This window comes from Gemmatimonadota bacterium, from assembly GCA_039715185.1.
Classification (GTDB): domain Bacteria; phylum Gemmatimonadota; class Gemmatimonadetes; order Longimicrobiales; family RSA9; genus DATHRK01.
Genome location: JBDLIA010000021.1, coordinates 1 through 43,813, shown reverse-complemented (window position 1 = coordinate 43,813; position 43,813 = coordinate 1). Strand labels below are relative to the sequence as shown.

Annotated in this window: 36 protein-coding genes and 1 riboswitch; of the genes, 28 read left to right on the top strand and 8 right to left on the bottom strand. The window is 68.4% G+C overall.

The features are described from left to right. The 15 genes from ABFS34_05985 to ABFS34_05915 all read left to right on the top strand — a co-directional run. On the top strand, positions 1–461 hold a 461-nt coding region (locus tag ABFS34_05985), incomplete at its 5' end, for a lysylphosphatidylglycerol synthase domain-containing protein (GenBank protein MEN8374983.1). Between the two features lies 1 nt (position 462). Then, the gene (locus tag ABFS34_05980) at positions 463–1,515 is read left to right on the top strand and encodes a glycosyltransferase family 2 protein (GenBank protein MEN8374982.1); all 1,053 of its coding nucleotides are present in this window, start codon (positions 463–465) and stop codon (positions 1,513–1,515) included. Between the two features lie 11 nt (positions 1,516–1,526). Continuing rightward, on the top strand, positions 1,527–2,987 hold the full coding sequence (locus tag ABFS34_05975; protein ID MEN8374981.1) for a glycosyltransferase family 39 protein: 1,461 nt from the start codon (positions 1,527–1,529) through the stop codon (positions 2,985–2,987). Between the two features lie 172 nt (positions 2,988–3,159). Beyond that, positions 3,160–3,251: riboswitch (cyclic di-GMP riboswitch) on the top strand. Positions 3,252–3,435: 184 nt separating this feature from the next. Further along, positions 3,436–4,818: an Ig-like domain-containing protein gene (locus tag ABFS34_05970; GenBank protein ID MEN8374980.1), complete on the top strand. Its 1,383-nt coding sequence runs from the start codon at positions 3,436–3,438 to the stop codon at positions 4,816–4,818. 14 nt (positions 4,819–4,832) lie between these two features. Continuing rightward, the gene (locus tag ABFS34_05965; protein MEN8374979.1) at positions 4,833–5,159 is read left to right on the top strand and encodes a hypothetical protein; all 327 of its coding nucleotides are present in this window, start codon (positions 4,833–4,835) and stop codon (positions 5,157–5,159) included. A gap of 856 nt (positions 5,160–6,015) precedes the next feature. Next, positions 6,016–7,230, top strand: coding sequence for a hypothetical protein (locus ABFS34_05960; GenBank protein ID MEN8374978.1), 1,215 nt, complete (start codon positions 6,016–6,018; stop codon positions 7,228–7,230). After that, a complete protein-coding gene (locus ABFS34_05955; GenBank protein MEN8374977.1) occupies positions 7,227–8,477 on the top strand; it encodes a glycosyltransferase family 4 protein in 1,251 nt (416 codons plus the stop codon). Before ABFS34_05960 ends, ABFS34_05955 begins: the two co-directional genes overlap by 4 nt. 284 nt (positions 8,478–8,761) lie before the next feature. Next, entirely contained in the window at positions 8,762–9,877 is a 1,116-nt protein-coding gene (locus ABFS34_05950; GenBank protein MEN8374976.1) for an O-antigen ligase family protein, read from the top strand. A 31-nt stretch (positions 9,878–9,908) separates the two neighbouring features. Then, positions 9,909–10,808 (top strand): polysaccharide deacetylase family protein, encoded by a 900-nt coding sequence (locus ABFS34_05945; GenBank protein MEN8374975.1) that lies wholly within the window; start codon positions 9,909–9,911, stop codon positions 10,806–10,808. Then, the gene (locus tag ABFS34_05940; protein ID MEN8374974.1) at positions 10,805–12,001 is read left to right on the top strand and encodes an ATP-grasp domain-containing protein; all 1,197 of its coding nucleotides are present in this window, start codon (positions 10,805–10,807) and stop codon (positions 11,999–12,001) included. The genes ABFS34_05945 and ABFS34_05940 overlap by 4 nt, the downstream gene beginning before the upstream one ends. Positions 12,002–12,069: 68 nt before the next feature. Continuing rightward, the gene (locus ABFS34_05935) at positions 12,070–13,128 is read left to right on the top strand and encodes a glycosyltransferase (GenBank protein ID MEN8374973.1); all 1,059 of its coding nucleotides are present in this window, start codon (positions 12,070–12,072) and stop codon (positions 13,126–13,128) included. A gap of 770 nt (positions 13,129–13,898) precedes the next feature. Then, positions 13,899–14,579, top strand: a complete 681-nt coding sequence (locus tag ABFS34_05930; protein ID MEN8374972.1) for a hypothetical protein — start codon at positions 13,899–13,901, stop codon at positions 14,577–14,579. 193 nt (positions 14,580–14,772) lie between these two features. Continuing rightward, positions 14,773–15,240, top strand: a complete 468-nt coding sequence (locus tag ABFS34_05925) for a hypothetical protein (protein MEN8374971.1) — start codon at positions 14,773–14,775, stop codon at positions 15,238–15,240. 72 nt (positions 15,241–15,312) lie between these two features. Then, positions 15,313–16,221, top strand: coding sequence for an ABC transporter permease (locus ABFS34_05920; protein MEN8374970.1), 909 nt, complete (start codon positions 15,313–15,315; stop codon positions 16,219–16,221). 8 nt (positions 16,222–16,229) lie between these two features. Next, positions 16,230–17,399 carry a glycosyltransferase family 4 protein gene (locus ABFS34_05915; protein MEN8374969.1) on the top strand — a complete coding sequence of 390 codons (1,170 nt, stop codon included), beginning with the start codon at positions 16,230–16,232 and terminating at the stop codon, positions 17,397–17,399. Positions 17,400–17,410: 11 nt separating this feature from the next. Here ABFS34_05915 and ABFS34_05910 read toward each other — a convergent pair whose 3' ends face one another. Then, positions 17,411–19,096, bottom strand: coding sequence for a glycosyltransferase family 39 protein (locus tag ABFS34_05910; GenBank protein ID MEN8374968.1), 1,686 nt, complete (start codon positions 19,094–19,096; stop codon positions 17,411–17,413). A 258-nt stretch (positions 19,097–19,354) separates the two neighbouring features. Here ABFS34_05910 and ABFS34_05905 point away from each other — a divergent pair, with 258 nt between their 5' ends. Genes ABFS34_05905 through ABFS34_05890 form a run of 4 tightly spaced genes read left to right on the top strand, consistent with a single transcriptional unit; the run spans position 19,355 to position 23,883 of the window. Continuing rightward, the gene (locus ABFS34_05905) at positions 19,355–20,485 is read left to right on the top strand and encodes a glycosyltransferase (GenBank protein ID MEN8374967.1); all 1,131 of its coding nucleotides are present in this window, start codon (positions 19,355–19,357) and stop codon (positions 20,483–20,485) included. Then, complete coding sequence (locus ABFS34_05900; protein MEN8374966.1) at positions 20,482–21,660, top strand: glycosyltransferase; 1,179 nt, start codon at positions 20,482–20,484, stop codon at positions 21,658–21,660. The genes ABFS34_05905 and ABFS34_05900 overlap by 4 nt, the downstream gene beginning before the upstream one ends. After that, on the top strand, positions 21,657–22,679 hold the full coding sequence (locus ABFS34_05895) for an orotate phosphoribosyltransferase (GenBank protein MEN8374965.1): 1,023 nt from the start codon (positions 21,657–21,659) through the stop codon (positions 22,677–22,679). Before ABFS34_05900 ends, ABFS34_05895 begins: the two co-directional genes overlap by 4 nt. 1 nt (position 22,680) lies before the next feature. Next, positions 22,681–23,883, top strand: coding sequence for a polysaccharide ABC transporter ATP-binding protein (locus tag ABFS34_05890; protein MEN8374964.1), 1,203 nt, complete (start codon positions 22,681–22,683; stop codon positions 23,881–23,883). A gap of 13 nt (positions 23,884–23,896) precedes the next feature. On the opposite strand, the gene ABFS34_05885 is transcribed toward ABFS34_05890, so the two are convergent. The 4 genes from ABFS34_05885 to ABFS34_05870 form a co-directional block, all read right to left on the bottom strand. After that, positions 23,897–24,820: a glycosyltransferase gene (locus tag ABFS34_05885; protein MEN8374963.1), complete on the bottom strand. Its 924-nt coding sequence runs from the start codon at positions 24,818–24,820 to the stop codon at positions 23,897–23,899. A gap of 13 nt (positions 24,821–24,833) precedes the next feature. After that, the gene (locus ABFS34_05880; GenBank protein MEN8374962.1) at positions 24,834–25,628 is read right to left on the bottom strand and encodes a sugar transferase; all 795 of its coding nucleotides are present in this window, start codon (positions 25,626–25,628) and stop codon (positions 24,834–24,836) included. 302 nt (positions 25,629–25,930) lie between these two features. Next, on the bottom strand, positions 25,931–27,058 hold the full coding sequence (locus ABFS34_05875; GenBank protein ID MEN8374961.1) for a HAMP domain-containing sensor histidine kinase: 1,128 nt from the start codon (positions 27,056–27,058) through the stop codon (positions 25,931–25,933). Further along, complete coding sequence (locus ABFS34_05870; GenBank protein MEN8374960.1) at positions 27,055–28,581, bottom strand: sigma-54 dependent transcriptional regulator; 1,527 nt, start codon at positions 28,579–28,581, stop codon at positions 27,055–27,057. The genes ABFS34_05875 and ABFS34_05870 overlap by 4 nt, the downstream gene beginning before the upstream one ends. Positions 28,582–28,979: 398 nt before the next feature. Here ABFS34_05870 and ABFS34_05865 point away from each other — a divergent pair, with 398 nt between their 5' ends. After that, positions 28,980–31,250, top strand: coding sequence for a polysaccharide biosynthesis tyrosine autokinase (locus ABFS34_05865; protein ID MEN8374959.1), 2,271 nt, complete (start codon positions 28,980–28,982; stop codon positions 31,248–31,250). Between the two features lie 37 nt (positions 31,251–31,287). On the opposite strand, the gene ABFS34_05860 is transcribed toward ABFS34_05865, so the two are convergent. After that, positions 31,288–32,133: a response regulator gene (locus ABFS34_05860; GenBank protein ID MEN8374958.1), complete on the bottom strand. Its 846-nt coding sequence runs from the start codon at positions 32,131–32,133 to the stop codon at positions 31,288–31,290. Positions 32,134–32,820: 687 nt separating this feature from the next. Between ABFS34_05860 and ABFS34_05855 the strand changes: the two genes are divergently transcribed. The 6 genes from ABFS34_05855 (at position 32,821) to ABFS34_05830 (ending at position 40,108) form a co-directional block, all read left to right on the top strand. Then, positions 32,821–33,588, top strand: a complete 768-nt coding sequence (locus ABFS34_05855) for an SLBB domain-containing protein (protein MEN8374957.1) — start codon at positions 32,821–32,823, stop codon at positions 33,586–33,588. 225 nt (positions 33,589–33,813) lie between these two features. Next, a complete protein-coding gene (locus ABFS34_05850) occupies positions 33,814–34,761 on the top strand; it encodes a ribose-phosphate pyrophosphokinase (protein ID MEN8374956.1) in 948 nt (315 codons plus the stop codon). A gap of 27 nt (positions 34,762–34,788) precedes the next feature. Continuing rightward, a complete protein-coding gene (locus ABFS34_05845) occupies positions 34,789–35,493 on the top strand; it encodes a 50S ribosomal protein L25/general stress protein Ctc (protein MEN8374955.1) in 705 nt (234 codons plus the stop codon). A 27-nt stretch (positions 35,494–35,520) separates the two neighbouring features. Further along, positions 35,521–36,084, top strand: a complete 564-nt coding sequence (gene pth, locus ABFS34_05840) for an aminoacyl-tRNA hydrolase (GenBank protein MEN8374954.1) — start codon at positions 35,521–35,523, stop codon at positions 36,082–36,084. A gap of 81 nt (positions 36,085–36,165) precedes the next feature. Further along, on the top strand, positions 36,166–38,328 hold the full coding sequence (locus tag ABFS34_05835) for a sodium-translocating pyrophosphatase (GenBank protein ID MEN8374953.1): 2,163 nt from the start codon (positions 36,166–36,168) through the stop codon (positions 38,326–38,328). 301 nt (positions 38,329–38,629) lie between these two features. After that, a complete protein-coding gene (locus ABFS34_05830) occupies positions 38,630–40,108 on the top strand; it encodes a serine hydrolase domain-containing protein (protein ID MEN8374952.1) in 1,479 nt (492 codons plus the stop codon). Between the two features lie 4 nt (positions 40,109–40,112). Here ABFS34_05830 and ABFS34_05825 read toward each other — a convergent pair whose 3' ends face one another. Together ABFS34_05825 and ABFS34_05820 are read right to left on the bottom strand one after the other, a co-directional pair. Then, positions 40,113–40,883, bottom strand: a complete 771-nt coding sequence (locus tag ABFS34_05825) for an SRPBCC domain-containing protein (protein ID MEN8374951.1) — start codon at positions 40,881–40,883, stop codon at positions 40,113–40,115. Further along, positions 40,880–41,191, bottom strand: a complete 312-nt coding sequence (locus tag ABFS34_05820; protein MEN8374950.1) for a metalloregulator ArsR/SmtB family transcription factor — start codon at positions 41,189–41,191, stop codon at positions 40,880–40,882. Before ABFS34_05820 ends, ABFS34_05825 begins: the two co-directional genes overlap by 4 nt. Before the next feature lie 135 nt (positions 41,192–41,326). Between ABFS34_05820 and ABFS34_05815 the strand changes: the two genes are divergently transcribed. Then, positions 41,327–42,520: a M20/M25/M40 family metallo-hydrolase gene (locus ABFS34_05815; protein MEN8374949.1), complete on the top strand. Its 1,194-nt coding sequence runs from the start codon at positions 41,327–41,329 to the stop codon at positions 42,518–42,520. 87 nt (positions 42,521–42,607) lie between these two features. Beyond that, positions 42,608–43,717 (top strand): redox-regulated ATPase YchF, encoded by a 1,110-nt coding sequence (gene ychF, locus ABFS34_05810; GenBank protein ID MEN8374948.1) that lies wholly within the window; start codon positions 42,608–42,610, stop codon positions 43,715–43,717. Positions 43,718–43,813: the final 96 nt, after the last annotated feature.

The following is a 43,813-nucleotide window of genomic DNA, read 5'->3' as shown; positions in this document are numbered from 1 at the left end:
TGGTCTCCCTGTTGGTCGCGGTCGCGTTGCTGCGCCGGCTGGTTCGCTCCGACGCGGTGTTGAGGCGTTTCGGACCGGCGCTGGAGCTCGTGCGGCGGCTGCGGCGTTCCCCGGGCGAGCTGGCGAGGATCGCCGCGCTTGGCCTCGTCGTTCAGGGGCTGTACATCGTGGCGTGGGCGTTGCTGGCCACGGCGCTCGGCCTGCGTCTGCCGCCCGCGCTGTTTCTTGCGGCCGTGCCCGTCGTGAGCCTGCTCGCAATGCTGCCTGTGTCGCTGTCCGGTATAGGCGTGCGGGAGGGGGCCTGGCTCCTGCTCTTGGCGCCGTTCGGCGTAGCCGCCGCTGACGCGGTGGCCTACAGCCTGGTCTTCTTCATCGGTTTCGCGCTCGTGGGCGCGATCGGCGGCGTGGTGTACTCAATGATGGGTACGTCGCTGCGCGGGGTGCGGGCGGAGGTGACCTGACATGAATGGGGAGGCAGTGCAGACGCACACGGATGCCATGCGGGATGACGCCGCGGCGCCGAGCGCCGACGTGATCGGTGGTGGCGAGCCGCCCTCGGCGGGGCCCGATCTCTCAATCGTCGTGCCGGTATTCGACGAGGTGGGGACGCTTCGCGAGCTGGTGACGTCGGTCTCGGAAGTCGTCGCCGGGTTGGGCCTGACGCACCAAATGATCCTCGTGGACGACGGCTCGAGGGACGGCAGCGCCGAGCTTCTCGACGAGTTGGCCCGAGAAGATAAGCGCCTCGAGGTCTTCCACTTTCGCTCGAACAGGGGGAAGGCGGAGGCGCTCAACGTAGCGTTCGCCGCGGCCAGCGGCGGCGTGGTCGTCACCATGGACGCCGACCTCCAGGACGTGCCGTCGGAGATGCCCAAGCTGCTCGCGCCGCTGGACGAGTTCGACATGGTGTCGGGCTGGAAGCAGAACCGACACGACCCACTCAACAAGACGTTACCAAGCCGGTTCTTCAACTGGGTAACGGCGCGCGTGTCCGGACTCGACCTGCACGATTTCAACTGCGGGTACAAGGCCTATCGCGCGGAGGTCGTTCGAGAACTCGATCTGTACGGCGAGATGCACCGTTTCATCCCGGTGCTGGCCGCCTGGCGCGGGTTTCGGGTCGGCGAGGTGGCCGTGGAGCACGCGCCGCGCACACATGGCAGGAGCAAGTACGGCATCAGCCGCCTCTTCAAGGGGGCGTACGACCTGCTCACGGTATTCATGCTTACGCGCTTCGAGCACCGCCCCATGCACCTGTTCGGCAGCGTCGGCCTCACGATAGGAATGGTCGGGTTCGCCATTCTGGTCTACATGAGTTACCTGCGCCTCGTCCTGGATGAGAACATCGGGACCCGGCCGCTCCTGTTCCTGGGGATCGTTCTGCTCTTGACGGGCGTCCAGCTCGTGTCTGCCGGCTTGGTGGGCGAGCTCATCATTCGCCGAACCCGGCCGCCCCGGGCCCACGCGCCGCCGATGCGGCGGTCCGGGGCCGCTCGCCGCGCGCAGGATCGCTGACGGACTCCGAGGTGTCTCTCCAGGACGCGGGCCACCGCTCCTTCGTCGCCCGTGAGCGCTGGCTGCTCGCGGCCGTGCTGCTGCTGGCGGCCGCCGTCCGCGTCTGGGGTCTGGGAACCCTGGCGTTCGAGCAGGATGAGCTGTACACCCTGCGCGACGCGGCGGATTTCGGCGCGAGCGCGGGGGATGGGCCGGGAATCCTCGGGCGTCCTCTCTACTATCTGCTACAGCACGCGCTGCTACTCGTCCTGCCGGCCGAGCCATGGCTATTGAGGGCGCCGGCGGCTTTGTTCGGGCTCCTGGGTGTTGCGGCCACCTGGTGGGCCGGACGGCGTCTCATCGGTCCCGTCGGAGGGTTGGCGGCGGCCGCGCTCGTGGCGATCTCGCCCTGGCACATCTACCACTCCCAGTTCGCCCGGTACTGGACGCTCCTGTACCTGCTTGCCGTGCTGCTTTACGCGGCGTTGCCTCCGGCGCTGGATGGGTCATCCCGGTGGGCTCGGGTTGTCGCGGTGACGGTCGGACTGCTCGCGGCGCTTACGCACCCCACGTTCCTGTTCGCGCTGGTAGGCGTCGCGATTGCGACGACGATCGTGACCGCGGAGGGGCACGTGCGCGCGCCCGTTCCTCGGGCCGGCCACCTCGTCCACGTGTGGGCGCCGATGTTGGCGCCGCTCGCGCTGTGGTACGGACTGGTACGCCTGCTGGATGGCGGGCGGGCCTTGCGTAACCCGGGGGCGTTCGGGGGCGAGTGGAGCTCACGCCTCGTGCCCGCGATCATCCAATGGGCGGGGCCGGTGGTGGTGGTCGCCGCGCTCGTCGGCGTGGTCGTGCTCTGGCGGCGAGCCGGCACCCGCCGCCTCGCTGCGACGTGCGCGGGCGGCCTGGCCTCGGTGCTCCTGCTGCTGCTGCTGGCCGGGACCCGCACCGCGGTCTTCGCCGACTACGGCACCGCGGCGCTGCCGCTCCTCTTCCTCGCCGCCGGCGCGGCGGTGCAGCGGGCGCACGAAGGGTTGGGGGGGCGCTTTGCAGCTGGCTTCGTCGCGATCCTTCTGGCGGGCGTCCTGCCGCAGACCGTGTCGCACCTGGCCGACGGAACTCGCTTCGACTTCCGCCCGGCGCACGCGGCCATCCGAGAGGTCGGCGCGGCTCCCGTCGTCGCGTGGCCCGTCATCGTCCACCGCTACTACGCTCCCGACCTGAGCGTGATCGAGTCGGACGGCGACCCGGCCAAGCTCGACCAGGTGCTGGCGGAATCCGGCGGCTTCTGGGCCATTTCGGCCATTCGGCGTAGGGGCCTGGTACCGGGCGGGCCGCGCGCACAGCGCTGGATCGACGAGCACTGCCGCCGCCGCGGCCACTGGGAGGCCGCGCGGCTCGACTATCGGCGCTACGCAGTGGCGCTGGACTGGTGCGGTCCGACAGACCCTCGCCCCTCCAGGGCGCCTTCGGCCCAAGACCGCGATCCCTGACACTTTTTCCGATCAGGGCGAAAAATGGTCGGTCCACCGGACGCCCCGTCGCGCAATCCCACGTCCCCTTCACAGCCTTCCAAGTCTCTTTCGTAAAACGATTTGTCGACCCTCGCGCGCGCGTGACGCGAATCGGCACCGGCGTTGCCCTCCATCCCGGGCGTACACAGATCGCTGCCAAGAGCAAACCCGTCGAAAGGCGGTGGCGCAGAGCTACGGGGCTGTGACGGCGTGGGACGCCGTCGTGCCGGCCGGGCCGCCAGCGAGGTCGCCTCGCCGGCGGCCTTCTCGTTGCGGGCGGATCTTAGTGGGGGGAGCTGCTCGCGGGACGCAAAACTGCGGAGCTCGTATGACGCGCAGCGACACCACCCTGATCGCTCATCCCCGAACCACCACCACAACCCGCCACGGCCGACGTCCAGGGCTTGTCCTCCGGGCGCTGCCGGCCTTGCTGGTCGCCAGCCTGGGAGCGACCGGGTGCGCGGATCTGTTCGGGCCCGACGAGGGCGAGATCATCGCCCTCAACCCCACGATCTTCTTCGCCAACGGATCGCCCGGGGAGACGGTCGGGGAACTGCTCGAGATCCAACTGATCGACAAGAAGGGGTTCCCGCGGGCGGGAGTCGAGGTCGTTTGGAGAGTCAAGGAAGGCGGAGGCAGCGTTACCCCCGGCACCTCGGTCACCGACCAGGACGGCGTGACTTCCGCAACCTGGACCCTCGGCCATGACGGCGAGTATCAAAAACTCACGGCGAAGGCCCGCAAATCGAGACCATTCCATTTCGAGGCATTCGTCGAGGGCGCCGGTGGAGGCACCGACTCCGGAAGCACCGGCACCACCGACGGCAGTGCGGGCATTTCGCCTGGGAAGGTCACGTTCGCGGGGTTCGGGGCCACTCGGACGCTGGTGGTTACGCTGCCCGACGGCAGCAACCCGGCTCCCGAGCAGGTCACCTGGTCGAGCAGCAACCCGGACGCGATTACGGTGGACAAAGCGGGAGTCATCACGGCGATAGCAGTCGGCGCGGCGGTCGTCACGGCCGCGGTAGGCGACTGGTCGTCCACGAGCAACGCGTCCGTTGTCGCCATCGGCGCGGACGGAGTCCTGCTGCGCGAGGACTACTCTCAGTACAGCTCGACCGGACACTTCATGAACGATCCGTTCAGCCTCTACACCGAGACCGAGGATCGTCATCCGGGCCTGATCCAGATCGACGCGGGTCACAGCTACGACGCCAACGGCGGCTCGATGCGCTACGACTTCCCGGACAGGTCGTTGTCGGACCGTCGCTGCAACGACTACTCGATCGGCCGCAATCTGGCGTTTCCCGAGCTACGCGAGATCTGGGTGGAGGCGCACGTCCGCTTCGATAGGGGGTGGGACACGGTGGCTCCGACCGACTGGAGCTGCGGATCCAACCCGGACTACAAGCTCATGGGTGGTCGCGTGAAGCACTGGAGCGGCTCCACGAACGGGGCCTCCAGGTTTGGACTGAAGAACGGAAACGGTCAGGGTCGGCGCTGGGAGTGGGTTGATCCTGATGGCGTTCGCCGGTGGGCGGGAGGCGACGGCTCCGCAGCCTGGGATGGCGAGTGGCATACGGTCCGGTTGTGGATGAGAACGTCGAGCGCACCCAACGTGCCGGACGGGGGATCCGCTCTCTGGGTCGACGGAGAGTTGATGAGCGTGGAGACCAACTTCGTGGTCAATCGCCGCGGAGTGTACGGAATCTACCTCGGCCGGAACCTGAACCAGGGGCCGGCAAGGGCGCAGTCGATATGGTGGGACGACATAACGGTCTGGGCACGTGACCCGGGCTGGCCGCGGTGACGCTGGCAGCGTTGATGGGTGTTCTGACGGCGGCGGGCGAGAGTCCGCCGCCGTTCGCTTTGTACCGGATATCGCTGGGACTACCCGCCGCCACGCAAACGGGATTCCAGCGGTTCGAGGCACCGAAGCAGGCGCTGGTACGTCGAGCGGAACACCGGCTCGCCCTCGCCGAACGGGTCTGGAATCGCTCGCCGCTCGATCGGCTGCGGGTCCAGGTCGCCAAGTCGGACGATCGAGGGTCCCGCGGCTCCATGGAGTTCTCTGGCTCGGCGTTCCTGGATGCCATCCATGACGAGAACGAGTTCCGCCCAGCGCAGATCTTCCTCCGTCACCAACTTTGAGATGTGTCCGCTCAGGTTGACCCGGTGGACCCGTGCCGCCTCCTGCGCCTCGGGAGGTGACCGGCGGCCAGGTCCGATAAAACCCCCGGAACGGGCTTCCGCGCCGGCCGCGGCTAGCCTCCGCTCGACGAACGGGCTGCGGATAATGTTGCCGTGGCAAAGCACGAGGATGCGATCTGCCGGGCCCTCGGCCAGGCGGGTGAGCGCCGCCGAACGGCGGCGTCCGTGCAGGAGCCTGTCCGGCAGGTGACGGATCGCTCGGGCCAGTAGTCTCACGGATAGGCCTCGGCCAAAGGTCCAACCTTGCTGAGAGATTTACCTGCGAAGGTAGCACGAGAGGGTCGGCCCGCGTCGGGGTCAAGGCCGAAGGTTGGCGGATCGCCCAGATCTCGTGGCGGGTGACGACTGCTCGGCTACGCCAGGAACCTTGGCCCGGCAAGTGCAGCGATGTCCACCTACTTTGACGGAGGGCCTTGGCTGGTGGACGAACCGGCATGGCAGAACAAGTGGCAGGCCCGCGGGCTTGCCAGCTCCGCCTTTGGTCACGGCGAGGTCGTCGCGCTCAGGCGACGCTCTCGCCATGATTGTTGCGTGCCCTCTACAGATTGCGTCAGTTCTCTGGCTTCGGCGGTCCCCTTGACAGGGCATGGACGTTGCGCAGTTCTCTCAAGCAATGATTCGGCAATCGGTCGCCCACAGAATCCGTACTGCTGCCAATCGGCACGTCATCTACCCGTTGGCGCTAGCTGTTACGCAGCAAACCGGGACCAGCCGACACCTGAGGCTCATGCGAGCTCGCGAGTGGTCGAATCCGGACTCAGTGGTCGAACGTCAACGGCTTGCCTTGTTGCGCTTGATGGCTCTCGCGAGACAGGGGTCCGCTCACTATCGCGCGTCGCTTCCCTCCCGCGCACATCCGGATGCTCCTCTGGCAGAGCTGCTGCAGTCGCTCCCGATCCTCGAGCGGGAAAAGGTTCAGCAGGCCGCCGACGCGGTCCGTATCGTGGGGTACAGGGGCCGGACCAGCACGAAGACGACCGGCGGCTCAACCGGCCAGGCAGTGTGCGTCGTGAAAAACGCCGACGCGGTGGCGCGGGAGAGGGCGGCTTCGTGGCTCGGACACGGTTGGTTCGGAGTCCGATCGGGCGATCGCAACGTCAGATTCTGGGGGGGAGCGACGACGCTATCCAGAGGCTTCGCCTCGGTGGCAGCCGACATCGCAATGAACCGCTCTACCTTCCCCGCATTCGCCTTCGACGACGATCGGTTGGCCCAGTACTGGTCGAGGTGTCGCTCGATAAGGCCTCGATACGTGTATGGATACGTTTCCATGTTGGAAGAGTTCGCGCGCTTTCTGCTCCGAAACGACCTTAGCGGGTCTGAACTCGGGATTCGGGTCGTGATCACGACGGCCGAGGTGCTTGCAGAGTCCCAGCGACGGCTTATCAGCGATGCGTTCGGTGCACCGGTCCAGAATGAATACGGGTGCGGGGAGGTGGGCCCGATCGCCTACGGGTGTCCAGCGGGATCCCTGCACATCATGGCGGAAAACGTCATCGTCGAGACGGTAGATGCGGATGGGTGGCGCGTCCCGGACGGTGAACCTGGAGAGATCCTCGTTACCGACCTGGGGAACGACGCCATGCCGCTGATCCGATACCGGCTGGGCGACTCCGGCACCCTCGGTCAGCCGTGTTCGTGCGGGCGGGCGTGGCCGGTCCTCCTCAGGATCTGGGGGAGAGCCTACGATTTCGTCGCCGATGGCGAGGGGCGGAAGTACCACGGCGAGTTCTTCATGTATCTATTCGAGGATCTCAGGCACCGCGGAGTACGGGTGGATCAGTTTCAGGTGCGCCAATCTGCGGAGGGGGCGCTGTGCATCCACCTCAGGCAGAGTGGCGCGGACGGCGCCGTCGACACCCTCGAGAGGGTCCGCCGGGAGGCCGCAAAAAGGCTGCCCGGAATGCCCATTACCGTTCGCTGGGTAGGTGAGATTCCACGTGAGAGCTCGGGTAAGCTACGCCTCATCGTCAACGAGTCCGGTGGGTCGCCGCGGGGGGTCGGTCGGTGAGCGCTGACCGACCGCGGCTGCTGTTTCTCGGCCAAACGCTGCCCTATCCGCCCGACAGTGGTGTCGCTATTCGGACCTACAACGTTCTCCGGCTACTCGCCGAGCGCTACGATGTCGACGCTCTATTCTTCTGGCGGACCCGCAGTACTTCCGATGGCCCACTCGTATTGGCGCGTACGGCCGCCCTCGGTCCACTGGCTCGCGTGCAGGCCTTTCCGATTCCCCAGGAGCACTCCCGCTTGCGCTTCGGGTTCGACAACCTGGTCAGCCTCGCGTCCGGTCAGCCCTACACGCGATACGCGTACAGTTCGGGGCGGTTTCTTGCGGCCCTCACGCGCTTGCTCCGGGAGAAGGAGTACAGTCTCGTCCACGTCGACAGCCTGGACCTGGTGAGATACTTGCCGCTTTTGCCTCTCGACCGGACGGTCTGTGCTCACCACAACGTCGAATCCGCGCTGCTCGTGCGCCGCAGCGAATGGGGGCCGAACACGCTTGCCCGAAAGGTGATGCGCAGGCAGGGTCGTCTCGTGGAAAGAGCCGAGGCTCGTTGGTGTCCACGAGTACGCCTCAACGTGGCCGTATCCGAGCGGGACGCGGAGCACTTCAGAACCGTCGCTCCCGGCTCGAACGTCTGCGTCGTGCCTAACGGCGTGGACGTCAACGCGTTCCAGCCGCGGGAGGGCCGGGAGAACGGCCTGGTGTTCGTCGGCGGCACGTCCTGGTTTCCGAACCGGGACGCCCTTTCTTTCTTTTCACGCGACGTGTTGCCCGAAGTGCGCCGCTTGCGTCCGAATCTAGGCGTATCGTGGGTTGGCCGAGCGACCCCCGGGGAGATAGAGCTCCATGCCGAGTTGGGCGTGCAGATGACGGGATACGTAGAGGATGTTCGGCCACATGTTGCTGATGCGGCGTGTGTCATCGTGCCGGTACGTGTCGGGGGGGGGACGCGGCTGAAGATTCTTGACGCATGGGCCATGGGGAAGGCCGTAGTCAGCACGAGCGTTGGGTGCGAAGGGCTCGAGGCGATACACGGGAGGAACATCCTCGTCGCGGATGAGCCTGCCGCATTCGCCGAAGCGGCCGTCCGGGTTTCCGAGGACGAGGAGCTGCGGATGCGGCTGGGGGTCGGCGCGCGAGAAACAGCAGTAGAGCGCTATGCGTGGAGCGCCATCGGCGAGGACATGCACGAGGATTACGCTAAGGTGGCTGTCTCACTGAACGGGGAGTTGGTGGGGGCGGGGTCATGAATGGCCGTGTCGTGGCCGGCGAGCAGAGGCGGCAAAGGGGGGCCAGCAGGCGCAGCCGCGTTCCCGGAGAACAGGTTGCCACGGGGTGGGATCCGCTGCTAATCGCCGTGGCGGTCGCAACCCTGGCGTTCGTATGGCGACTCCAGGACCTGTTCCCTTTGGCCGGGTCGCTGCAAGTACCCACCGTATCTATTCTCGCCGCCACGGGATTGGCCCTCTTCGGGCCCCGAGCGGGGCGTCGGTGGGAGCCTTTGGCGCGACATCCGATCGCCAGACTGGCAGGCGTGATACTCGCGCTGATGTTGCTCTCGGTGCCGACGAGCCTGTATCAGGGACTCAGCTTTCGATTCATTTTTCAGGATCACGTCAAGACCCTCCTGCTGTCGGCATTGCTCGTTTACGCGGTCCGTTCCTGGAAGGACATCGAGCGATTGGCACTCGTGCACCTCGCCGGCGCAGCGCTCTATGCGTACGTCATAACAACGCGTTTCACCGTAGACACCGGCGGGCGTCTCGGCAGGCTTCTCTATTACGACGCGAATGACGTAGGATTGCTACTCGTCTGTTGTCTTCCCCTCGGCGTATTTTTTCTTCGGCCGGGCTCGTCTGCCTATCGCAAAACCATCGCCGCGATCGTGCTGGGCGCCTCGCTGTTGACGATCGTCAAGAGCGGTTCGCGTGGCGCGTTCCTGGGTCTGATCGCCGTAGGTGTATTCTTGGCTCTCGCCTATCGCGCGATTCCGAGTGCGCGCAGGCTGGTGGCGGTCGGGGTGCTGGCCGGTTTCTTCCTGGTGGTAGCCGGCGATCAGTATTGGTCGCTCATGGAGAGCATGCTGTCGCCCACCGAGGACTACAACTGGGAGTCTGATTCGGGTCGCAAGCAGGTCTGGACCAGGGGCCTTACGTACATGGCCGAAAACCCGCTCACCGGGGTGGGGGTCGCGGCCTTTCCCGTCGCCGAGGGGACGGTATCTGCGCGGGCTTCTTTGCAGGAGTACGGCATCGGGTTCAAGTGGTCGGCGGCCCACAATTCATTCGTGCAGATTGGTGCGGAGCTAGGCGTCGGAGGCCTGTTGGCGTTCGTGGCCATGCTCTGGATCGCGCTACGGGGGTCCTTCCGCCTGGGACTCCTGGCAGGTCCTCGGGGACCGCCCGGAAGCGATCAGTCGGCGGCTGGTGCTCTTGGCCAGGCCCTCACGGCCAGCCTCGTTGGATACTGCGTGGTCGGTTTCTTCTTGTCCCACGCATATTCGGCCTTTCTGTATTCACTGCTCGCCATGGTCGTCGGGCTGACGACAGTCGCCGCGCCGCCGCCGCCGGCCAAACGTGGGAACTTGATTAGCGGCAGGCGGCGGGGGCTTCGGCGCCCACCCGCGGGAGCAAGGATCCTCGAGCGCTAGCGTGCCGTGACCGCGCGGGGCTGAGCGGCCTATGGCCAGATCATTCGTCAAACGAGCGTTCGAGACCGGCCTGCTCCACCTGGGGCCGGCGGCATACGGTCGCGCCCGCCACAGGGATCGGACGCTTGTTCTAGCGTACCACAACATTCTGCCGCGAGGCGAAGCGCCCGTGGGAGACAGGTCGCTGCACCTCCCTCAAGACCTGTTCGGCGCCCAGCTCGACGCCCTGGTCGCTGAGTGCGAGGTGGTACCACTGACGGAGGCTTTGCTGCAAAGGGAGCCGAGCGAAGGCCGGCCGCGCGTCGCGATCACGTTCGACGATGCTTACGCCGGCGCGCTCGAGGTAGGGGTGGAGGAGCTGGTCAGGCGGAATCTCCCGGCGACGATGTTCGTGGCACCGGGCATTCTGGGCGGACGCACTCTATGGTGGGACGCGACAGGTGGCGACGGCAAGCTGAGGGACCGGGTTCTGTCGGAAGGCCACGGGCACCCGGATGTGGCGCGGCAAATGTGGATCGCGGGGGGAGGAACCTGGGTCGAGACGCCCGATTATGCGCGGTCCGGCTCTGCCGCTTCGGTTGCCCGATTCGCTGCGCTGAAGGGAATGTCGCTTGGCGCTCACGGGTGGCTCCATCTCAATCTAGCGACCGCAGCGTCTGCCGCGCGTGACAGAGAGTTGAGGGCACCCCTCGACTGGTTCGAGGAACAGGCACTCCAGGTCCAGCCCGTGCTCGCGTACCCCTTTGGCCTCTACTCCCGGGATGTCCCCGATGCGGTGCGGGCGGTCGGGTACGAGAGCGCGCTTCGTGTGGACGGCGGCTGGCTGCCCTCGTTGCAACGCGGGACCGCCTTCGAGGAGCCGCGTTTGAACGTTGCGGCGGGGTTGAGTACGCGGGGGTTCCGCCTCCGGCTCGCGGGGCTTTTTCGGTGATTGAACCGTCCGTAATCGTCACGGACGGCGAGCAGCGCGCGTCGTTGGCGGTGGTCCGGTCACTCGGGGCCGCCGGGTGGACCGTCCGAGTGGTCGCAGAGGCCCGGCGGTCGCTGGCGGGCGCTTCTCGTTTTGCGGCGTCCCGGCATGCCGCCCGGTCCCCTCTTCGCGACCCCGTCGGGTTTCTCGAAGAGCTGACCGAGGTCGTGAGGAAGTACCGTCCGTCGGTCGTACTTCCCGTTTCCGAGGCTGCTCTCCTCGCGGTGAGCCGAGACCCGTCCAGACTGGCTCCCGCCTCGGTTCCGTTTCCGCCTCTCGAGACCGTGCTACGCGCTTCGGACAAGGGTGAGATCGTCCGCCTCGCCCAGCGGCTCGGCATCGCCGTGCCGCACACGGTTTGTCTGGACGCACCGAGGACCCTGAGCGACGACGAGTTGACAGCCCTCGGACTACCCATCGTCATCAAGCCCGCGCGGTCGGTTCGCCCGCTGGAGGAGCCCGGGGTCAAGTTCTCCGTGAAGTATGCGCGAGATGCCGCCGAGCTGGCCGAATCCGTAGCGGCGATGCCCGCTGCGGCATTTCCCCTCCTGCTTCAAAGGCGAGTGGTGGGGCCCGGTGTGGGAGTGTTCCTGTTGGTGGACCGGGGCGATGTACTGGCTACTTTCGCCCACCGCCGAATCCGTGAACGCCCGCCGAGCGGTGGCGTAAGCGTATACCGGCAGAGTGCCCCTCTTTCCGAGGAGCTGCGCGAGTCTGCCCTCGCGTTGCTGGCCGAACTTGACTGGAGCGGTGTCGCAATGGTGGAGTTCAAGCTGGATGAGGCGATGGGAGTTCCGCACGTCATGGAGGTGAACCCCCGACTGTGGGGTTCGCTTCAACTCGCCGTCGACGCCGGTGTAGATTTCCCGCTACTGCTGGCTGAGTGGGCGATTGGCAACCGGCCCGAGGTCGAACCCCACTACGCTGTGGATGTGGGCTCGCGCTGGCTATGGGGCGAGGTGGACCACTTGATCGCAAGGGTTCGGGCCGGTAACACGTTCGGAATTCGGGGAAGTTTTGCGGTCGGAGCCGCGACCTTGCGCGAACAGCTCCGTGGCAGAGGAAGCCGCACTCGCCTGGAGGTGCTACGGGTTGGAGATCCGAAGCCGTTCCTCGCCGAGAGCGCCCGCTGGGTGCGGGATCTGTTCGCATGAATGACCCGCGCCCAGGACAGGGGCCTCTCCGGGTTCTGCACATCATCCAGAACCTGAACTACGGGGGAATGGAGCGCGTCCTGGCGGATCTGGTCAACAGGCTGGATCAACGTCGGTTCGAGAGTCATGTCATGGCGCTTCAGTACGTAGGCCGATTCGGCCGCGACCTGGAGTCCGCGGCAACCGTACATCTCGGACCGCGGCAGGAGCGGGCGTCTCTGCTATGGCCGCGCCGCTTGGCGGAGGCGATCCGAAGGCTGGCCCCGGATGTCGTGCACACCCACAGCGGGGTCTGGTACAAGGCGGCTAAGGCGGCGCGAGCGGCCGGTGTTGCGAGACTGGTGCATACCGAACACGGTCGCCACGTACCCGATCCGTGGATTTCTCGCCGTCTGGACCGCGTCGCATCGCGTCGCACTGACGTAGTGGTGGCCGTATCCGAAAAGACGGCGACGCTGCTTGTCCGCGCAGTCGGAGTGGACCGCGACCGTGTCCGAGTCGTGCGCAACGGGATAGAGGCAAAGCGCGTCGCCAGTGCTGGTACGCGAGCGCTGCGCCGGTCATTCTCGATAGCCTCCGACGCCCGGATCGTCGCCAGCGTTGGACGCTTGGAGCCAGTGAAGGGGTACGACTTACTGATTGATGCCTTTGCCCGCCTCGCGCTAGTCGACTCGGGCGAGAGCCCGCCCGTGTTGATCGTAGCAGGCGACGGTTCCCAGCGTTCTGCACTCGAGGCGCGAGCGTTCGATTCGGGGATCGCTGACCAGATCCGTTTCGTGGGCTGGCTGGACGACGTGGCGTCGCTGTTGGAGGAGGCCTCGGTGTTCGCCCTGGGATCCCACAGCGAGGGGACATCGATCAGTCTGCTCGAGGCGATGGCCGCCGGTTGCTGCCCCGTGGTGACGGATGTCGGCGGAAACGCGGACGTTCTCGGGGCTGGTCTGGCCCACCGGCTTGTGCCACCGAGTGATGCCGACGCGCTCTCGACAGCACTGTCTCGTGCGCTGGAGGGCGCCGAGGAGAGGCGCGCCGATGGGGAGACTGCGCGAGAGCGCGTGCGCCGGGAGTTCGATCTGGGCACGATGGTGGAGCAGTATTCGGCCATCTACGAGGATCGAGAGGCGTGAGGCAGCGTATCCTGAAAGCGGCCGCCGGGAAATCTGGTGGGCCGCGACTGCTCCTGATTAGCTATCATTTTCCCCCGAGCGACCTGATCGGCGCGTTGAGGTGGCGCCGGATGGTGCCGCTCCTTTCCAGGGCCGGCTGGGGGGTCGATGTCGTGACCGCCCGACCGGCGAACGGATCCGCGGATCTGTCGTCGCCGTCTCTATCGGAACTGCCCTCGGATACGAGCGTCATTGAAGTGCCCGACCCGACGCCAATTGCGGCACGCGTGGAGCGTTGTATCTGGAAGGCCTACCGTGGCGTACGGCCGCGCGATCTTACCTCCGAGCCTCGCGCAGCATCTGCTGGGGGCGGTGTGGTTTTGGCCGGTGGTGAACCTGGCCATGAGGGGACAGCGCCATCCCCAACTCGCCGCCCGTTGGCCATCCCCGTGGCCGATATCCGTTGGGATCCGATGTCGGCGCGCGGTTGGCTGCGAGCATTTTGGGCGCGCCTCGAGCGAACGAGAGGCAGAGCGTGGGCGCGCGCAGCCGCGCACGTCGCGGTTGGCCTGAGCCGCTCGAGCCGTTACTCGGCACTGATCGTGTCGTCCCCCCCTCACTGGACTCAAGACGCTGGGCGACTCGTAGCCGGCGCGACGGGACTTCCCTACATAGCGGACCTCAGAGACCCATGGGCCGCAACAGCGTTCCTGTCCGAATCGGTAGCGAGTCCGGCATGGCTTCGCATGGCCCGCCGGGAAGAGGCGAGGGTCGTCCGACTGGCTTCTTTGGTGCTCGCCAACACCGAGCCCGCCGCCGAAGCGCTTCGGACTGCGCACCCGTGGGCGTGGGACAAGGTGACGGTGGTTCGGAACGGGTGGGACCAGCTCGCGCACACTTCGATACCGCGAGGGCGCTTCACCGTCTCCTATGCGGGTACTATTTACGGCGACCGTTCGCCCTCACCCCTCTTCGAGGCGGTCGCCAGACTCCGCGCTGTGCGGCCTCTAAGCCCGAAAACATTCGGGGTCGAGTTCATGGGCCGGATCGAGCCTGGCGAGGACTGGGTTGTGGCTCTCGCCGACGCCGCTGGCGTCGCGGACCTTGTGCGCCTGCATCCGGCCGCGGACAGGCAAGCCGCAGCTCGGTTCATGGCGCGGGCGGCTGTGCTGGTGAGTCTACCTTGGGGACAGGACCTCGCGGTACCCGCGAAGGTGTACGACTATCTGACGTTCGAAGCATGGCCTCTTATTCTGGCACGATCCAATAGCGCACCGGCCCGCATGCTCGCCGGGACCGGTGCCCATGTAGCGGACCCGGGCGACCCCGCGGGCATCGCAGAGCTTCTGTGTGGGCTCTACGACAGGTGGTGCGCCGGCGAGAGACCGGGTCCGGTCGCGGGTCGGGAGGCTTTCAGCAGAGCGGCTGCGGCCAGCGCACTGGTTGAATGCCTGGAAGCCTATGTGGAGTAGGCGTTTGCGCCGATCGATGACCCGCAACGGGATACGATGTTTGCGATCGGCAAGAGAACCCGGCGCTCGGTTCGCCACTGGCACGGGTTCTGCCTCTCATTGCGGCGTCGAGTGGGCACGAACGCCCGCATGCCCTATCTGTGGAAGGGATGGACCGGGTGCCCAGCGATCTTCCAGATCCAAGAGCAAAAACATGATGAAGAAGACCATTCTGCTCGTAGCCGTGGCCGCGGCCGCGCTCGGCGCCTGCCGGGACGACCCGGTCGGGCCAACGCTGATCGGCCTGGAATGCACCCAGCCGGACGGATCGCTGCAGGAATGCGACCTGATCCTGGCCGAGGCCGGCGGTTTTCGCGTGACGCTCTTGTCCACCGAGTGCATGGTCAGCGGCAACGCCGTTCGCATCACCAAGCCCGCGGTGACCAATCCGGTGCTCACCTCCGACGGCTGCGCGGAGAGCCCGGGCGTGCTGGGAGAGTTTTCCGGACCCTTCGCCGCGGGGACTCCGGTGTCCATCCAGATCGAATCGGCCAGGGCGGGGGGCAATGCCGGGCTTCGCGCGGTCGGCCAGTTCCCCCAATGGACGGTCGAGTTCGAGGACGGTGGGGACAACGACTTCAACGACCTGGTGCTTCTGATCACCGCGCTTCCCGCCGCCTGACCCGCGGGTGCCAATCGAGTGATTACTACATCTACGCCCGATGCGCAGGTCGGGTACTCCGCCGAGACCGCAATGGCTGAAGCCGCGCGTGGTTCGCCGGAGGGCGGGTCCCCGCCTCGCCGCCGGCTGTTCGGCACGCTGCGCGAGATCGCCTCCGAGACCTGGCAGTACCGCCAGCTGACCTACCAGCTCGCCCTCCGCGACGTGCGGATTCGCTACAAGCAGGCGGTCATGGGGTTCGCCTGGGCCATTCTGATGCCGGGCCTGATAGTCCTCGCCGGGGCGCTCGTGCGCTACGCGATGGCGTACGTTTCGGGCAGCGATGTCAACGGCGGTGAGATAGCCGGGATGGCCGTGAAGGCGGTTCCGTGGGCCTTCTTCGTGGGTGCGATCGGCTTCGCGACGACGAGCCTGACCGGCAACGCCCAACTGGTCGGCAAGGTGTATTTTCCGCGCGAAGCGCTGCCGCTGGCTTCCGTCCTGGCGCAGTCGTTCGACTCGACGGTCGGCTCGATCGCGCTGTTGCTCGCCCTGCCCTTGATGGGCGTGGCGTACTCGTTCGGAATCCTGCTGTGGATCCCGCTGCTGGCGGCGCTGCTCTTCGCCTTCACACTCGGTACGGCGCTGCTGCTGAGCTGCGCGAACCTGTTCTTCCGGGACGTCAAATACATCGTGCAGGTGCTGCTGACGTTCGGGATCTTCTTCACGCCGGTGTTCTTCGAGCCGGCGATGTTCGGGCCGCTCGGCGCGCAGATCATGATGCTCAACCCGCTTGCCCCGCTTCTGGAAGGCTTCCGACTGGCCGTTGTGGAGGGGCACAACCTGCTGCAGCCCCTCACCGTCGTGAGCGGTCGTGGCGCCGAAGTAATCGCGTGGAGCCCCGAGTACCTGCTCTACGCGGCTGCGTCCGCGGTCGGCGCGCTGACGGTCGGCGCACTCGTGTTCCACCGGTTCGAGTTCGTCTTCGCAGAGTACGTCTGAGGCGGGCCATGCCCACGGCGATGTCGGCTATGCGCATCGGGCTCATCGCGCCCGAATTCAAGGAGTTCGGCGGCATGGCCGAGTTCGGCCGGCAGCTGGCGGCCGGATTGGCTCCGCGGGACGACGTGGTCGTGTTTACCCGCCACGACGCCCCCGGCGACGACGAGCGCTGGCAGGGCATCCCCCTGCGGCGGGTCCTCACGCGTGAGCTGAGTGCCGACCTGGCCGTGCTGGCCGATCACCGCTGCGATGTCTGGTTCGCCTGCAACGCCGGCTACGCCGCGGCCGCGTCGCACCTGTCTGCTCCCCTGGCGATCTACGTGAACGGCAACGACCTGCTGCGCCCCTGGGTGCACCGGTCGCGGCCCTGGGTCCGGCACATTGAGACGTCCACGGTGGTGTGGCGGATCGTCCCAGCATTGCGCGAGCGGCTGCGCGTGCGTGACCTGCGCAAGGGGTTGGCCGATGCCGCGGGCATACTGGCCAACAGCGCCAACACGGCGGCCATCCTGGCGCGTCTCTATCCGGGCAACGAGGGTCACACCAGCGTTGTGCATCCGGGGGTTGCCGAGGACTTCTTCCAGGAGCGACCGGAGCGGCGACCTGGGCCGCTTCGGCTGCTGACCGTGACGCGACTGGACCGTGGCACGCCACGCAAGAACGTAGACGGGGTCCTGCGCGCGCTCGCCCTGCTGCCGTCGGATCTCGATGTGCGCTACACGGTCGTGGGCGATGGCAAGGACCGCAGCCGGGTTGAGAACCTCGCCGAAGAGCTCGGGGTGGCCGGACGCACCAGATTCGAGGGATTCGTGGGCCGCGAGCGCCTCAAGGAACTCTATGCCGACGCGGACCTCTTCGTCCTGGCCTCACGCGCCAGCGACACCGACGTGGAGGGCTTCGGGATCGTCTACATGGAGGCGTCCGCCGCGGGTACGCCGGTGATCTGCAGCCGCACGGGCGGGTCCATTGACGCGGTCGTCGATGGCGAGAACGGGCTGCTCATCAGGGACTCCGAGCCCACTACGATCGCGGCCGCGCTCGGGATCTACGCCGACCACCCGGGGCAGTTCGACCCGGAGCGCGTGCGCGCGGTCGCGGAGGGATTCCGCTGGCCGGCCATCGCAGCCCGCGTGCGCACCATCCTGGAACGGTGCGCTGCCGGCAGGGGCGAGCGGTGAGCCGCGGAACCCTAGCGGCGGGCGATACCGCCGTCCGCCGTGCACGCCCAGCCAGCGGGCGGCGTCGCGCCGCGCGCCGGAGCATCCCACGCGTATGCCACCATCCTCGTCGCCGGCGACAGCGCGATGCTGCGGGCCGTCGCCTCGATGAGATCCGCCGCCGCATCCGACACCCCCTCCGGGCGGCGCCACTCGCGGCGTTCCGCGACGATCATCCCGCTGGGGTTGCACGCCATGATCGCCTGCACGGCGGCGGCGGAGGCCACCTCGGGGCGATTCCACTGTCGGTCGCGCGTGGGCTCGGCGGCGAGGCCACCTCGCCGGTCGACGGCGCGTCCGAGCAACACGAAATCCAATCCGCCGAGCGCGTATGTCGCCTTGTGCGGGCTCGTTGCGACGATCACCGCGGCCCTCTCCGCCTCCTCGGCCAGACCACTGTCGGCGGCCAGCTCCCAGTCCGCCTCGCCCCGGTAGTGCCCACCGAGCCACCACTCGCCGTCGTCGACGGTGAGCATGCGGTAGGTGTAGGAGACGGCGTCCACGCTAGGGGCGGCAAACGCGGCCCAGCCGAGCACCGCCACGACCGTCAGGCCGAGCGCCAACGAACGCCGCTCGCGCGTCGCCTTTCCTCGCTCGAGGAGCGCAGCCAGGGCGCCGTGGGTCCACCCGATCAGGGTCGACGCGCCGATGGCCGCGAGGGCGTACGCCGCGGGCAAGGCGAAGTAGACGTAGCGTTCGTGGCGCCAGGCCGAGAAGGAGACGGCCAGAAGGGCCGCGCCCGCCATGACCGCCAGGTACGCCGCGAAGCGCGGGCGGCGGATCAAGGCCAGCGCCGCGAGCAGCGGCAGCAGCGACCAGGCGCCGCCGTAGAGACGCGCGAAGTAGTCGTAGTAGAAGCGGGGGCTCGGGTCGCGTCCCACCACCACCGCGCTGGGCGCGCTGTACGCGCGCGCGAAGCGCTCGCCGAGGCCGCCGAGCCAGACCCACGAGGCCAACGCAACGACCACCAGGGCGGCGAGCGCCCACGTCCAGCGGGGCGCGGTGGGCAGCTTCGCGCGCAGCGTGTAGATCGCGACCGGGAGCGCCGCCAGGCCGATGGCCGCCGCCGCCAGCGCGGTGCTGATCTGGAGGTGGTAGGCGACGGCCAGCGCCGTAACCGCGCCGACCGCGTACGCCGCCGCGCGCCGGTCCCAACGCTCCGGCCGCGAAGCCAGAGCGAACACGGCCACCGCCGCGGTCCACACCATCAGCGCATGCACGGTGTAGAAGCGGGCGCTCTGAGACAGATAGAGGTCGGTGGGGGCCAGAGCCACGAGCGCGGCCGCGATCCAGGCGGCGAGCGGGTCCGCGTAACTACGCACCGCGACAAACACGGCGCCCGCCAGCAGCGCGCCGGCGAGCACCGAGGGGAGCCGGGCCTGGGCGAGTCCTTCGCCGAAGACCCGCATGGAGCCGGCAACCAGCCAGGTGAAGAGTCGCGCACGGGTGTACTCCCCGCCGTCGGGCGAGAGCCGCAGGGAGCCGTCCTCCAGGAGCGAGCCACCGGCCATGAAGTGGTAGAGCTCGTCCATGTGCGGCGTGTGGTCGAGGCCCACCAGCCGCACGGCGAGCGCGGCGACCACCACGACCGCGCCGCCAATCCAGGCGCCACCGCGCAGGCGCTCGACGGCGGGGAGGTGCGACTTGGTGTGGCCCATGCGTTTCGCCTCTGGAGTGCCGCCCTCGGGCGGCGCGACCGTCCCCTTGCTGTCCGCAGGATCGCGGCCAAAGACTTGCAACTCGGACCGCGTGTCGCCCGAAAGAAGCGACGGCGCTCTCACCCCGCAACCGTGCGGCCTGCCGCCACGTGGCGGCTCGCCTTGCGCGCGCGCGCCGGACGTGCGTGCCGCGCGCGCGCGGCGGAGCGTGGGTTGAGCGTTGCGTCGATGCCACAACGACCGAGCCGGCAAGCCCGAATGACGGACGCGCTGAACATTCTGCACGTGTGCGCCCCGGCCCCCTTCGGGGGCCTGGAGCGGGTCGTCGCTGCCCTCACGGCGGGGCTGGCCGGGCGGGGTCATCGGGTGACGCTCGCGACCGTGCTGGACGTCGGCGCGGACGTGCCCGCGGCGATCACCGCGGCCGAGCACCGGGGTGTCGACCTGGTGCCGCTCAGGCTGCCGCCACGGGCGTACGGCGCCGAGCGGCACGCGGTTCGTACGCTCGCGCGCGGGTTCGGAGCGCAGATCCTGCACACCCACGGCTACCGCTCCGACGTGCTCGCGGGCCCGCTCGCCGCGGGCGTAGGCGCGGCGAGGGTCAGCACCGTGCACGGGTTCACCGGCGGTGGTCCGCGCAACCGCGCGTATGAATGGCTGCAGCGCAGGGCCCTGCGACGCTGCGACGCCGTCGTTGCGGTCTCGGCCGACCTGGCCGAGGCGCTGCTGGCCGCCGGCGTGACGGGGGTCAGCACCGTGGTCAACGGCGCGCCGCTGCCCACCCCCCCCGCGTCGGCCGCAGAAGCGCGCCGGGCGCTCGGTGCGTCCCCCACCGATTTTCACATCGGCTGGGTCGGCAGACTCAGCCCGGAGAAGGGCCCCGACGTGTTCCTCGAGGCTCTGGCGCGGCTGCCCGCGGACTTGTCCTGGCGCGCGTCGATAGTGGGCGATGGCCCGCTGCGTAGGTCCATGGAGGATCGCGCCGCCGCGCTGGGCCTCGACGGGCGGACCCGCTTTGCGGGCGAGCTGGCCAATGCGGCCAGGCTCATGTGCGGGTTCGACGTCGTCGTGCTGAGCTCGCGCCGCGAGGGCACCCCCGTGACCCTGCTGGAAGCGGTGGAGGCCGGGGTCCCGCTGGTCGCGACCCGGGTGGGGGGCGTGCCCGACGCGGTCGGCGCCGAGGGGGCGCTGTTCGCGGATTCGGAGGACGCCGCCGGACTGGCCGCCTCGATCGCGCAGATACACCGGGATCCCGCCGCGGCCAGGCGGCGCGCGGAAGCCGCGCGGCGCCCGCGCGGCGTCGCCACGGACTGGGTGGAGAGCTACGAGGACGTGTACCGAGTCGCACTGGGCGGCGCCGCCCGCCTCCAATCGGAGCAACCTCGATGACCGTGGCGTACGCCCTCCTGGTCGTCGCCATCGCGATAGGCGGCTACGCCTTCGTGGGCTATCCCGTGCTGCTCCGCGTGGCGGCGGCGTTGCGAAGGCCGGCGGCCGAGGACGGAGGCGAGTCGGAGTGGCCGTCGGTGACCGTGACCCTCACGGCGTACAACGAGGAGGCCCAGATGGCGGGGGCGCTCGACAGCCTGCTGGCGCTCGACTACCCCACCGAGCTGAGGCGCGTGCTGATCGTTTCCGACGGCTCCACGGACGGCACGGATCGCATCGTGCGCTCATACGCCGCGCGTGGCGTGGACCTCATCGCGCTCCCCGACCGCGTGGGCAAGACCGCCGCCGAGGGGGCGGCTCTGAGGGAAATCGACACCGATCTCGTCCTGAACACGGACGCATCCGTTCGCCCGCACCCCGCTTCGCTGAAGGCGCTGGTAGGTGCGTTCCGAGATCCCAGCGTCGGAGTGGCTTCCGGCAGGGACGTTAGCGTCAGCGGGGACGAGCACGCGGGTAACGAGGGGGAGCGGGGCTACGTGGGATACGAGATGGCGGTGCGCGCGCTGGAGACGCGCGTGCACGGAATCGTGGGCGCCTCCGGCAGCTGCTACCTGATCCGAGCTTCCCTGCACCGGCTCGCGCTGCCGGCCGGCCTCAGCCGGGACTTCGCGGCGGCGTTGCGCGCGCGGGAGCACGGGTATCGTGCCGTGTCCGTGGATACCGCCACGTGTCAGGTGCCGCGAGCCGCGTCGCTGCGCCGGGAGTACCGGCGCAAGGTCCGAACGATGGTGCGTGGAATGCGCACGCTCGCGTACAACAGCGCGCTGCTGAACCCGGCCCGTTATGGGGTCTTCGCCTGGATGTTGTGGAGCCACAAGGTGGCTCGCTGGGTGGTCCCCTGGGCGGCCCTGGCCGCGCTGGCGGCGACCGCCTTGCTCGCCGTCACCCAGACGTGGGCGCGCTTGGCCGTGGCCGGCGCCATCGGGCTCGGCCTGATCACCGCGCTCGCGTGGCTGCGCGACGGCCGGGTACCCCGGCCCTTCGCGTTGCCGGCGTGGGCCGCGCTCGGAAACCTCGCCGCCGTCCACGCCGCTTTGAAGGCGCTGGGCGGAGAGCAATCGGCCATCTGGGAGCCCACCCGCCGGGATCCGACCGCGACCGTGGAGGCCGCGTGAACTACCGGAGCTTCGACGACATGAACGCGCGCATCGTGGAGTGGGCGCTGACGCTCCCCGCCGACATCGACCTGATCGTGGGGGTGCCGCGTTCCGGCCTGCTGGCGGCCACGCTGCTGGCGCTGCACCGGAACCTTCCGATGGCCGACCTCGATGGATTCCTGGCGGGGCGCGTCTACGATGGAGGCCGGCGCTTCCGCGGCAAGTACGGCGTGGACGCCGTCGAGCGTTATCTGGACGAGCCTCGCTCGGTGCTCATCGTCGACGATTCGATCCGCTCCGGTGCGTCGCTTCGGGAGGTGAGAGAGCGCGTCGGTGCGGCCGCTCTGCCGCACCGGATCCGCTACGGGGTGGTTTTCGCGGACCTGGGAACACTGGACGAGGTCGACCACTACTGCGAGGTCGTAGCCGCCCCCCGAGCTTTCGAATGGAATCTCCTGCACGCCGACTGGTTGATGTCCTATAGCTGCGTCGACATCGACGGCGTCTTGTGCCCCGATCCGACGCCGCAGCAGAACGACGACGGTTCCGCCTATCTCGATTTCATAGCCAACGCACCCGCACTGCACACGCCCAACGTGCAGGTCGGCTGGCTGGTTACCTGCCGCCTGGAAAAGTACCGGCCGGCTACCGAGGCGTGGCTGGAGAAGAACGGGATTCGGTACAGCGAACTGCTCATGATGGACTATCCGGACGCGGAGTCGCGTCGGGCCGCGGGCGCGTACGGGGCCTTCAAGTCAGACGTGTATTGCACGACCGGCGCGTTGTTTTTCGTGGAGAGCAATCCCAGTCAGGCGAGCGAGATAGCCCAGCGGTCGGGCAAGCCCGTCTACTGCATGGGGACTCGTTCGCTCGTGCGGCCCAGTCTGATCGCACAAAGCCGTCGCAGAGGAGTCGACTGGCTCGCCAGGGGCTGGGTAGGTGCCGCTCGACGTCAGGTCTTGCGGCTCATCAAGCGTGCGGCCGGTAAGTCGGCTGTGGAGGCCAGTACCCAGGCCGGTACCAAGGATATGAACTGATATGACGCAGGACAGCGTACACTTCGACCGTGTCTGGAAGAAGTTCCGCCGGGGAGAGTTGCATGACAGCCTGCGGGATCTCGTGCCCTCGATCGCGGGGCGGTTGCTGGGTCGCAGGCGCGCCGGCGCGGACGAACTCGAGGGGACCGAATTCTGGGCTGTTCGGGACGTCTCCTTCACGGTCGATCCCGGCGAGGCCCTGGGCATCATCGGCCCCAACGGGGCGGGCAAATCCACCATCCTCAAGCTGCTCACGCGGATCCTGCGGCCGACCCGCGGAAGCTGTGGCGTGAGCGGGCGGGTGGGCTCGATGATCGAGATCGCGGCCGGCTTCCACCCCGACCTGACGGGTCGCGAGAACCTGTTCCTGCAGGGCTCGATCATGGGGATGACGCAGGAGGAAATCACCGCGCAGTTCGACCGGATCGTCGACTTCAGCGAACTGGCGGACTTCATCGACACCCCCGTCAAGCGCTACTCCAGCGGCATGAACGCCCGCCTGGGGTTCGCCATCGCCGCGCACCTCGCCCCCGACGTGCTGATCATCGACGAGATCCTGGCGGTGGGCGATCTGCGATTCCAGCGCAAGGCGTTCGACCGCATCGGCGAGATCGCGGGCCAGAACATCCCGGTCGTGATCGTGTCCCACCAGTTGGACCGGATCGCCGCGCTGTGCACGAAGGCGATCCTGCTCGACGCCGGCGAGGTCGCGTTTCGGGGCCCCCCCGGTGAGTGCGTAGCCCAGTATATCGCGGGTTCGAGCGAGGTCGCGGGCTCGGGAGGCGAGCGTCTCCCGGTTCAGCTGCGCCGGCTCACGATGGAGGACGAGCCCATGCTCACGTCGGGTCAGACGATCCGGGTGAAGCTCGAGGGGGAGGTGCGGCCGCCCGCGTCGCCGACGCAGACCGTCAGCTTCCGCGTGCGGTCCGTTCAGAAGGCACAGACGATGTTCGCCTTCAACCTGGAGGCCGAGGACATCGCCATGCCGCGGGAGGGCCCGTTCACCGTCGACCTGGAGCTGAAAGTCAATCTGGGCGGGGGCCTCTACTCGATCGAGAGCTCCGTGTTCGATGTGGCCGAACGGCGCCATCTCGCGTTCGGCCCGAACGTGCTTTTCCAGATCCCGGTTGATCCCGGCTTTTTCGGTGTCGTCAACATGGAGCACCGCGTGGAGCTGAAGCAGCCGGAGCCCGCCAAGCCCTGATCGGCGTGTGGTTCTACCTGGTCGAACCGGAGCCCTGGCGGCTTCGCCAGGCGCCTCTCAAGTAACCCAATACCCTGGCCATTTTCCAGCGGGGCATGAAGCGATCCACCGGCTCGCCGCGCCGAAGCAGGGCGGCAAGGCGTGCCAGCCCGGTCTCCGCCAGCGCGCGCACGGCCCACCGCGGCACCCCGAACCAGCGGATCAGATTAGGACTCGCGTGCAGGCCCTCCGAAATGCCGTTGCGGTGCGCACGCCGTACTGTCCACGCCGGGGAGCACCGCTCCTTGGGCACCCAATGCCAAACGCGCGCATCCGGCACGTATTGGAGGCCCATGCCGGCCGTTACCATGCGCCGCTGCATGGCCGTCTCCATGCCCGTCGGGCTGTCGTTGGAGCGTCCGCGGGCACCGGGGCCCAGGTCCGCCGGCGCCCCACCCAGGCGCAGCGCCGGCTCCGCGAACGCCGCCCAGTTGAAGCCCAGGAACCAGCGCCAGTCGGAGACGCTCCAGTCCCACCCCCGGGCCGAGTACGGCAGGAATTCGAGCAACCACGGGGGAGGTGCTTCCTCGTAGTCGATCGACACCGGGCCTCCGTAAAAGAAGTCCGGGCCGTGCTCCGCGGCTGCTTCCACGTAGGACGTGAGCACGTTCGTTCCTATGCGCACGTCGTCGTCGAAGAACACGACCAGGCCGGTCGCTATCGACTCGAGCCCGAACTGGGTGGCGGCGCCCTTGCCGCGTTGCGCCAGGTGATGACACTCGATGGGGAGCCTGTCGGCGAACCTGGCGCATACCTCGGGGGCGCTCCGCGAATCCCCGTTCTCGACCACCACCACGCGCCGCAGCCCGGATGGAAGACGAGCCTCCGCAACGCTGTCCAGTGTGCGTTCCAGGAGGCCCGGCCTGTGCGCGGTGGCGATCAGGACGCTTAGGTCCACCCGCGTTCGTCCCTTACCACGCTCCGAGTCGCAGCAGTACCACGGGGAACGTGCGCACCATGATACGGAAGTCCTCCCCGAGCGACCGGCGTCCGATGTACTCCAGGTCGTACTCGAGCTTGCGGCGCACGTCCTCCAGCGACCGATCGTAGTGCTGGCTGATCTGCGCGAGACCGGTGATGCCCGGCGGGACTCGCTGGCGGCGCGGGTATTCGCCCAGCGTGCGGCGCAGCTTCTGGAAGATCGCGGGCTGCTCGGGGCGCGGCCCCACGATGCTCATCTCGCCCTGGAGGACGTTGATCAACTGCGGCAGCTCGTCCAGGCGGAACTGCCGGAGGACGCGCCCGATGGGCGTGATTCGCGGATCGTCCGGCGCGGCCCACGCCTCGGCTACGTTGCCCGGCGTGTGGACCATCGTCCGGAACTTGTAGATGCGGAAGAGGCGGCCCCCGTAATCGACGCGGCGCCGATCGGCGAAGCGATGGTCTCCGGGGATACGACGGTCCAGCCCGACCCGGAGCTGTGAATAGAGCATCGGACCCGGCGACGTGAGCCTTACGAGCAGCGCCACGAGCGCCATGACCGGCAGGCCCAGGATCAGTAGGGACCACGCCACGACGAGGTTGAGGGCGCGCACGGTGCGATCGGCGCCCGGGGCCCTGCGGCCGGCGCTGGCGGTCGCGGCCGGCGCTCCTTCCATGCCGCCGCCGTTCTCGACGGCCAAGAAGCCACCGAGACTCTCGGCGCGGGCGCGGGCGTATTGGCCGGTGCCCGCTTTGGGGAGGTCCACGCTGTCTGAAAGACGCATCCGTATTCGACTCAGGGGTCGTACTGCACTCGAACCTGACTTGCCTTGCAATCGTCGTGCGCGACGGTGGCGACTTCGCCCCGGTCGCCAATCAATCGTGCCATCTCCTTGCCAGATACCGGCTTGGAACGGTTAGGCCGAAACTCTCACGGCCCGCTTCGGCGACGCACGGAGACGGCGCCTGTGGCTCCCGTTCCACACCTCTGGCCCGATCCGGTGCAGCCCAATCGTGCGCCACCGAGCCGGTCGCCTCCACTCGGACGCAAGCCGCCCCGTGTTGCATGCGCGCACGCGCTAGACGATCAAGCGTCCCCGCGCGTCACATCTTGGACCCCGCCGGCGCCCACCGGTACCGGACTGTCCACGGCGGGGAGCACCACCGCAAAGCGGAACCGCGTGCCCCACTCTGGGCGCGACTCCACGTCCAGCTCGCCGCCCATCGCCTCCACCAGCTTGCGGGACGCGGCAAGACCGAGACCGGCGCCCGAAAACGTGTAGCCGCGGCGCCCGCGCACCCTCCGGAACGGCTGAAAGAGCCTGCGCTGGACCTCGTCCGGGATCCCGGGACCGGTGTCGCGGACGCTGAACCGTACCAGCCCGTCGTCGGCCTCGGCGGCGACCACCTCTACGTAGCCCTCCTCGGTGAACTTCAGCGAGTTCGAGGCGAGGTTCAGCAGCACCCGCCGAAGCGCCGCGGGCTGCCCGGACCGCAGGTCCCCTTCGGGCGCCGACATCCGCACCGTGAGCCCCTTCTCCTCGGCCATCGGGCGGACGATGTCGTGCAGCGACGACAGCAGCTCGCCCAGCGAAAACGGAACCGGCTCGGGCTCGATGAGATTGCCGCCGCGCGCGAGCTCGATGATGTCGCTTGCCATGGAGATCAAGCGCAGCGCGGCGCTGTAGATGATGCCCAGCTGGCGCTTCTGCGTTGCGTTGACCTCGCCGCTGTGCTCCTGCCACAGGACCTCGGCCAGGAACAGCACGGACGCCAGCGGAGAGCGCAGGTCGTGGGCGATATCGACGGCCAGGTCGAGCCCGTCGGGTTCGCTCAGGCGGGACGAGAAGTGCGCGCTCCACTCCGCGTCCCACGCCTCCCGCAAGCGCTCACAGCGGCGCATCAGATCGAGCGTCGCGGCGGCGTCGACCCCGGCGGGGTCCGCGCCCCCGAGAAGCTCGCCCCGGAGCAGATCCAGGGCGCGCTTGCGCAGCGCCGATGCGGCGGGCATTTCGGCGCTGGGGTCGGCCACGGCGGCGGCCACGAGCGCGACCTCATGGCGCAACTCGTCCGCGTCCTCGACGTCGCCGAGTTCGCTACGCCAGCGCATCACCACGCGCTGGGCCGCTGCTGCGATAGCCGGTTCCCCTACCGGGGGCCCAGCCCGTTCGGCGTCGGACACGGCTTCATCCCCGACGCCACCCCGATCGCTCATCTGGTCTCGGCGTTGTCTGCCGTCTTGATGATCGTGTCTCGCTGCAACCCGTGCTTCTCCATCAGGCGATACAGCGTCGTCCGGTCCACGCCGGCGATGCGCGCCGCCTTGGACATGTTTCCGCCGGCCTGGTTCACGAGCCAGACCAGGTACTCCTGCTCGAACTCCGCCAGCACGCGCTCGCGGGCGTCGTGGTACGGTTCGGAGACTATCTCGGGCCCGTAGCGTTTGCGCTGGGCGCGCCCGTCAGCTCCCGACGACTCCGCGAACGGGAGATCCTCCGGACCCACGTCGGTGCCGGCGTCCAGAAGGATGACGGAGTGCTCCATTACGTTCTGCAGCTCGCGCACGTTGCCGGGCCAGCTGCGCCCCTGCAGCGCCCGGATCGCCTCGTCGTTCAACGTGGGCACGGCCGATCTGCCGTCGCGGTGGCGCTTCCAGTAGTGCCCCAGAAAGTGTCGCGCGAGCACCGGGATGTCCTCGTGCCGGTCGCGCAACGGCGGCACCTCCAGCGGCACCACGCGCAGCCTGTAGTAGAGGTCTCGTCGCAGCGCGCCGCTGTCCACTGCCTCGATGGGATCGCGATTCGTAGCAGCGAGGAAGCGCACGTTGACCACCGCGTCGGTGGTGTTGCTGCCCACCCGGCGCACCACCCCGTCCTGAATGACGCGCAGCAGCTTGGCCTGCGTCGGCATGGACATCTCGGTGAGCTCATCCAGGAACAGCGTGCCTCCGTTGGCCGCCTCGATCAGGCCGGGCTTGTCCTTGACGGCGCCAGTGAACGAGCCCTTGATATGCCCGAACATCTCCGACTCCAGCAGCCCCTCGGGAAGCGCCGCGCAGTTGAGGGAAACGAGCTCCCGGCTGCGCCGCCGGCTGTGGTGGTGAATGTACTGGGCGACCAGCTCCTTACCGGCGCCGCTCTCTCCCACGATGAACACAGACGCGTCCGTCGGCGCCACGCGCCGCGCCAGGTCCATCATCTGCTGAAACACCGGCGAGGAGCCAATGATGGGTAGGTCGGCGTTGCCCGAGGACACTGCGTGTTGATCGTCGGGCGGCTCCTCCGTCTCGCTCTCCTTTGCCACCAGGACGGCGTGGGCAGCTCGCCCTATCAGGATCTGTAGGTGCGCCGCCGAGAAGGGCTTGGGCAGGTAGTCCCAGGCACCCAACCGGAGCGCTTCGATGCTCGTCTCCACGCTCGGATTGCCGGTCATCACGATCACGATCGTGGCCGGGTGCGTCTCCATCGCCGCATCGAGAATGTCCATTCCGGACACCTGGGACATGTAGAGGTCCACCAGGACGATGTCCCACTTCTTGCGGCGGACCATGTCGAGGCCGTCCTCACCGCGACCGCAGGTGGTGACCGTGTAGCCGTCGGTGACCAGTATGCTCTCGCAACCGTCTCTCAGATTGCGATCATCATCCACCAGCAGGACGCGCAGGTTGGCCTTGTCCTCGGGGTCCAGGGCGAGCAAGCCCTGCACGTCAGCCGGAGACTGGGCGTCTGATAGGCTCATCTATTCGCTATACTGTCTGTGATAAGCTCGGCCTCCGCTCGAGGCCGGGCCGGCTCGCTCGACGTAGAGGAGCCGTTGCTGGGAGAGGGTAGCCAAGGTGCGGGCGTTGCACCGTCGCGTCAAGGCATTCTTGCGGCGGTTGTTGCGACAGCTCAACACGAAGTCGGCGGGCTCGGCAGTCCGAAGGCGGTACGCTTGGCTCCAAATGGCCCCACTCGGGGTAGATTCCCAGCGGTATCACCCTTGCTATCGAGGGCGGCGGTAATCCTTCGTCCAACCCGATCCGGGGGACCCGGTTGATGGAACAGAACAGGAACCTTCCCACTCCGCATGGCGGCCCCGCGCCCTTACAGCCGCATGATGCCGAATGGCCGCCCGAAGGGCCGGCGCGCCATCCGGTGGAGGATGAAGGCCTCGACTGGCGTCGCTACGCGGCCGCCGCCCTGCGATACAAGTGGCTGATCTTCGGCCTGACCGCGCTGGGCGCGGTGGCGGGAGGCGTGGTCGCGTGGAACATGACGCCCATGTACTACGTGGAGGGCAAGGTCTGGATCGAGGAGCCGCCGCGCGGCGGACGCGGGCCGATCGAGGCCCGCCAGCCGCTCGAGAGCTACGGGTGGGTGGAACTCCTGCAGACGCATGCCGTGCTGGACGGTGTGGTGCGTGACCGCAGGCTAAACGTGGGCACCGCGGCTCCGACCGACACGGTCATCATCCCCCACATCGACATGACGGAGGCGTTCCAGCCGGGCGCGTACTCGCTGACGGTCGACCGGTCCGGAGCGCGCTACTCCCTGCTCGACGGAGCCGGGGCCGTGATCGACAGCGCGGCGCTCGGCGAGCCGGTGGGCGCGGAGCGCGGCTTCACGGTGCAGGCCCCCAGGGGCGCGCTGGAGCCCAGCGGCGCTTACGGCTTCCAGCTCTTCCGCACGTTGGGCGCGGCGCGCAGCCTGGCCGGCGCCCTCGACGCCACCGTCGTGCGCGACGGCAACTTCATGGTCATCTCCCTCGAGGGCGAGGAGCCGCGCGCCGCCGCGGCGACGCTGCAGGTGGTCCTCGACGAGTTCGTAAAGACGGCGGCCGACCTCAAGCGCGCCCGCCTGGACGAGCTGACGCGCATCATGGAGGACCAGCTCACGTACGCGCGGGACAATCTGGGCGAGGCGGAGCTGGCGCTGGAGAGCTTCCGCGCCGTCACCATCACGCTCCCGTCGCAATCCGGGGCGCCCATCGCCGGGGGCGTGCAGGCAGCACAGGATCCGGTGATTCGCAACTACTACGAGCAGCAGTTCGAGCTCGATCAGGTACGCCGCGATCAGGACGCCATCCGGCGCGCCCTGGGCGGCGAGACCGCCGCCGGCCTCGGGTCACTCGAGATCGTCCCGTCGGTGCAGGATACGCGCGAGCTGACGCTGGCCCTCACGGACCTCGCCGCCAAGCGCGCGGAGCGCAGGGCGCTGCTGCAGCAGTACACGGACGAGCACCCGCAGGTGCAGGAGGTCACCGGCCAGATCGCGTCGATCGAGGCCAGGACGATCCCGGCGCTGGCGCAGGGCGTGCTCAACAGGCTGTCGGCTACCGAGTCGGACCTGCAGAGGCGAATCGGCACGGCCTCGGCGCAGATCCGTCGCATCCCGGCGCGCTCCATGGAGGAGCAACGGCTGGTGCGTAACCGCGACATCGCGGACAGGATCTACCGGAACATCCAGTCCTCCTACGAGGAAGCGCGTCTGGCCGCGGTCAGCAGCATACCGGACATACGCCAGCTCGATCCAGTCGCGGTGCCGATCCGGCCCGTGAACGATGAGCGCATCCGGATGTTCCTCGTGATCCTGCTCGGCGGGCTGGCGCTCGGCCTGGTGGGCGCGTTCCTGCGGGACCAGTTCGATCCGCGGCTGCAGCATCCCGACCAGGTGCGGCAGATGGGACTGCCCATCCTCGCTGCCATTCCGCACATCCATAGCCCCAAGCAGCTCGGCAAGTTCGAGAACGCGGCCGAGCTGGTGGAAGCGTTCCGCAACGTCCGTCTCAACGTTTCCTTCGAGAACGGCAACGGCGGGCCGGTCATGCTGACCGTAACCAGCCCCGGCAGCGGCGACGGCAAGTCGTTCGTGTCCGCCAACCTGGCGCTCGCCTACGCAGAGTTGGGCCGACGCACGCTGCTGGTGGACGGCGACACGAGGCGAGGCGCGCTGCACCGCATGTTCGGCATCGAGCGCAAGCCCGGCCTGCTGGACTTCTTGGACGGTACGGCCACGCTGAGTGAGGTGATCAAGCCGACGCCCTACCCGGCGCTCGACCTGCTGCCTGCGGGTACGCGCCTGAGTCGAGGGCCGGAGCTGCTGAGCACCACGCGCCTGACCGATCTCCTCGACGAGTTGCGTGGCCGCTACGACACCATCCTCGTGGACAGCCCGCCGCTCGGCGCTGGGGTGGATCCGCTGGTGCTCGCCACGGCAACGCGCAACGCGCTGATCGTCCTTCGGACGGGCAGCACCGACCGGGAAATGACGGAGAGCAAGCTCGACAACCTCGAGCGCTTCCCGGTCCACGTGATGGGCGCCGTGGTGAACGACGTCGCCGCGGGCCGCCTATACGGGGGTTATGAGATCTACGGCTATCTGCCGGGCTACGAGCCCCACGACGAGGCGCCCGCGGGCGTCGGCTGATAGTCGGCGGAGGCGTGGGTGGCGCTGGAGAACCCGCCTACGCCTCCACGGCCCGAGTCGCCAGCGTGATCATTTCGCTCGGGTCGGCCGGGGCCTGACCGGCGTCCGACACGGCCCACACGCCGGTCCGCAGAGCGGCGGCGGTCCCGGGCTCCAGCGCGCCCGACAGTCTACGCGCGAGGCCGCGCGCCCCGCTGTCGTCGGTGTCGGTGGCGAGGATCGCCAGATGCGCTTCGTCGACCCTCCCCAGGACATCCGAGCGGCGCCCCACCTCGAGAAAGACGGTCGCGACCGCCGACAGGTCCGGCGCCTGGCCGTCAGCCAACTCAATACCTGACGCCCCCGCGCGGTCCGCCTCGAACACGACGCACGCGAGCGGCTGCTCCATGCGCCGCGCGAAAGCGGCGATCTCCGCGCTCCTGCGCAGCAGCCCGCGCATGTTGTAGAGACCCGTATGCGCGTCCACGAAGCCCTCGCCGCGCGCCGCGTCGGCGTCGCGCTTGGCCCCCGCGTAGACGCTCAACCGAGCGCGCAGCTCCCTCGGGTCGACCGGGAAGGCGAGGACGTCCCAGGCGCCTGCCTCGAGCGCGGCGATGCGCTCGGCGCGCGAGGGAGGAGTAGGGCTGAGCAGGAGAATCGGCGTGCTCGGGGGGACGGCGCTGGCCTCTCGTAGCCGGCGCGCCACCGACACCCCCGTCTCGTCGGGGAGGTCGGTGCCCAGTAGCACCACGTCGGGTCGGGTCGCGGCGGCGTGGGCCAACAGCCGGGCCCCGCTCTGCGCGCGCTCGACGGCGAAGCCTGAGGGAGTGAGGACCGACTCCACGGATCGGGTCGTCCACTCGTCTCGGCTGGCGATCAGCACCAGCGGCAGCGGTTCGGGCATCTAGGCTGTCCTGTACGGTCGGGAGAGTACCGTTTGGACTCGCCCCGCTTCGAAGGCGGGAAATCACTCCGGGGAGAGCGACTCGGTCCGTTCGCATCCCCGGCAGGTTTCGTGCGAGTGCGCGCCCGCGCGGCCCATGTGCCTACTGCGCCTACACTTTCGTGAAATCTATCCTCCCCGAGGGCACCCGCGCGTGCCGCGTCGGTCCAGCAGCCGGGGTCGACTCTGGTGCGAACCTACAACAGTGAGGCGGCTCGCCGGAAGGGTTGTTGCGGACACACAACGAAACTGGCGCTGGGACCGATCGGCGCCCCGGGCCTCAAGCGATTCTTGAACAACGAGTTAGCTCGATTCGCGGGCCGTCTCTGAGCGGTGGCTTCAGCTTTGAATGGGAAGGGCCCCATGCGACGATACCGTATGCCTGGCGAACCACGGAAGGCGAGAGCGCACGGAGGCTCCGTTGTGGTGTAATCGATGTGGCGGGTGTGGCCCCGGCGGACGCTTCCCGCGGGAGCGCACCAACGGCCGTGCGACGTCGGCGTCCTTGCGGTCCCTGTTTTGCGACGCCTGTGGCCGGGTGCGGCCGCTCTGGCTCCGGCCGCGCGACGCGGTCGAGCGGCTCGCCGCCTTCGGACTGATTTCCGTCCCGCCACGCGGGGCAGATGGTCACAGAGAGGAACTCGATCGATGAGACTCCGAATCGCAGCGCTGACGCTCGCGCTGGTCGCGCTCGCCCCGCCCGTCTCGGGGCAGGAGGCTCCGCCGGGAGCGATCCCCCGCCTCGGAGACACCCGGGACCGACTCGAGCGGGTGCTCGCCGACATCGAGCGCCAGCTGGTGGACGATGATCTTCACGAGGAGGACCGCGAGGCGCTGCAGATGGAAGCCGACGTGGTCCGCGGGCGCCTGATCGAGGGTGACTTCCACGTGGGCGACCAGGTACACCTGCTGGTGCGCAACGAGGAGGAGCTGAGCGACACGTTCACCGTGGCGCCGGGACCCGTCTTGGTGCTGCCGGTAGGAGGCGAGGTCGAGCTCGGCGGGCTACTTCGCTCCGAACTGGAGCCGCACCTCGAGGAGCACCTGACACGCTACATCCGCTCTCCGGCCGTGCGGGCGGAAGCGCTTGTCCGTATCTCGGTCATCGGCGAGGTGTCGCAGCCAGGCTTCTACGTGATCCCCGCCGACGTGCCCGTAACCCAAGCGTTTACGATGGCCGGCGGCCCCACCCGCGAAGCGAAGCTGGACGACGTGCGCGTTGAGCGTCGCGGCGACCGGGTCTGGGAGGGGGAGCCTCTGGAGCTCGCCCTGAACGAGGGCAGGACATTCGACCAACTGGGGATTCGCGCCGGAGACCAGATAGTGGTGCCGGAGCGACGGAGCACCGGTGAGACCGTGCGCATCCTGCTGATCAGTGTGCCGACCGCGATCTTCGCTCTGAGCAGACTCTTCTAGCGACTCGTGACCAGTCGCGGGCCGCGCCCCCGCGGTCCTCGCGGCGCGTAGATCGGATCGGCACCGAAGCGCCGTCGTCCCGCCCGGGGCGGCGGCGTCTTCACGTCCCGCCAGCCTCGTGCGTCCGCCCAGTTGGGCCTCGCGAGCCGCCGTTGACGGTCTTTGGCCCTCCGGCTAGCTTTTCAGGCTGTCGTGCTTTCGCACCAAACCGCGGCTGACGAGCGCATGCGAGACACATTCCGGGGACCGATGATGCTCCTCTCGGGGACGGCCAATCGGCCGCTCTCCGAGGAGATCGCCGAGCACATGGGTGTGCCCCTTGGGGACATTACCATCAAGCGGTTCGCCGATGGTGAGATCTTCGTTCGGCTGAACCAGAACGCGCGCGGTCGCGACGTCTACATCGTGCAGCCGACCCCGTCGCCGGCCGAAAACCTGATGGAGCTGCTTCTCATCGTGGACGCCGCGCGGCGGGCTTCGGCAGCGCGGATCAACGTGGTGATGCCCTACTACGGCTACGCGCGCCAGGATCGCAAGGACCAACCGCGCGTGGCGATCGGCGCCAAGCTCGTGGCCAATCTGATCGTCACCGGGGGCGCGGACCGACTACTGGGCATCGATTTCCACGCCCACCAGTTGCAGGGCTTCTTCGACATCCCGGTCGACCACCTGTACGCGTCGCCGGTGCTGTGCGCCTACTTCGCCGCCAAGAAGCTGGAGGACCTGGTGGTGGTGGCCCCGGACGTTGGCGCCGCGAAGATGGCGCGCGGCGTAGCGCGCCGGCTGGACGCGAGCTTCGCGATCATCGACAAGCGAAGACCCGCCCCCAACGTGGCCGAGGTCGTGTCCGTGGTGGGTGAAGTGGAGGGCATGCCGTGCCTGATCGTGGACGACATGATCGACACGGCTGGGACGCTGTCCGGTGTCATAGAGGCGCTGCACGAGCGGGGGGCGACCAGCGTCTTCGCCGCCGCCACGCACCCGCTGCTGTCGGGGCCCGCCGGAGAACGGCTGCAGTCGTCCTCGGTGGAGGAGGTGGTGGTCACGAATACGCTGGACGTTCCCGTTGAGCGACGTTTCGACAAACTGGTCGTGCTGTCCGTGGCCGAGCTGCTGGCACGCGCGATCCGCTATACCCACTCGAACGAGTCTGTGAGCCAGCTCTTCGACTAGGGCTCACGATATTTTTTGGAGGAAAGCATGGCGACGGAGTCCATTACGTTGATCGCCACCCCCCGCGCGGAGCGGGGCAAAGGCGCCGCCCGCAAGCTGCGTGGCACCGGCCGCGTGCCGGCGGTGGTCTACGGACGCCAGGAAGAGACCCGGGCGCTGTCCGTCGACGCGCACGAGTTGACCCTGCTGTTCAACCGGATCTCGGTGGAGAACACGATCATCGAGCTGTCCGTCGAGGGTGAGGATGCGCCCGTCAACACGCTCGTGCGGGAGGTGCAGGCACACCCCTATCGCAACGAGATTCTGCACGTGGACTTCTACCAGGTGCGCGCCGGCGAGGAAATCGAGGTCGGCGTGCCGATCCGTCTGGAAGGCACCCCGATCGGGGTGCGCGAGGATGGTGGCGTCCTCGACCACGTCATCCACGACCTCACCGTGCGGTGCGTGCCCTCCAAGATCCCGAACGTCATAGAGCTCGACGTGAGCGAGATGGTCATCGGCGATGCGTTGCACGTGAGCGACATCAACTTGCCCGAGGGCGTCACCACGCTGATCGACCTCGAGCGGACCATCTGCAGCGTCGCGGCCCCGCGCGCCGAAGAGGAGCCGGAGGTCGAGGAGGGCGAGGAAGAGGAACTGCTGGAAGGGGAAGAGGGTGCCGGCGAGCCGGAGGTCATCGGCAAGGGTGGCGAGGAGGCGGACGGTGGAGGCGAGGAGGAGTCGGCCGAGTAGGCCCGTCCTCTCGGCGGACGCGGCGGCGTGAGGGTGATCTGCGGGCTCGGCAACCCGGGCTCCGAGTACGAGGACACCAGACACAACGTGGGCTGGTGGGCGGTCGATAGGCTCAGCTACGACTGGGATATCGGCCCCTTCCGGCGAGAAGGCAGGTCGCTGGTGACGGGCGGACGCGTCGGGGATCACTACGTTCGCCTGCTCAAGCCGCTGACGTACATGAACCGAAGCGGCTCCGCGTTGGGCGCGTTGCGCGGGCTGGAGGACTTCGATCCGGGCAGCGATCTGCTCGTCATCGTGGACGACGCCGCCCTGGACGTGGGGCGCGTGCGCTTCCGCCCGGGTGGTAGCGCGGGCGGCCACAACGGGCTGAAATCGGTACAGGCGGCGCTGGGCACCACCGCCTACAATCGGCTGCGCATTGGCGTGGGGCCGCTTCCGCCCGGCCGGGACATGGCGGATTTCGTGCTGGAAGACTTCGAGCCGGACGAGGAAGAGACGGTCGCGGGCCTGCTGCCGGGACTCACGGAGGCGGTTCGTGACTGGCTGGACGATGGCGTCGAGGTGGCCATGAGCCGGCACAACAGGTAGACGCGACAACCATGAATCGCCGCGGCGCGCGCCGCGGCTGATTTTTCGAGGGCAACCACTCTGGAGGAGCTCGTGACCGACCTGACCGCCCTGGCAACGTGGTCTCCGCTGGCGGGGGCGATCGGCCTTCTGGCCGCGCTGGGCCTCTACATGTACGTGCGTAAGCAGCCTTCCGGCACGGATCTGATGCGGGATCTCGAAGCGCAGATCTACGACGGGGCGATGGCCTTCCTGCGCCGAGAATACTCGGTGCTGGCGGTCTTCCTGGTGGTCGTCGCCGCGCTGCTGTGGCTGGCGATCTCGCAGCTGACGGCGCTGGCCTACATCACGGGCGCGCTCAGCTCGATCGCGGCGGGCTTCTTCGGCATGACCGCCGCTACCCGCGCCAACGTGCGCACGTCCGCCGCGGCAAAGGACGAAGGCCAGGGCAAGGCCCTGCGCGTCGCGTTCTTCGGCGGCGCCGTGATGGGTCTCTCGGTCGCCGCGCTGGGGTTGGTCGGCGTGGGCGGCTGGTACTGGTTCTACGGCGCTTCCGCCATCTCCGGCCCCGAGTTCGTGCGTTTCGGCGAGATCGTCAGCGGATACGCCATGGGGGCGAGCTCCATCGCGCTGTTCGCGCGCGTGGGCGGCGGCATCTACACGAAGGCCGCGGACGTCGGCGCCGATCTGGTAGGTAAGGTCGAGGCGGGCATCCCCGAGGACGACCCGCGCAACCCGGCCACCATCGCCGACAACGTGGGCGACAACGTGGGCGACGTCGCGGGCATGGGTGCCGACATCTTCGAGTCGTACGTCGGCAGCGTGATCGCCACCATCGCCATCGCCGCCACCAGCCCCGTGTACGTGGCCAACCGCGCCGAGGCCGTGGCGCTGCCGCTGATCACGATCTTCATCGGCCTGCTGATGTCGCTGGTGGGAATCGCGCTCATGAAGGCCCTGGAGAAGACCAATCCGGCGGCGGCGCTGCGCAACGTGACGTTCATCGCGGCGGCGCTGTTCCTGGGCGTGATGTACTTCGTGATTCGCGGGCTGGACTTCGAGCTGGTAGACGCCGCGGCGGGGCTGACCTACCCGTCGACCGGGCCTTTCTGGGCGCTGCTCGCCGGCACGTTGGTGGGGATCCTGATCGGTCTCGTGACCGAGTACTACACCGCCTCCAAGCCCATCAGGCGCATCGCCGACGCGAGCCAGACCGGCTCCGCCACAAACATCATCCACGGCCTGGCCGTGGGCCTGGAGTCGACGGTGATCCCGGTGCTTCTGATCGCGCTGGCGATCTACGTCTCGTTCGCCGTCGCCGGGTTGTACGGCATCGGTATCGCCGCGGTCGGCATGCTGGCCACGGTGGGCGTGACCATGTCGGTGGACGCCTACGGCCCCATCGCCGACAACGCCGGCGGCATCAGCCAGATGGCCGACCTGGGGCCGGACGTCCGCAAGGTGACCGACGGCCTGGACGCCATCGGCAATACGACCGCCGCGATCGGCAAGGGCTTCGCGATCGGCTCGGCCGCGCTCACCGCGCTCGCGCTCTTCAGCGCCTACGCGTCGGCCGTGGGGCTGCGCGAGTCCGGGCTCGACATCACCGACCCCATCGTCACGATCGGGCTGCTGCTGGGCGGCGTGCTGCCGTTCTACATCGCGGCGCTCACCATGACCGCGGTGGGACGCGCGGCGGGCGGAATGGTGGAAGAGGTGCGCCGCCAGTTCCGCGAGATCCCCGGCATCATGGAGGGCACCGCCAAGCCCGACAGCGCCCGCTGCGTGGACATCTCCACGCGCGCCGCGTTGCGGGAGATGGTCCTGCCGGGCCTGGTGGCGATTTTCGCGCCGGTCGCCGTCGGCTACTTCATCGGCATCGAGGCGCTGGGCGGCCTGCTCGCCGGCGCCACCGTTACCGGCGTGCTCATGGCGCTGTTCATGGCCAACGCGGGCGGCGCCTGGGACAACGCCAAGAAGCACATCGAAGCGGGTCACCTCGGGGGCAAGGGGTCCGAGCCGCACAAGGCGGCGGTGGTGGGCGACACGGTGGGTGACCCGTTCAAGGACACCTCCGGGCCCTCGCTCAACATCCTGATCAAGCTCATGAGCGTCGTGGCGCTCGTGCTGGCGCCGTGGCTGTCGCGCGTGCACGCGGGTGACGCCGAGCCGGCCGCCGAGGCGGTGGACGCCGCGGTCGGGCTCGTGCACGCCGCGCTGGACGTGGCGCTGACGCTGGCGCACGGCCTGGCGACGCTGCTGTAAGGCTGCCTGCCCGGCGCGGCGCCGCCGTACACCGCGCCCAGTGAAGGAAAGGGGTCGCGCCCGGGAGGCGCGGCCCCTTTCCTTTTTCGCGATTCGCAACTAGTTCAAATCTCGAACGAGTTACTCATCGCCAGGAGTGGACACGTCGCGCGCGGGAACCAGTCCAGGCGCGCCCCCGCCACCGACCAACAACCTCAGCAACCGCGCCAACGAACCATCCGGCCCCTCCACCCGTCCTAGGTCGGAAGCCAATCGCAATTCACAGGGCAGATCAATGGATCACCGTACACGTGTCCGGCATGTGACCCTTGCGTTCTCGGCCTGGGCGGCGGCGACATTCTGGTTCAGCCCTGCCCACGCGCGCGCCCTGCAGGACGGACCTCCGAAGATCGATTCCGCAGGAATCGAGGCGGCTTCCGGCTTCCTCGAACGCCTGCGGGAGAGTCGCGGCATTACCGGCCTTTCGGCGGCCGTCGCTATCGACGGTGAGCTGCTCTGGTCGGCCGGGTTCGGCTTCGAGGATGCCGAGAGCGGGATCGCCGCCACGTCCGAGACCGTGTACCGAGTCGGCAGCGTCTCGAAGGTTCTGACCACTGCGGCGATCGCCAAGCTCCTGGAGCACGGGAGGCTGGACCTGGACACCGACATTCGCGCCTACGTTCCCGCATATCCCGCCAAGTCCGGCGTGTTGACGGCGCGTTTGTTGGCCGGTCACCTGGGGGGCGTGCGCCACTACCGGCTGGGCGAAACCGCGGCCCCGAAGAAGGCCTACGCGGACGTGGTCGACGCGCTCGAGCTGTTCAGGGACGACCCCCTCTTGCATGCCCCGGGAGAGCGCTGGTCGTACTCGAGCTACGCGTGGACCCTGCTCAGCGCGGCGGTACAAGGAGCGAGTGACCGCCCGTTTCCGGAGTACGTGCGGTCCGCCGTGCTGAGCCCCCTGGGCATGTCCGACACGCGCGCGGAGGTGGCGGATAGCGTCGGCGCGGCAAGCCCTCATCTCGCAGCGCTGTACGATGAGGGAGTGCGCGTCGCCCGAAACGACATCTCCTACATCTGGGCGGCCGGCGGCTACCTGTCGACCGTCGGAGACCTCGTTCGATTGGGGTCCGCCTTCCTGCCGGGCAGCGGGTTCATTGCCGACGAGACGTTGGACGTGCTCGCCACGAACCAGACCACCGTCGGGGGCGAGGAGGTTGACCACGGCATCGGCTGGATCGTGGATGCCGACCCCGATGTGGGCCGCGTGATTTACCACGGCGGCACCATCATCGGCGGGCATTCGGTCCTCTACGTGGAGCTCGAGCGCCGCATCGTCGTCGCGATTCTCGCAAACGAGTCCACCGGATTCGGCTTGATCGACGCCTACATCGTCGCCTCTCAGGTCATCGGCCGAACCGATCCGCCGCGGTTCGTGCGCGACGCGAGGAGCGTGAAGATTCGGCGGGAAAGCCGAGAGCGCCTTTTCGACGCGCTGGAGCGCTGGCAAGATGCCCTGAGAGGCGGTGACATCGACGCCGCCTTGGCGGTTGTCTCCGAGGACTTCACGAGCGCACGTTGGCGCGACAAGGCCGCTCTCGCCGAGACCCTGGCGCGCTGGTTCGCGAGCGGGCCGGTAGAAGTCGGGGGCGATCTGGGTATAGGAGTGCGCGGCATCGAGCCCGGAGCGTCTTCCGACATCAGCGGGTTCGTCCTCGGAGTCGACGGCGTTACCGAGAGGCTCATGCTGCTTTTTACCAAGCAAGGCGGCGGGGAGTGGTTGCTGACGGACGTGCGCTAGGCGCTCACCCCTTCACGCCTACCACCTCCCTGAACCTGCCGTCCGGCGCGAGCCGCGCGACGTTGTCGCCCGCGGCCACGACGGCGCCGTCCGGGTCCCTCACCCGCCAGCCGAACACCGCCACCTCGTGCGTGCGGCGCGGGGCGCCGTTTCCCTCCAGGCTGAGGCCGGGCATGAAGCGCAGCGCCGCCGAGATGTGGCCGATCAGGTCGTCGAGGCCGTGCGTGTAGCCGATCCCGTCGCGGAAGACGATGTCGTCGGTGACGCATTTCTGCAGGATCTCGCGACGCCGCTCGACGTCGGCCTCGCCCCACGCGTCGATGAACGCCTCGACACGGTGGGCGAGAGTGCCGTCGTACGTCGCGGCGGACGCCGCTTCGGTCAGCAGCGCGAGGTAGTAGCGCCAGCCCCCCCGGTGCGCGGTCGCCTGGTCCGGCGTCGCGAAGCGCTCGTGCCGAAGCGTCAGCAGCGTGCCGTCCGGCACTTCATCGAGGGTGATCGTGACGAGCGTCTCTCCCGGGGCGATGTCATTCTCGTTGTTCGCGAATCCCCACGTAAAAGCGATGCGCCGCGGAGGATCGACCTCGACCACCTCGCCCAACGCCTGCACGCCGTTGGGATACTCCACACGCATGGTGTCGCCCGGCGCGCCGCCGATGGAGCTGCCCGCGCCCATCCACGCCGCGAATCCTTCGGGCTCGGCGAGGAACGGGAACACGGTCTCGCGCGGAGCGCAGATGTGGACCGAGAAGTCCATCGAGTTGGTGCCGGTCATTCGACGTCCCTTCCGTGTTGGTCTTCGACGACCGCCTTGAGCCTCATCAGGCTGTCCTTCCACATCGCTTCGAGCGCCGGGCCGATGGGCCCGAAAGCGTCTCGGTCGGCCCTGTAGTGCCGTCGCCGCCCGTCCTTGCGGACTCGCACGAGTCCGGCCCCCCGAAGAACCCCCAGGTGCTGCGAAACCGCCCCGAAGGTGATGTCGAAGTCGGAGGCGATTTCGCCGGCGCTGCGTTCGCGGTCCCAGATGGTGCGCAGGATGCGCTGCCGTACCGGGCTGGCGATTGCGCTGAGTCGCGTAGCCATGCTACAAATTTTAGATCGAGCTAAATTAAAAAGCAACTAGCGCGCGCAGGACCCGGGGCAGGGGACCCGGATCCTGCCGGGTGGCCAGCGGTGGTGGCGTTGCCACGCGCCGGTCACAGGCGCACGTTCGCTGCCATGGATCCTTCCTTCGAGGGCGCGATCGAGTTCGCGCGCGACCTGATCCGTTTGCCGAGCCTGCCCGGGGGCGAGGGTGACGTGGCTCGACGGGTCGCCGAAGAAATGCGCGCGCTCGGGTTCGACGAGGTCGGCCTGGACGAATCGGGCAGCGCGGTTGGGCGGATCGCGGGCGGCGGCGGGCCTGCCGTCATGCTCTCCAGTCACCTGGACGTGGTCGACGCGGGCGACCCCGCCGAGTGGGAGCACCCCCCGTTTGAAGCGCGGGTCGAGGGGGGCGTCCTGCACGGCCGGGGCGCCATGGACATCAAGGGCCCGCTCGCGATCCAGACGCACGCCGCGGCGGAGTACGCGCGGAGCTTCGCGGGTGGTCCACCCGGCGACGTGATCGTCGCGCACACCGTGCTCGAGGAACGCGGCGGCTGGGGTATGAGCAGGCTGCTCGAGTCGGGCGAGGTCAGGCCGGACGCCGTGATCATAGGCGAGTCCACGCACGGCGACGTGTGCATCGGCCACCGCGGTCGCGCGGAGCTTGAGGTGCGCGTGCGCGGCGTCGCGGGGCACGCGAGCGCGCCGGAGCGCGCGGCCAACGCCCTGGCGCCGCTGGGGCGTGTGCTCGAGGCCATCGAGGCGTTCGCCGCGACCCTGGGCGGCGATCCCATCCTGGGGCCGTCGACCATCGCCGCCACCGACGTGAGCGCCCGGCCCACCAGCCGCAACGTCATCCCAGACGTGGTCACCGTGATCTGCGACTGGCGCGTGCTCCCCGGAGAGAGCGCGGAAAGCGCGCGCGGCCGCCTGGAGGCCTGGCTGCGCGAGCGCGTGCCTTTGGAGGAGCCGTACACGCTGGAGGTGGCGAACGCGAGCGAGCGGCAGCGCACCTGGACCGGTCATGAGAGGGACGGGCGGTTGTTCACTCCCGGCTTCCTGCTGTCGGCCGAACACCCGGTCGCGCTCGCCGCCGTGGAGGCGGTGGAACGCGCCACCGGCCGGCGCCCGACGCTGCGGCCCTGGACCTTCGCCACCGACGGCGGCCACGCGTGCGGCGTGCACGGCATCCCCACCATCGGCTACGCCCCCGGCGAGGAGCGGTACGCGCACACAAACGTCGAGCGCCTGCCGCTGGAGGAGGCGCGCGTGGCGTATGACGCCTATCCGGCGCTGATCGGCGCGGTGCAGCAGGCGGCGGGATAGGGGCTCCCGATGCTACGCGCGTCCCGTTAGCTTCACGCCCGCGGCCCGGGCCAGCACGCCGGGCCTTTCGCACGTCATAGACGGAACATGCCCAACCTGAAGCTAGGCATTGTGGGGCTCCCCAACGTGGGGAAGTCCACGCTCTTCAACGCGCTCACCGCGGCGGGCGCCGCGGCCGAGAACTACCCGTTCTGCACGGTCGATCCGAACGTGGGCGTGGTGGAGGTGCCCGACCCGCGCCTCGACCTGCTGAACGAGGTGATCAAGCCCAAGGCGCGCGTGCCGGCGGTCGTCACCTTCGTGGACATAGCGGGACTCGTCGAGGGAGCTTCGGAGGGCGAGGGGCTCGGCAACCGATTTCTCGCGCACATCCGTGGCGTGCACGCGATCTGCCACGTCGTGCGCTGCTTCGACGATCCCGACGTCGCCCACGTGGCAGGCATTGTCGACCCGGTGCGCGATCTGGAGATCATCGACACGGAGCTGGCGTTGGCCGACCTCTCCACCGTGGAGAAGAGGACCGACCGCGTGATCAAGGTGGCGCGCAGCGGCGACCGCGATGCTCAGGCCGAGGCGAAGCTGCTCGCGCGGCTCGAGGAGGCGCTGTCAGAGGGCCGGCCCGCACGCGAAGTGCCGACCCAGAACGAAGCCGAGCGCCGCTGGCTGGCTGAGCTACAGCTCCTCACGGCCAAGCGGCAACTCATCGTGGCGAACGTGCTCGAGGGCGATCTGCCCGAGGCCGACAACCGCCACGTGCGCGCGCTCCGTGCGGCCCTGGCCGATCGAGGAGACGACGTGGAGGTGGTGGCGCTCGCCGCGGCGATCGAGGCGGAGCTGCAATCGCTCGACGCGCACGAACGGGCCGAGTACCTGGCCGAGCTCGGCCTCGAAGAGCCCGGGCTGAACCGGCTGATCCGCGCCGGTTACCATCTCCTCGACCTGATCAGCTTCTTCACGGCGGCGGAGAAGGAAGCCCGCGCCTGGACCATCCGCCGCGGCTCGACCGCCGCCGAGGCGGCCGGCGAGATCCACTCCGACTTCCAGCGCGGCTTCATCCGCGCGGAGACCGTGGGTTGGGACGACCTCACGGCTGTCGGCTCGGAAGCCGCGGCCAGGGAGCGAGGCCTGATGCGCAGCGAGGGCAAGGAATACGTGGTGGCGGACGGGGACGTGATATTGTTTCGGTTCAACGTCTGAGGAAGTGGACAGCAGCGGGATGGACCCAAGTGGTATATCCTTCAGTACCATGACCATGTGCACATTCCGAGTCCGTCGCCGCGTCTTCGCGTCCAT

Excerpts from the sequence above, each read along its gene's own strand:
- ABFS34_05920 (MEN8374970.1), top strand. The coding sequence starts at position 15,313 with ATGGCTGAAGCCGCGCGTGGTTCGCCGGAGGGCGGGTCCCCGCCTCGC.
- ABFS34_05845 (MEN8374955.1), top strand. The coding sequence starts at position 34,789 with ATGGCGACGGAGTCCATTACGTTGATCGCCACCCCCCGCGCGGAGCGG.
- ABFS34_05820 (MEN8374950.1), bottom strand. The coding sequence starts at position 41,191 with ATGGCTACGCGACTCAGCGCAATCGCCAGCCCGGTACGGCAGCGCATC.
- ABFS34_05875 (MEN8374961.1), bottom strand. The coding sequence starts at position 27,058 with ATGAGCGATCGGGGTGGCGTCGGGGATGAAGCCGTGTCCGACGCCGAA.
- ABFS34_05870 (MEN8374960.1), bottom strand. The coding sequence starts at position 28,581 with ATGAGCCTATCAGACGCCCAGTCTCCGGCTGACGTGCAGGGCTTGCTC.
- ABFS34_05910 (MEN8374968.1), bottom strand. The coding sequence starts at position 19,096 with ATGGGCCACACCAAGTCGCACCTCCCCGCCGTCGAGCGCCTGCGCGGT.
- ABFS34_05925 (MEN8374971.1), top strand. The coding sequence starts at position 14,773 with ATGATGAAGAAGACCATTCTGCTCGTAGCCGTGGCCGCGGCCGCGCTC.
- ychF (MEN8374948.1), top strand. The coding sequence starts at position 42,608 with ATGCCCAACCTGAAGCTAGGCATTGTGGGGCTCCCCAACGTGGGGAAG.
- ABFS34_05960 (MEN8374978.1), top strand. The coding sequence starts at position 6,016 with ATGGCTCTCGCGAGACAGGGGTCCGCTCACTATCGCGCGTCGCTTCCC.
- ABFS34_05915 (MEN8374969.1), top strand. The coding sequence starts at position 16,230 with ATGCCCACGGCGATGTCGGCTATGCGCATCGGGCTCATCGCGCCCGAA.
- ABFS34_05880 (MEN8374962.1), bottom strand. The coding sequence starts at position 25,628 with ATGCGTCTTTCAGACAGCGTGGACCTCCCCAAAGCGGGCACCGGCCAA.
- ABFS34_05900 (MEN8374966.1), top strand. The coding sequence starts at position 20,482 with ATGACCGTGGCGTACGCCCTCCTGGTCGTCGCCATCGCGATAGGCGGC.
- ABFS34_05815 (MEN8374949.1), top strand. The coding sequence starts at position 41,327 with ATGGATCCTTCCTTCGAGGGCGCGATCGAGTTCGCGCGCGACCTGATC.
- ABFS34_05890 (MEN8374964.1), top strand. The coding sequence starts at position 22,681 with ATGACGCAGGACAGCGTACACTTCGACCGTGTCTGGAAGAAGTTCCGC.
- ABFS34_05935 (MEN8374973.1), top strand. The coding sequence starts at position 12,070 with ATGGAGCGCGTCCTGGCGGATCTGGTCAACAGGCTGGATCAACGTCGG.
- ABFS34_05980 (MEN8374982.1), top strand. The coding sequence starts at position 463 with ATGAATGGGGAGGCAGTGCAGACGCACACGGATGCCATGCGGGATGAC.
- ABFS34_05945 (MEN8374975.1), top strand. The coding sequence starts at position 9,909 with ATGGCCAGATCATTCGTCAAACGAGCGTTCGAGACCGGCCTGCTCCAC.
- ABFS34_05965 (MEN8374979.1), top strand. The coding sequence starts at position 4,833 with ATGGGTGTTCTGACGGCGGCGGGCGAGAGTCCGCCGCCGTTCGCTTTG.
- ABFS34_05860 (MEN8374958.1), bottom strand. The coding sequence starts at position 32,133 with ATGCCCGAACCGCTGCCGCTGGTGCTGATCGCCAGCCGAGACGAGTGG.
- ABFS34_05905 (MEN8374967.1), top strand. The coding sequence starts at position 19,355 with ATGACGGACGCGCTGAACATTCTGCACGTGTGCGCCCCGGCCCCCTTC.
- ABFS34_05850 (MEN8374956.1), top strand. The coding sequence starts at position 33,814 with ATGCGAGACACATTCCGGGGACCGATGATGCTCCTCTCGGGGACGGCC.
- ABFS34_05825 (MEN8374951.1), bottom strand. The coding sequence starts at position 40,883 with ATGACCGGCACCAACTCGATGGACTTCTCGGTCCACATCTGCGCTCCG.
- ABFS34_05855 (MEN8374957.1), top strand. The coding sequence starts at position 32,821 with ATGAGACTCCGAATCGCAGCGCTGACGCTCGCGCTGGTCGCGCTCGCC.